At 72.6% G+C, this 55449-nt stretch carries 56 protein-coding genes (1 of these 56 only partly in view); 27 read left to right on the top strand and 29 right to left on the bottom strand.

The window, feature by feature from the left end; all coding sequences use genetic code 11:
- From ABD329_RS10160 to ABD329_RS10150, 3 genes are all read left to right on the top strand, one after another.
- Positions 1-472: the 3' portion of an NADH-quinone oxidoreductase subunit NuoF family protein gene (locus ABD329_RS10160; protein ID WP_198276330.1), read on the top strand. It extends 1043 nt beyond the left edge of the window; only the last 472 of its 1515 coding nucleotides appear in the window; its start codon lies off the left edge, out of view; the stop codon is at positions 470-472.
- A gap of 200 nt (positions 473-672) precedes the next feature.
- Positions 673-1653 carry an SCO0930 family lipoprotein gene (locus ABD329_RS10155; protein ID WP_198276329.1) on the top strand — a complete coding sequence of 327 codons (981 nt, stop codon included), beginning with the start codon at positions 673-675 and terminating at the stop codon, positions 1651-1653.
- A 92-nt stretch (positions 1654-1745) separates the two neighbouring features.
- On the top strand, positions 1746-2294 hold the full coding sequence (locus tag ABD329_RS10150; RefSeq protein WP_198276328.1) for a hypothetical protein: 549 nt from the start codon (positions 1746-1748) through the stop codon (positions 2292-2294).
- 68 nt (positions 2295-2362) lie between these two features.
- Here ABD329_RS10150 and ABD329_RS10145 read toward each other — a convergent pair whose 3' ends face one another.
- Positions 2363-3040: an HAD family hydrolase gene (locus ABD329_RS10145; RefSeq protein WP_198276327.1), complete on the bottom strand. Its 678-nt coding sequence runs from the start codon at positions 3038-3040 to the stop codon at positions 2363-2365.
- Positions 3041-3313: 273 nt separating this feature from the next.
- Positions 3314-4249, bottom strand: a complete 936-nt coding sequence (locus ABD329_RS10140) for a ScbA/BarX family gamma-butyrolactone biosynthesis protein (protein ID WP_198276326.1) — start codon at positions 4247-4249, stop codon at positions 3314-3316.
- Positions 4250-4351: 102 nt separating this feature from the next.
- Here ABD329_RS10140 and ABD329_RS10135 point away from each other — a divergent pair, with 102 nt between their 5' ends.
- Positions 4352-4993 carry a ScbR family autoregulator-binding transcription factor gene (locus tag ABD329_RS10135; protein WP_198276325.1) on the top strand — a complete coding sequence of 214 codons (642 nt, stop codon included), beginning with the start codon at positions 4352-4354 and terminating at the stop codon, positions 4991-4993.
- Here the strand turns inward: ABD329_RS10135 and ABD329_RS10130 are convergent.
- From ABD329_RS10130 to ABD329_RS10100, 7 genes are read right to left on the bottom strand one after another with little or no spacing between them, the layout of a single operon-like run.
- Positions 4985-5668, bottom strand: a complete 684-nt coding sequence (locus ABD329_RS10130) for an SDR family NAD(P)-dependent oxidoreductase (RefSeq protein WP_198276324.1) — start codon at positions 5666-5668, stop codon at positions 4985-4987. The genes ABD329_RS10135 and ABD329_RS10130 overlap by 9 nt on opposite strands.
- On the bottom strand, positions 5661-6866 hold the full coding sequence (locus ABD329_RS10125) for a sialidase family protein (protein ID WP_198276323.1): 1206 nt from the start codon (positions 6864-6866) through the stop codon (positions 5661-5663). Before ABD329_RS10125 ends, ABD329_RS10130 begins: the two co-directional genes overlap by 8 nt.
- Positions 6867-6911: 45 nt before the next feature.
- Complete coding sequence (locus ABD329_RS10120; RefSeq protein ID WP_309142670.1) at positions 6912-7826, bottom strand: ATP-binding cassette domain-containing protein; 915 nt, start codon at positions 7824-7826, stop codon at positions 6912-6914.
- On the bottom strand, positions 7823-8683 hold the full coding sequence (locus ABD329_RS10115; RefSeq protein ID WP_198276322.1) for an ABC transporter ATP-binding protein: 861 nt from the start codon (positions 8681-8683) through the stop codon (positions 7823-7825). Before ABD329_RS10115 ends, ABD329_RS10120 begins: the two co-directional genes overlap by 4 nt.
- On the bottom strand, positions 8680-9609 hold the full coding sequence (locus ABD329_RS10110) for an ABC transporter permease (protein WP_344316249.1): 930 nt from the start codon (positions 9607-9609) through the stop codon (positions 8680-8682). Before ABD329_RS10110 ends, ABD329_RS10115 begins: the two co-directional genes overlap by 4 nt.
- 1 nt (position 9610) lies before the next feature.
- Positions 9611-10540 carry an ABC transporter permease gene (locus tag ABD329_RS10105; protein ID WP_086883580.1) on the bottom strand — a complete coding sequence of 310 codons (930 nt, stop codon included), beginning with the start codon at positions 10538-10540 and terminating at the stop codon, positions 9611-9613.
- 3 nt (positions 10541-10543) lie between these two features.
- On the bottom strand, positions 10544-12118 hold the full coding sequence (locus ABD329_RS10100; RefSeq protein WP_198282216.1) for an ABC transporter substrate-binding protein: 1575 nt from the start codon (positions 12116-12118) through the stop codon (positions 10544-10546).
- Between the two features lie 252 nt (positions 12119-12370).
- On the opposite strand from ABD329_RS10100, the gene ABD329_RS10095 reads away from it, so the two are divergent.
- The 4 genes from ABD329_RS10095 to ABD329_RS10080 all read left to right on the top strand — a co-directional run bounded on the left by ABD329_RS10095 (position 12371) and on the right by ABD329_RS10080 (position 17634).
- A complete protein-coding gene (locus ABD329_RS10095) occupies positions 12371-14122 on the top strand; it encodes a four-carbon acid sugar kinase family protein (RefSeq protein ID WP_344316272.1) in 1752 nt (583 codons plus the stop codon).
- Complete coding sequence (pdxA, locus tag ABD329_RS10090) at positions 14119-15174, top strand: 4-hydroxythreonine-4-phosphate dehydrogenase PdxA (protein ID WP_344316248.1); 1056 nt, start codon at positions 14119-14121, stop codon at positions 15172-15174. Before ABD329_RS10095 ends, pdxA begins: the two co-directional genes overlap by 4 nt.
- A gap of 58 nt (positions 15175-15232) precedes the next feature.
- A complete protein-coding gene (locus tag ABD329_RS10085; protein WP_198282222.1) occupies positions 15233-16009 on the top strand; it encodes a DeoR/GlpR family DNA-binding transcription regulator in 777 nt (258 codons plus the stop codon).
- A 656-nt stretch (positions 16010-16665) separates the two neighbouring features.
- Positions 16666-17634 (top strand): alpha/beta hydrolase, encoded by a 969-nt coding sequence (locus tag ABD329_RS10080; protein ID WP_198282404.1) that lies wholly within the window; start codon positions 16666-16668, stop codon positions 17632-17634.
- A 98-nt stretch (positions 17635-17732) separates the two neighbouring features.
- On the opposite strand, the gene ABD329_RS10075 is transcribed toward ABD329_RS10080, so the two are convergent.
- Positions 17733-18332 carry an HhH-GPD-type base excision DNA repair protein gene (locus ABD329_RS10075; protein ID WP_198282158.1) on the bottom strand — a complete coding sequence of 200 codons (600 nt, stop codon included), beginning with the start codon at positions 18330-18332 and terminating at the stop codon, positions 17733-17735.
- A 161-nt stretch (positions 18333-18493) separates the two neighbouring features.
- On the opposite strand from ABD329_RS10075, the gene ABD329_RS10070 reads away from it, so the two are divergent.
- Together ABD329_RS10070 and ABD329_RS10065 are read left to right on the top strand one after the other, a co-directional pair.
- Entirely contained in the window at positions 18494-19279 is a 786-nt protein-coding gene (locus ABD329_RS10070) for a sigma-70 family RNA polymerase sigma factor (protein ID WP_059146221.1), read from the top strand.
- Positions 19280-19320: 41 nt separating this feature from the next.
- Positions 19321-19989, top strand: coding sequence for a dienelactone hydrolase family protein (locus ABD329_RS10065; RefSeq protein WP_198282157.1), 669 nt, complete (start codon positions 19321-19323; stop codon positions 19987-19989).
- 267 nt (positions 19990-20256) lie between these two features.
- Here the strand turns inward: ABD329_RS10065 and ABD329_RS10060 are convergent, their stop codons facing one another.
- Positions 20257-21330: an ATP-dependent DNA ligase gene (locus ABD329_RS10060; RefSeq protein ID WP_198281920.1), complete on the bottom strand. Its 1074-nt coding sequence runs from the start codon at positions 21328-21330 to the stop codon at positions 20257-20259.
- A 78-nt stretch (positions 21331-21408) separates the two neighbouring features.
- Between ABD329_RS10060 and ligD the strand changes: the two genes are divergently transcribed.
- Together ligD and ABD329_RS10050 are read left to right on the top strand one after the other, a co-directional pair.
- Positions 21409-22413 carry a non-homologous end-joining DNA ligase gene (ligD, locus tag ABD329_RS10055; RefSeq protein ID WP_198281921.1) on the top strand — a complete coding sequence of 335 codons (1005 nt, stop codon included), beginning with the start codon at positions 21409-21411 and terminating at the stop codon, positions 22411-22413.
- A gap of 33 nt (positions 22414-22446) precedes the next feature.
- A complete protein-coding gene (locus tag ABD329_RS10050) occupies positions 22447-23457 on the top strand; it encodes a GlxA family transcriptional regulator (RefSeq protein WP_198281922.1) in 1011 nt (336 codons plus the stop codon).
- A 158-nt stretch (positions 23458-23615) separates the two neighbouring features.
- Here ABD329_RS10050 and ABD329_RS10045 read toward each other — a convergent pair whose 3' ends face one another.
- From ABD329_RS10045 to ABD329_RS10030, 4 genes are all read right to left on the bottom strand, one after another.
- Positions 23616-24740, bottom strand: a complete 1125-nt coding sequence (locus ABD329_RS10045; protein WP_198276604.1) for an asparaginase — start codon at positions 24738-24740, stop codon at positions 23616-23618.
- Between the two features lie 46 nt (positions 24741-24786).
- Positions 24787-26895, bottom strand: coding sequence for a SpoIIE family protein phosphatase (locus ABD329_RS10040; RefSeq protein ID WP_246618378.1), 2109 nt, complete (start codon positions 26893-26895; stop codon positions 24787-24789).
- A 99-nt stretch (positions 26896-26994) separates the two neighbouring features.
- Positions 26995-27849, bottom strand: a complete 855-nt coding sequence (locus tag ABD329_RS10035; protein ID WP_198276605.1) for a caspase family protein — start codon at positions 27847-27849, stop codon at positions 26995-26997.
- Between the two features lie 142 nt (positions 27850-27991).
- Positions 27992-28603 (bottom strand): TetR/AcrR family transcriptional regulator, encoded by a 612-nt coding sequence (locus tag ABD329_RS10030; RefSeq protein WP_198276606.1) that lies wholly within the window; start codon positions 28601-28603, stop codon positions 27992-27994.
- Positions 28604-28713: 110 nt separating this feature from the next.
- On the opposite strand from ABD329_RS10030, the gene ABD329_RS10025 reads away from it, so the two are divergent.
- Together ABD329_RS10025 and ABD329_RS10020 are read left to right on the top strand one after the other, a co-directional pair.
- Positions 28714-29136: a nuclear transport factor 2 family protein gene (locus tag ABD329_RS10025; protein ID WP_198276607.1), complete on the top strand. Its 423-nt coding sequence runs from the start codon at positions 28714-28716 to the stop codon at positions 29134-29136.
- On the top strand, positions 29129-30001 hold the full coding sequence (locus ABD329_RS10020) for an NmrA family NAD(P)-binding protein (RefSeq protein WP_198276608.1): 873 nt from the start codon (positions 29129-29131) through the stop codon (positions 29999-30001). Before ABD329_RS10025 ends, ABD329_RS10020 begins: the two co-directional genes overlap by 8 nt.
- A gap of 39 nt (positions 30002-30040) precedes the next feature.
- On the opposite strand, the gene ABD329_RS10015 is transcribed toward ABD329_RS10020, so the two are convergent.
- Both ABD329_RS10015 and ABD329_RS10010 read right to left on the bottom strand, forming a co-directional pair.
- Positions 30041-30523, bottom strand: coding sequence for a hypothetical protein (locus tag ABD329_RS10015; protein ID WP_246618379.1), 483 nt, complete (start codon positions 30521-30523; stop codon positions 30041-30043).
- A 26-nt stretch (positions 30524-30549) separates the two neighbouring features.
- Positions 30550-31119 (bottom strand): ATP-binding protein, encoded by a 570-nt coding sequence (locus tag ABD329_RS10010; RefSeq protein ID WP_198276610.1) that lies wholly within the window; start codon positions 31117-31119, stop codon positions 30550-30552.
- A gap of 427 nt (positions 31120-31546) precedes the next feature.
- On the opposite strand from ABD329_RS10010, the gene ABD329_RS10005 reads away from it, so the two are divergent.
- A complete protein-coding gene (locus ABD329_RS10005; protein WP_198276625.1) occupies positions 31547-32362 on the top strand; it encodes an SDR family NAD(P)-dependent oxidoreductase in 816 nt (271 codons plus the stop codon).
- A 115-nt stretch (positions 32363-32477) separates the two neighbouring features.
- Here ABD329_RS10005 and ABD329_RS10000 read toward each other — a convergent pair whose 3' ends face one another.
- Positions 32478-33839 (bottom strand): NsdA family TPR-like regulatory protein, encoded by a 1362-nt coding sequence (locus ABD329_RS10000; RefSeq protein WP_309142691.1) that lies wholly within the window; start codon positions 33837-33839, stop codon positions 32478-32480.
- 319 nt (positions 33840-34158) lie between these two features.
- On the opposite strand from ABD329_RS10000, the gene ABD329_RS09995 reads away from it, so the two are divergent.
- The 5 genes from ABD329_RS09995 (at position 34159) to uppS (ending at position 37871) form a co-directional block, all read left to right on the top strand.
- On the top strand, positions 34159-35025 hold the full coding sequence (locus ABD329_RS09995; protein ID WP_198276612.1) for a Scr1 family TA system antitoxin-like transcriptional regulator: 867 nt from the start codon (positions 34159-34161) through the stop codon (positions 35023-35025).
- A 1-nt stretch (position 35026) separates the two neighbouring features.
- Positions 35027-35266, top strand: a complete 240-nt coding sequence (locus ABD329_RS09990; protein ID WP_198276613.1) for a DUF397 domain-containing protein — start codon at positions 35027-35029, stop codon at positions 35264-35266.
- Between the two features lie 183 nt (positions 35267-35449).
- Complete coding sequence (locus ABD329_RS09985; protein ID WP_198276614.1) at positions 35450-36052, top strand: DEAD/DEAH box helicase family protein; 603 nt, start codon at positions 35450-35452, stop codon at positions 36050-36052.
- Between the two features lie 66 nt (positions 36053-36118).
- Positions 36119-36931, top strand: coding sequence for an SAM-dependent methyltransferase (locus ABD329_RS09980; protein ID WP_198276615.1), 813 nt, complete (start codon positions 36119-36121; stop codon positions 36929-36931).
- Between the two features lie 121 nt (positions 36932-37052).
- A complete protein-coding gene (uppS, locus tag ABD329_RS09975; RefSeq protein WP_198276616.1) occupies positions 37053-37871 on the top strand; it encodes a polyprenyl diphosphate synthase in 819 nt (272 codons plus the stop codon).
- Between the two features lie 34 nt (positions 37872-37905).
- Here uppS and ABD329_RS09970 read toward each other — a convergent pair whose 3' ends face one another.
- Entirely contained in the window at positions 37906-39132 is a 1227-nt protein-coding gene (locus ABD329_RS09970) for an acyl-CoA dehydrogenase family protein (RefSeq protein WP_198276617.1), read from the bottom strand.
- Positions 39133-39326: 194 nt separating this feature from the next.
- Between ABD329_RS09970 and ABD329_RS09965 the strand changes: the two genes are divergently transcribed.
- Positions 39327-39989 carry a TetR/AcrR family transcriptional regulator gene (locus tag ABD329_RS09965; protein WP_198276618.1) on the top strand — a complete coding sequence of 221 codons (663 nt, stop codon included), beginning with the start codon at positions 39327-39329 and terminating at the stop codon, positions 39987-39989.
- Between the two features lie 99 nt (positions 39990-40088).
- Here ABD329_RS09965 and def read toward each other — a convergent pair whose 3' ends face one another.
- The gene (gene def, locus ABD329_RS09960; RefSeq protein WP_198276619.1) at positions 40089-40655 is read right to left on the bottom strand and encodes a peptide deformylase; all 567 of its coding nucleotides are present in this window, start codon (positions 40653-40655) and stop codon (positions 40089-40091) included.
- Positions 40656-40843: 188 nt separating this feature from the next.
- Here def and ABD329_RS09955 point away from each other — a divergent pair, with 188 nt between their 5' ends.
- The 5 genes from ABD329_RS09955 to ABD329_RS09935 all read left to right on the top strand — a co-directional run bounded on the left by ABD329_RS09955 (position 40844) and on the right by ABD329_RS09935 (position 45393).
- Positions 40844-42082, top strand: a complete 1239-nt coding sequence (locus tag ABD329_RS09955) for a Mur ligase family protein (protein ID WP_198276620.1) — start codon at positions 40844-40846, stop codon at positions 42080-42082.
- Between the two features lie 22 nt (positions 42083-42104).
- The gene (locus tag ABD329_RS09950; protein ID WP_198276621.1) at positions 42105-42842 is read left to right on the top strand and encodes a type 1 glutamine amidotransferase; all 738 of its coding nucleotides are present in this window, start codon (positions 42105-42107) and stop codon (positions 42840-42842) included.
- Positions 42843-43019: 177 nt separating this feature from the next.
- A complete protein-coding gene (locus ABD329_RS09945; RefSeq protein WP_198276622.1) occupies positions 43020-44045 on the top strand; it encodes a 6-phosphofructokinase in 1026 nt (341 codons plus the stop codon).
- Between the two features lie 73 nt (positions 44046-44118).
- A complete protein-coding gene (locus ABD329_RS09940) occupies positions 44119-45069 on the top strand; it encodes a cytochrome c oxidase assembly protein (protein ID WP_198276623.1) in 951 nt (316 codons plus the stop codon).
- Between the two features lie 168 nt (positions 45070-45237).
- Positions 45238-45393: a hypothetical protein gene (locus ABD329_RS09935; protein WP_167442820.1), complete on the top strand. Its 156-nt coding sequence runs from the start codon at positions 45238-45240 to the stop codon at positions 45391-45393.
- Positions 45394-45396: 3 nt separating this feature from the next.
- Here the strand turns inward: ABD329_RS09935 and ABD329_RS09930 are convergent, their stop codons facing one another.
- From ABD329_RS09930 to ABD329_RS09910, 5 genes are read right to left on the bottom strand one after another with little or no spacing between them, the layout of a single operon-like run.
- The gene (locus tag ABD329_RS09930; protein ID WP_425574309.1) at positions 45397-46908 is read right to left on the bottom strand and encodes a cytochrome P450; all 1512 of its coding nucleotides are present in this window, start codon (positions 46906-46908) and stop codon (positions 45397-45399) included.
- Positions 46905-47528 (bottom strand): GTP-binding protein, encoded by a 624-nt coding sequence (locus ABD329_RS09925; protein WP_198282369.1) that lies wholly within the window; start codon positions 47526-47528, stop codon positions 46905-46907. Before ABD329_RS09925 ends, ABD329_RS09930 begins: the two co-directional genes overlap by 4 nt.
- Entirely contained in the window at positions 47509-47871 is a 363-nt protein-coding gene (locus ABD329_RS09920) for a DUF742 domain-containing protein (protein WP_037959976.1), read from the bottom strand. The genes ABD329_RS09925 and ABD329_RS09920 overlap by 20 nt, the downstream gene beginning before the upstream one ends.
- Positions 47868-48287, bottom strand: a complete 420-nt coding sequence (locus ABD329_RS09915; RefSeq protein WP_198282370.1) for a roadblock/LC7 domain-containing protein — start codon at positions 48285-48287, stop codon at positions 47868-47870. The genes ABD329_RS09920 and ABD329_RS09915 overlap by 4 nt, the downstream gene beginning before the upstream one ends.
- Complete coding sequence (locus ABD329_RS09910) at positions 48280-49866, bottom strand: sensor histidine kinase (RefSeq protein ID WP_344316245.1); 1587 nt, start codon at positions 49864-49866, stop codon at positions 48280-48282. The genes ABD329_RS09915 and ABD329_RS09910 overlap by 8 nt, the downstream gene beginning before the upstream one ends.
- A gap of 264 nt (positions 49867-50130) precedes the next feature.
- Between ABD329_RS09910 and ABD329_RS09905 the strand changes: the two genes are divergently transcribed.
- A complete protein-coding gene (locus tag ABD329_RS09905; protein WP_344316244.1) occupies positions 50131-51204 on the top strand; it encodes an NAD-dependent epimerase/dehydratase family protein in 1074 nt (357 codons plus the stop codon).
- A gap of 202 nt (positions 51205-51406) precedes the next feature.
- Here the strand turns inward: ABD329_RS09905 and ABD329_RS09900 are convergent, their stop codons facing one another.
- From ABD329_RS09900 to ABD329_RS09885, 4 genes are all read right to left on the bottom strand, one after another.
- Positions 51407-53050, bottom strand: coding sequence for an alpha/beta hydrolase (locus ABD329_RS09900; protein WP_198281167.1), 1644 nt, complete (start codon positions 53048-53050; stop codon positions 51407-51409).
- Between the two features lie 127 nt (positions 53051-53177).
- Positions 53178-53933 (bottom strand): urease accessory protein UreD, encoded by a 756-nt coding sequence (locus tag ABD329_RS09895; RefSeq protein WP_198281169.1) that lies wholly within the window; start codon positions 53931-53933, stop codon positions 53178-53180.
- 224 nt (positions 53934-54157) lie between these two features.
- Complete coding sequence (gene ureG / locus ABD329_RS09890) at positions 54158-54853, bottom strand: urease accessory protein UreG (RefSeq protein ID WP_198281166.1); 696 nt, start codon at positions 54851-54853, stop codon at positions 54158-54160.
- A 51-nt stretch (positions 54854-54904) separates the two neighbouring features.
- Positions 54905-55449 (bottom strand): urease accessory protein UreF (locus ABD329_RS09885; RefSeq protein WP_344316243.1); only part of this gene is annotated, 545 nt, incomplete at its 5' end.

Raw genomic sequence — 55449 nt, 5'->3', positions numbered from 1 at the left:
GCGCGGCGGCGGCCAGGCCGCGATCGACAATGTGCGCGCCTACGTCAACTCGGTGAAGAAGCGCGGGGCGTGCAGCCATCCCGATGGCACCGCCGGTTTCGTGACCACCGCGCTGGACGCGTTCCCCGAGGAGTTCGAGGCGCATGCGCTCGGCGCCGGCTGCGGACGGCCCACGATGGGGGTGCTGCCGCTGCCGGAGGACGCGCTGCCGCTCGCCCTGCCGCCCGCCCCGCTGAACCCCGCGGCGCGCGACGAGCGCCGCCCGCGGGGGCCGATGGAGAAGCTCCTGGTGGACTGGTCGCTGTGCCAGGGCCATGGGCTGTGCGCGGACATCCTGCCGCCCGAGGTGCTGACGCTCGGGATCGACGGCTATCCGTCCTCGGCCAGCATGGAAGTGCCCCGGCAGCTGCGGGCGCAGGCGGTCCGCGCGGTCCGCCGCTGCCCCGCCCTGGCGCTGCGCATCGAGGAGTAGCGAGGGGACGATCAGCCGTACCACCGACACCGCGACGGCCGTGAGAAACGGCCGTCGACTGCTGTGCGCTCAGCGATCCGGCGAATTTTGCGTCCGGTGACAAATTCGCGAGCCGCTGAACGCCGGTCCGCCCGGGCTCCGTATGGACATGGCGTCGGCGCGATCACCGCCGGACCGATCGAGATTGCAGAGGAATGGCCATGGAGAAGCGGCGTCACATCGCGTTCGCCGGGGTGTCGGTAGCGATGGTTCTGCTGACGGCGGCTTGCGGCAGCAGCAAGGACAACAGCGCGGGCAGCGCCAATGTGCAGCCGGCGGGTGGCAGCCAGACCGTGGGTGCGGGGGCCTCCGCGTCGGCGGGCGCGGGGGCCGCGGCCGGGGCCGGCAGCGGGTACGAGGCGGGCGGTGACACCGGCGCCGGCGCGGGCGGCGAGGCCGAGCGCACCGGTCCGGCGAAGCAGCTGGCGGTCAAGGAGGACGCCAAGCTGGGCAAGTTCGTCACCGACAGCAAGGGCTGGACGCTCTACCGGTTCGACGAGGACACCCCCAAGCCGGCCAAGTCCAACTGCAACGACGACTGCGCCACCAAGTGGCCCGCGGTGCCCGCGGACGACGCCGCGGCCACCACCGGTATCGAGTCGAGCAAGCTGGGCTCGGTCACCCGCTCCGACGGCACCAAGCAGCTGACCCTGGCGGGCTGGCCGGTCTACCGCTTCGCGGGCGACAACAAGCCCGGTGACACCAAGGGCCAGGGCGTGGGCGGCACCTGGAACGCGCTGGCGCCCGACGGAAAGCCGGCCGGCAAGACCGCGGCCGCGGACGACAGCCTCCAGCTGATGGTCAACAACAACGCCCAGCTGGGCAAGATCATCGTGGACGGCAAGGGCATGACCGTCTACCGGTTCAACAAGGACAGCGCCTGGCCGATGAAGACCGGCTGCCTCGGCGCCTGCCTGGACACCTGGAAGCCCGTCAAGGCCGTGGACACCACCAAGGTCGCAGGGCTCGACGCGGCGAAGGTCACCTCCTTCAAGCGCCCCGACGGCACCAAGCAGGCGGCGTTCGACTGCTGGCTGCTGTACACCTTCACCGGGGACAAGAAGCCCGGCGACATCAACGGCCAGGGCGTCAAGGGCACCTGGTTCGCGGTCACCGACAAGGGCAAGAAGGCGGGCCAGTAAGGGGGACAACCACTACTTTTGGTCCACCGCGGCGGGTGGCCCGAGGCATCACGGCCCGGGCCGCCCCGCCGGATTTTCTACGGGAGGTTGTTGTGTCACTCGCTCTCCGTGCCACCGCGGTCGGCGCGGCCCTGCTGTTTCTGGCCGGCTGCGGTGGCGGCGATCGGACACATGGCGCCGGCCACGAGCAGAAGAAGGTGTCCCCCGCCACCAAGGAGTTCGCCAAGCCCGGGAAGCCCGCGCAGCTGACGGAGATCGCCGACGCCATCGGCTGCAAGGCCACGATCATCACCGAGGCGGAAGAGCTGCGTCAGGGCTCCTGCGGGTCCGGTCAGAAGCGGTTCACGATGGTCACCTTCGCCACCGACAAGGGTCAGCACGACTGGCTGACCACGTCGAAGGACTACGGGGGCATGTACCTGGTCGGCAAGCGCTGGTCGGTCACCGGCCTGTCCATGGGCTCGCTGGAGCCCCTGCGCGAGAAGATCGGCGGATCCCTCGAGAAGGGGATGTCCATGTCCCACGGCGGGTCCCACGGCGGGTCCGAGTCCGGGGGCGGCAAGGGCGGGATGGACGGCATGGAGGGCATGGACGGCATGGACGGCTCGGCGAGCCATGCGGGCCACGACGGGAAGAAGTGACCCGCGGCTCGACCGGAAAAGTGCCCCGCGGCCCCCGCCGACCAGGCGATGAGCGTGGCTCACGCCGCTCAGGCCGCCAGGGAGTCAGCCCACTTGACCAGGTCCGGGTCGGCGAGGGTGGAGACCCACACATCGACCGGCGGAGGCTCGTCCACCGGCTTCCGCGGGCCCACGCCGAGCACCCTCAGCCCGGCGCGCGAGGCGGACAGAAACCCGCAGTGGGAGTCCTCCACCGCGAGGGCGTCCTCGGGGGCCGCCCCGCACAGCCGGGCGGCCTCCAGATAGACGTCCGGGTACGGTTTGGGCCGTACGTCCCCCTCGGGGACCAGCACATGGCCGAAGTACCGCAGCAGCCCGGCCTTGGCGAGCCCGTCCTCGACGACGTCCCGCGGGCAGTTGCTGGCCACGGCCAGCGGTGCGAAGGCGGCCGCCTTCGCGACCAGTTGGGGCGCCCCCGGCATGGTGACCGGGTCGTCGGCCACCAGTCGGCGGAAGGCGTCCAGGAGTTGTTCGGTCATTTCGTCGGCGAGTTCGGGTCGACCGGCGAATTCGGCCAGCATTCGGCCGCATTCGGTGTAGTGGAGCCCCTTCGTGCGCCGTGCGAACTCCTCGTCGGGGGCGGTTCCATGGCTTCTGAGGACCACTTCGCGCGCCTCCACCCAGTGTCGTTCGGAATCCATCAGGGTGCCGTCACAGTCGAAGACGATGGCGGCTGGGGTCCATCCGAGAAACTTTTCGGCTGTCATCTGTCTGCCGTTCCATGGGAGGTGGAGGAATCGGCGCAGGGGATGCCTGTACTTGCGGGAGCCGTGCGGTGGAAATCGCCCTGGCGGCTCATGAGGGCGCTGTGCGCCGACCGCTGTTGTCGTACAGGCCGTGGGGTTCGCCTGCCCGAAACATAACGATCACTACGTTAGTTTGATGACCCGTGGTAAGCAAGAGGCTACTGAGCGTCGGCGATTTGTTCGTCGTTCGGTCCGTTCGTCGTCATATTGTTCGTCGCACGGGGTGTTCGTCGCTCAGAGGTACTGGAGCACGCCGACCGCCGTGCAGATACCGGCCTGGCGCAGCCGGAAGACACACGTCCGGCCGTGGGAGGTGCACTCGACCACGGCCGGCGGATACGACTCGGTGAAGCGGATCGCCTTCATCCGGCAGGCGACCGGCCGGGTCAGCGCCCCGCCGGTGGCCAGCGCCGCCGCCTGCCGGGCGCCCTCCAGCAGCACCAGGCCCGGCATATGGTCGCTCCAGTGGTCGAAGAAGAACGGATGACGGGTGTCGGCGGGGTCGAGGTAGACCACTCCCCCGTCCCGCACCACCAGCACGTCCCGGGCCGCCGGAACGGCCAGTTGCGCAGGTGAAGGCCGTACGGCGGCACGCAATCTGCGGCGCGCGGTGTGCCCGTGGACGGCGGCCCGGGTCTCCGCATAGGTGGTGCCGTCGAGGAAGCGCGCGGTGCCCCCGGCCCAGGCGAAGAGCTTGCCGCCCGCCGACAGCACGACATCCAGCCGCATCCCGGTGACGAAGCGTCCGCAGGGGCTGGTGCGGATGTCGGTGACGGCGGCCCGGCAGGTGATGTCGGAGGCCCCGTACGGCGCCCGGGGCTCGGTCTCGGGGTCCAGCCGGTAGGAGATGTCCCGGATCAGGAAGTGCGCCCCCGCGGGCACCGCGTAGTACCGCGTGGGGATGTAGATCCCCAGCTCGCGCAGGGTTTCCGCGATCATCAGCGGATGATGGCGGCCGTCTCCGCCGTGCGGGAAGGTGGGATGGGACCTCGGCCACTGGGCAGCGGCCTCGAACCGGTTGTCACCGTGGTTGCGCACATCGGTGAGCAGCACCTCGGCCACCGAGACGCGGTGCACCGCCTCCCGCGCCACCGTGCGGGACCAGCTGAGCGGCCGCCCGGCGGGACCGGACGGCTCCGAAAGGCCATGAGCCTCACGAACGATCACCATAAAATACTAATAATGTTTGACCTGTCTCGCCTCATCACCATCTCAGGCTGAAAGTCCGCTAAGTTCTCCCCGTCACATCCGACGGGGAAGGACGGCGAACACGTGCAAGAACGGGCCGAGCAAACACGCCGATCCCTTCTGGAGGCCGCAGCGTTCCTTTTCGACGAACGGGGATACGCGGGAACGAGCATCAGCGACATCACCTCCCGGTCCGGCCACACCAGCGGCGCGATCTATTTCCACTACACGAGCAAGGAAAGGCTCGCCCTCGCCGTGGTGGAGGAGCACTTCGCCTCCTGGCCCCCGCTGATCGAGCGCTTCGCCGCCCTCGACACCCCGCCCCTGGAGCAACTCGTCCGGCTCAGCTTCGCGGTGGCCCGCGCCTTCCGCGATGACATCGTGGTGCGCGCCGGAGCCCGGCTGTGGGCCGAGCGCACCCTGATCGAGGCACCCATGCCACCGCCCTTCGTGGGCTGGATCGACGCGGTGGGGCAGCTGATGGAGAAGGCGCGCGCCGAGGGCGATCTGGCCGCGCATGTCGATCCGCTGCCCGCCGCCCGGACCGTCGTATGCGCCTTCTTCGGGCTGCACACCGTGTCCGAGGCGCTCGACGGGCGGCGGCTGGTCGAGGACCGGCTGGCCGATCTGTGGACCCTGCTGCTGCCCTCGCTCCAGGCCCGGCCCGGGGACACATCGGGCCTGCTGGCGCTCGCCCGCGCCGACGCCGCGCCGCCGTCAGAGTGAGGCGCCCGCGCACATCACCAGCGTCTGGCCGGTGACCGCGCCGCCCTCCGGGCCCAGCAGGAACGACGTCAGCCCCGCCACCTCCTCGGTGCGGACCAGCCGCCCCAGCGGTGGCATCACCGGCGGGGTGCGGCTACGGCCGGGGTCCCGCAGCATGGGGGTGTCCGTCGGCCCCGGCGCCACCACGTTCACCGTGACCGCCCTTGGCGCCAGCTCGGCCGCCCAGGACCGGGCCAGGGCGGGCAGCGCCGCCTTGGTGGCGGCGTACTGGCTCTTGCCGGGGACGCCCGTCATCGTCCGGCTGCCCACCAGCACCACCCGCCCGCCGTCCGCGACCCGGTCCACCAGCGTGTCCACCAGGACGCCCGCCGCCTGCACATGGATCCGCCACATGAGGGATCCGTCCTCGGGGTCGAGCTCCCCCAGCCGCGCCGAGCGCTGAACGCCCGCCGCGTGCACGATCGCGTCCACCCCGGACACCGGGGCGAGCGCCTCGGGAAGGGTCTCCGGCCGGGACAGATCGCCCGGGATCCAGCGCAGCCGCGTACCCGTGTGCCCGGGGGCCGTACGGCTGATCCCGGTGATCCGCCACCCCTCGTCCAGCAGCCGGGCGGCGATCGCGGCGCCGATCCCGGAGCTGACACCGGTGACCACGGCATGGCGGGGCTCAGCCATCGGCCGCCCAATCCGGTGCGACGCGGACGTACTTGATGGCCTGGCGGTGGTAGGTGTACGCGATGTGCAGCGTGCCGTCGGCCCCCTGCCGGATGGTGGGATAGGACAGCTCGCGGTTGAGCCGGTCGCGTGAGTTGTTGGTCAGGCAGTGGCCGTCGCCGATGTCCAGATCGCGCCGTACGGGCCAGGTCAGGCCGTGGTCGGAGGAGAGCGCGAGGGTCATCGGAGCGCGGGGCGCGCCCCAGAAGGCCCCGGGCGCGGAGTCGTCCGGGGTGGCGGCCGGGGCCGGTGTCCCTCCCGTCCGCCCCTCGTCGTCGATCTCGTCGTAGAGGGAGACGCGGCGGGCCGTGGCATCCGCGCGGCTGCTGTGGTTGTAGACCAGCGCGAGCCGTCCGTCGGCGAGCGGGACGTACTGTACGGAGGAGTTGTTGTTGGGCAGTTCGGTGCGGACCGGCTCGCTCCAGGTCTCCCCGCCGTCGGTGCTGTGCGAGCGGTACACCGCGTCCGCCCAGCGGCTGCGGAAGAGGGCCAGCAGGGTGGTGTCCGGCAGTTGGTGCACATTCATGTGCACACAGCCGGTCGAGCCCGGCACCGGCCGCTCGCGCCAGGTACGCCCCTGGTCGTCGCTGATCATCACCGCGCTGGTGTCGCGGTCGCCGACCCATTTGACGCCCGGGGTGGCCACGCAGTGGAACACCGGCAGCAGCCACCGCCCGGGGTCCGATACGGCCACCGGCTGACGGATGAACACCCCGCCCGCCTCGGTGGCCGGGAACAGCGTACGCGGCGCGCCCCAGGTGGCGCCCGCGTCGGCGGACACCCGCAGCCGGACCTCGGCGGTGTCCTGATCGCCCGCCCGCTGGGCGGTGTACAGCAACCACAGCTCCCCGGCGGGGGTGGGGAACAGCAGCGGGTTCTGCTCCGAGCGGGTGTCGTCGGCCGAGAGCCGGACCGGCTCGGTCCAGGTGTCGGCCCCCGGGGCGAGCCGGGAGAACCACACCGAGATGTCCGGCACGCCCTCCTGGGTACCCCCGAACCACACACACCCGAGGTCCCCTCCGGGCAGCACGGTGAGGTTGGCGGCGTGGTTCTGCACGGCGGGCGCGGGCAGGAACGCCTCCCGCAGCCCCGGGTCCCCCGGGCGCGCCCGGAGCCGCCCGTCCGTCAGCGGTATCGCGGTGTCATCGTCGGCGGTCATGTTCGCCGGGCTCCTCATGGTCGTGGTGGTACGGGTTCGGGGGAACTACCGGTTGTGCGCCGCTCCTGGTTCCTGGCCGGCAGCGACGGACTCCCCGTCGGCCGCGACGGATTCCCCGTCGGCCGCGACGGATTCCTGGTCGGCCGCGATCGCGGACACGAGGGCGCGCGGTTTGCGTCCCCGCATGGTCGTCGGGTCGAGCGCCGCCCGCCGCAGCGCCCGGGTGTAGGGGTCGGCGGGCGCGGAGAGCACCGTGCCGGTGGGACCGGATTCGACGATCCGCCCGGCGCGCATCACCACCACCTCGGAGCTGATCTCGCGGACCACACCGAGGTTGTGCGAGATGACGATGTAGGCGAGCCCCTGTTCGGCCTGGAGCTCCCGCAGCAGCTGGAGCACCTGGGCCTGTACGGAGACGTCAAGCGCGGAGGTGGCCTCGTCGCACACCAGCAGCTCGGGGCCGCTGGCCAGGGCGCGGGCGATGCCGATCCGCTGCCGCTGGCCGCCGGAGAACTCGGCCGGGCGGCGCTGGAGCGCACCGGCGGGCAGCCCGACCTGGTCGATGAGCGCGGCGGCGCGGCGGGCGCGTTCGGCCCCGGAGCGCATGCCGTTCAGCCGCAGCGGCTCGGCCACGATCTCCTCGGCCGTCAGATGCGGGTCCAGGGAGCCGTACGGATCCTGGAAGACCATCTGCACCCGCTTGCGCAGCGGACGCAGCCGTCGCTCGGGCAGGCCCGCGATATCGGTTCCGTCGAGCAGGATCCGGCCCCGGGTGGGGCGCAGCAGCCGGACGATGGAGCGGGCGATGGTGGACTTGCCGCAGCCGGACTCGCCGACGACGCCGAGCGCCCCGCCGGGCGGGACGGCGAAGCTGACGCCGTCCACGGCGCGGAAGACACCGCCGGCGACCGGGTATTCGACCACCAGGTCCTCGACGGCCAGCAGGGGTGTGGTTGTCACAGCGCCTCCTCGGTGACGGCGGCCGCGGGGGTCTCGTCCCAGGGGCCCAGGGTGGGCACGGCGGCGAGCAGATCGCGGGTGTACCGCTCGCGGGCGTGGTCCACGATCTGTTCCACCGGTCCCGACTCCACGAAACGGCCGTCGCGCATGACGTGGATGCGGTCGGAGACCAGCCGGGCCACTCCCAGGTCGTGGGTGATCATCAGGATGCCGATGCCGGTGCGCTCCTGGAGCTCCATCAGCAGGTCGAGGACGCCCGCCTGGACGGTGACGTCGAGCGCCGAGGTCGGCTCGTCGGCCACCAGCAGCCGGGGCTCGGCGGCCAGCGCGATGGCGATGAGGACGCGCTGGAGCATGCCGCCGGAGAACTGGTGGGGGTAGGCGCCCCAGCGGGTCTCGGGGCGTGGGATCCGTACCCGGCCGAGCAGTTCGACGCCCTTGGCGCGGGCGTCGGCGCGGGACATCCCCGGATGGCGCAGCCGGAGCGCCTCGCCCAGCTGACGGCCGATGGTGTGCACCGGGCTGAGCGCGGTCATCGGGTCCTGGGGGATCAGGGACACCCCGCGGCCGCGGATCCGCCCGGCGGCGGTGGCGTCGGCGATGACGTCGGCGCCGAAGATCCGGGCGGTTCCGGAGAGGACGGCGAGCCCTTCGGGCAGCAGTCGCAGCAGCCCCATCGCGGTGGTGGACTTGCCGGAGCCGGACTCGCCGATGATGGTGACCGTCTCGCCCGGGCCGATGGTGAAGCCGACCCCGTCGACCGCGCGCACCACACCGCGGTCGGTGATCAGCTCGATCCGCAGGTCCTCGACCTCCAGCAGCGGGGTGTCCGCCGGGGCGCTCTTCGGGTCGCTCATCGGGAGCCCTCCGTCGTACGCCGTCGGGTGCGGTCGCGCAGTCCGTCGCCCAGCAGGTTGACCCCGACCACCAGCAGCACGATGACGAGGCCGGGCAGGGTCACCAGCCACCAGGAGGTGGTGATGTAGTCCTGGCCGTCCGAGATGATCCGGCCCCAGGTGGCGAACGGCCGCTGGGGGCCCGCGCCGAGGTAGCTGAGGGCGCTCTCCAGCAGCACCGCCTGGGCGAGCAGCAGGAGGACCACGAGCGATGCCTGGCGGACGATGTTGGGGATGACATGGCGGGCCAGGATGGCGATCCGGGGCAGCCCCAGCACCTGGGCGGCGGCCACATACGGCTTCTCCCGCTCGACCAGCACCAGGGACCGGGTCAGCCGGGCCACCTCGGGCCACTGGGCGATGGCGATGACGCAGGTGATGACGGTGACGGAGGGGCCGAAGAGGGCCACCACGAGCAGCAGCATCATCAGGAGCGGCAGCGACATCTGGGCCTCGAGCAACCGGGAGACGACGGCGTCCACCCAGCGGCCGTAGTACCCGGCGGCGGCGCCCGCGACGATGCCGATGAGGCCGGAGACGACGACGGCGAGCACTCCGACCGTCAGGGACACCTGGCCACCGTGCAGCACCCGGGAGAGCACATCGCGTCCGAGCTGGTCGGTGCCGAAGAGATGGCCGTCGGTCAGCGGGGCGAGCCTGCGCCGGGAGAGGTCCTGGTCGCCCGCGCCGGGCAGCGGCAGCACCTGGGCGAGGGCCACGGGCACCACCACCAGCAGGGTGCACACCGCGCCCGCCCACAGCTTCAGGCTCGCGCTGCGGCGGCGCCGGGTGGCGGTGGCGCGGGCCAGATCCCTGGCGGTGACCGCGCTGGGGCGGGTCCCGGGGCCGGCCCCGGCGGGGGCCGGGGGTTCGAGGGCGCCTTGCATCTCAGGCCGCCTTTCCCAGGCGTACCCGCGGGTCGAGCAGCGGGTACGCCAGGTCGATGAGGAGTTGGACGAGGACCGCCAGCGCGGCGGTGACCAGCACGGTCGCCTGGATCAGCGGATAGTCGCGGGTCTCCAGGGCGCGGACGACCAGCGAGCCGACCCCGGGCCAGCCGAACACCACCTCGACCACCACGACTCCGTTGAGCATCGCGGCGAACCGGGTGCCGAGCGCGGTGAGCACCGGGATGGCGGAGTTGCCCATGGCGTAGCGCCAGGTCAGTACGCGGGTCGAGACCCCTCGGGAGCGGGCGACGGTGACGTACGGCGAGGCGAGCGCCGCCACCATCTCCCGGCGGACCAGCCGGGAGATCAGCGCCATCTGGAGGATCGCCACGGTGACGGTGGGCAGGATCAGTCCGCCCCAGGTGGTGAAGCCGGACGCGGGCAGCACCGGGACGGCCACGGCGAAGAGGGTCAGCAGCATGACGCCGATCCAGAAGTCCGGCATGGACTGCCCGGCGATGGTCAGCACATTGGCGCCCAGCTCCCGCTTGGTGTCGGCGCGGCGGGCCATCCACACGCCGAGCGGCACGGCCACCACCGTGGTCAGGGCGATCGCGGAGAGGGAGAGGGTGATGGTGTACGGCACCCGGTCCAGCACCACGTCCAGGGCGGGCGCGTGGAAGGAGTAGCTGGTGCCGAGGTCGCCGGTGAACAGATCGCGCAGGAAGAGCCCGTACTGGGTGAGCAGTCCGCGGTCGAGGCCGAACTGCTCCCGGATCCGGGCGAGGTCCGCGGTGGAGGGGTTGGGCCCGGCCAGGGCGGCGGCGGGGTCGCCGGGGGCCATCCGGACCAGGACGAAGACGGTGGAGAGGGTCAGGAAGACGGTCAGGACGCTCTGGCCCAGGCGGCGTATCAGATAGCGCGTCACGGCTCAGCCCTCCAGGCGCACGGCGGCGAGGTCGTAGGAGTTGAGCTGGAGCAGGCCCACGTCGCGCACCCGGGTGCGGCGGGCCAGCACCACATCGGGGACGAAGGCCCACAGGCAGGGGCGGGTGTCCCAGATCTGCCTCTGGACGGCGGCGAGCCGCTCGTTCCGCGTCTTCTCGTCGGTTTCGGCGGAGGCGTCGGCCAGCCGGGTGGCGATCCGGGGGAAGACATAGCCCTGGTAGGTGTCCCGGCTCTTCTCCTTCTCCGGCGTGCCGCCGTACATGCCCTGGAGGCTGGTGGAGGCGTGGCCGGTGGGGACGGAGAAGCCGTTGCCGAGGACGTCCCAGTCGCCGCGGCGGCCCTGCCGCCACTGCTGGATGTCGCCGCCCGGTTCGAACTGCTGGAGACTGGCGCGCACACCGGCATCGCGCAGCATCTCCAGTACCGCCTCCATCACCGAGGTGTCCGCGGGGAACTCGCCCGACTCCCAGATGATCTTCACCTTGAGATCGCTCGCACCCAGCGCGGCGAGGCGCTTGCGGGCCTCGCCGGGGTCATGGACGTAACGCCCGGTGCGTACGGCCCCCTTGAGGGCGAGCGGCACGACGCCCTCGGCCTGCTGGGCCGAGTCGGTGAGCACATCGCGCACCAGGGCCTCGCCGTCGATGGCGTAGCTGAGCGCCTCGCGCACCCGGGCGTCGGCCAGCGGATGTCCGCGTGGCTTGCGGAAGTTGAAGAACAGCTGGTTGACGCGGGTGCCCGAGGTACGGTCCAGGCGCACCCCCGGCAGGCCCTTGAGCTGCTCGGCGGAGTCGGGGGTGATGGTGTCGATGACGTCCAGCTCACCGCTGCGCACGGCGACGACACGGCTGGACTCCTCGGGCACGAAGCGCACCCGGACCCGGTCCACGGTGGGGCGCCGGCCCCAGTAGCGGGGGTTGACGGCGAGGGTGTACTCGCCGGTGCCGGAGTTGGCCGAGGTGACCACGTACGGGCCGGAGCCCGCCCCGCCGGACAGCTCCTCGGGCCGGTTCCCGGCGGCCGGGCTGATCAGGATGTTGGCCATCAGCTGGTCGAGGATGGGGACCGGGCGCTTGGTGTGCAGCCGGAAGGTGCGCCCGTCGACCGGCTCGACGGTGGGCATCTCGGGGAAGAGGCCGACGATGAACGAGCCGTTGACGCCCGCGTACATCTTCAGCGCGGTCGACACGTCCTTGACGGTGACCGGAGTTCCGTCGGAGTAGCGGACCCCCTCGCGCAGCCGCACCGTCCAGGCGGTGGGCTCGGTCATCTCGAAGCGGTCGGCGAGCGCGAGTTCGGGGCGTAGCCCCTTGCCGATCCGGGTCAGCGCCTGGCGCACCGCGCGCTGCACGGTGACCGCCGCGTCGAACTGGTTGAGCTTGTTGTCCAGGCTGACCAGTGAGCGGTTCAGCCCGAGACTGATGGCGCCGGGCCCGGGGGCGCCGGTGGGGCCCGCGCACCCGGTGAGCGGGGCGAGGGCGATACCTGCTGAGGCGCCTGCTCCGAGGCGCAGCACGGACCGGCGGCTGAGGGCCGGGGCGTAGGGGATACGGGTCATCGTTGACCTCTCGGCGTTCCTGAGGCGAGCGACGTGTCGGGCGGGCTACCGGCCCGCTCGACCCGTGCGGCGCCCGGATGACGGCCGTACGGGTCGAAGTGTCGCGGCGGTCACCGTGACATGACTGCGCGCTTTACGCAATACTTCTCGCGCACTTCGCGCAACGTATGTCATCATCGGGACCACGGAGACGATGCCCACGATGTGGAGCCGCTCCGCCTGTCATGGTCGCTCGAGGAGGTACCGGTGGACATGACGCCCAGCCGGAGGCTGCTGGCCATCGCGGATGACCTGTCGGGCGCCGCGGAGGTGGCGGCCGCGGTGTGCTCGCGCACAACACGCAGTCGGGTGCTGCTCCTCGGGGGGCCGGGCGCCGCCGGCATGGCGACGGCCCTTCGCCCCCGCCATGCCGGCGAGGCGACCGTCCTGGACCTGGACTCCCGGTACCGCCCGGCGGCGGAGGCGGCGGAGGCGGTCCGCGAGGCGCTGCGGATGTCCTGGCCGGACGGGTCCTGCCGGGGCGGCTCGGGTGCCCCGGACCTCCTGGCCCCCCCGGGCCCCCCGGACCCCTTCGTCCTGAAGAAGATCGACTCGCAGCTGCGGGGCAATGTCGCCGCCGAGATCGCCGCCCTTGCGGAGGGCGGTGCGGGGGTGGTGCTCGCCCCCGCGCTGCCGATCGCCGGGCGCGTGGTGCGCTCGGGGGTGGTCCACATCGGCGGAGTGCCGCTCCACGAGGGCGACGCATGGCGCGCCGAGGCCGTCCCCCCGCCCACCTCGGTGGCCCAGGCGCTGGGCGGCCTGCCCACCGCCCTGGTCCCGCTCACGACCGTGCGGTCCTCCCGACCCACCCTGCTCACCGCCCTGCGCGCGGCCGCGGTGGCGGGACGGGTGGCCATCTGCGACGCGGAGACGGACGCGGACCTCGACGCGATCGTCGCGGCATCGCTCGCGGACGGCCCCGGGATGCGACTGGTCGGCTCGGGCGGCCTGGCCCTGGCCGTGGGCCGCCACCTGGCGACGGCTTTCCCGGCCACGGGGATGACGGTCGCGGGGATCCCGTCCGCTCCGGGCGCGCTCGGCGCCACGGCCTCGGCCGCGGCCGGAGGCCAGGTCGCCACCCCCGCCACCGAGGCGGCCGCTCCCTCCGCCACGGCCCCGGCCGTGCCCGACGCCGAACCGGTCGCGGCCGCCGCAGCGGCAGCGCCCTCTACGGGCACCGGAACCACCACCGACGCGACTACGGCTCCGCCCCCCGCCGCCACCCGGGGTACCCCCGCCACCACACCGGCGGCAGGGGCCGCCGGAACGGCGACGCCCTCGGCGGGCGCCGGGCGACCCGTGCTGGTCGTCGTGGGCACGGCCGAACCCGCGGCCGTTGAGCAGGTCCGGCGGCTGGTCGAGGATGGGGCCACCCATCACCGGCTGCCGCTCGCCAGGCTGCTGTCGGACGGCCCCCCGGTGCGGCTGCCACCGGTGACGGACCCGGTCACGGTCGTCTCCCTCGCCCCGTCCGGCCCCAAGCCGCCGACGACGGACACCGCTCCCATCCCGTCCCCCCGTCCCGCCCGTCCCGCGCACGAGGCCGTCGGCCCCGACACCACGGCGCCCCCGGTACCCGGCCCCCGGCGCGCCACCCCGCCGACGTCCGGTGACGGGGCCGACCGCACAGCCCCGGAGAAGGCGGCGGGCGCCGGGCCGGGGCCCGTGTCCGGGCGGCGGCTGGTGCTCGGGCTGTCCCGGGCCGTCCGGGCGGCCGTCGCCGCCCATCGCGGGGCCCTCGACCTCGTGCTGACCGGCGCCGAGACGGCGCGCCGGGTGCTGGACGCCCTGGCGGTGACCGAGCTCGACCCGGTCGGCCAGGTGCACCACGGCGCCGTCCACCTCCGCACCCCCGACGGGCGATCCGTCGTGACCCGGCCGGGCAGCTTCGGAGATCCCGACTCCCTGCGCCACATCGTCCACGCGCTGCGCCCCCACTCGACCGAACGGAAGGTCACCTCATGAACTCCTCCCCCCACCTCGCCCCCACCGGGGCCGCTGGTGCGGACACCGATCCCGCCCCGCTTCCGCTGATCGCGGTCACCATGGGCGACGGCACCGGCATCGGACCCGAGGTGGTCGTCCCCGCGCTGCTCGACCCGGACACCCTGCGGCGCTGCCGGCCGGTGGTCATCGGGGACGCGGAGCGGCTGCGGCAGGCCGCCCGGCTGCGCGGCGTCGCGTGCGAGGTCGTCACCGTGGCCGCGCCCGGCGAGGCGGTGTTCGCCCCGGGCCGGATCAACGTCATCGACCTCGGGCTGCTCCCCGCCGATCTGCCCTGGGGCGAGCTCTCCCCGGTGGCCGGGGACGCGGCGTACCAGTACATACGGACCGCCGCCGAACTCGCCATGAACGGTGAGGTGCAGGGCATCTGCACCGCCCCGCTCAACAAGAAGGCGCTGCACGCGGGCGGCCATGTCTTCCCCGGCCACACCGAGCTGCTGGCCCATCTCACCGGGGTCGAGGAGGTGTCGATGATGCTGGCCACCCCCACGGTGAAGGTCATCCACGTCACCACCCACATCGGGCTCATCGACGCGGTGCGGAAGATCGAGCCCGGCCTGGTCGAGCGCACCGTGCGCCGCGGCCATGAGGCGATGGTCCGCGCCGGCACCCCCGAACCGGTGATCGGGGTCTGCGGGATCAATCCGCACGCCGGTGAGAACGGGCTGTTCGGCTACGGCGAGGAGGAGGAGAAGATCGTGCCCGCGCTGGAGGCGCTGCGCGCGGACGGCATCGACGCCCGCGGCCCGCTCCCCGCCGACACCGCCTTCTTCCTGGCCGGGCGCGGGGACTACGACCTGATCGTGGCGATGTACCACGACCAGGGGCACGGCCCGGTCAAGGTGCTGGGTCTGGAGGCCGGGGTGAATCTGACCGTCGGGCTGCCGGTGATCCGCACCTCCGTGGACCACGGCACCGCCTTCGACATCGCGGGTACGGGTGTGGCCGACGCCGGTAGCATGATCGAGGCGCTGCGGCAGGCCGCCGAGATGTCGCCGTCCCCCGCCCGCTGACGCGGGGAGCCACGTTGAGGAACGCGAGGCCGAGTCCACGGTGAAGAACGCGAAAGACATGCCGGTGAACGGAGCGCGAGCCCGCCGCGACCAGATCGTCCACCTGGCCACGACCACGGGTCTGACCAGCGTGGAGGAGCTGTCCCGCACCTTCGGGGTCACCGCCTCCACCATCCGCCGCGACCTCGCCCAGCTCACCGCGGACGGTCGGCTGGCACGGACGTACGGCGGGGCGATGGCCCTGGTGGCCCACCCGGAGGCGTCGCTGCGCCAGCGCACGGGCGAGGCGTTCGAGGCCAAGCGGGCCATCGCGCACTGGGCGGCGTCGACGGTGCGCGCCGGGGAGACGGTGCTGCTCGACGCCGGGTCGACCGTCGGCGCTCTCGCGCATGAACTGCGCACCGCCGAGGGGCTCACGGTGGCCACGACCGGGCTCACCGCGCTACAGGAGCTCGCCGACGTGGAGACCGTGCGGGTGGAATGCCTCGGCGGTACGCTCCGCCCGCTGAGCCAGAGCTTCCTCGGCCCGCTCGCCGAGGCCGCCCTGGAGCGCATGACCTTCGACCGGGTCTTCCTGGGCGCCGACGGGGTGACGGCCGAACACGGCATCTGCGAGGCGGATCTGCGCCAGACCCGGCTGAAGGAGCTGATGGCCCGCCGGGCGGAGGCGGTGTACGTCCTGGCCCACTCGGCGAAGATCGGCCGCCGTCCCTTCCACACCTGGGTACGGCTGCCGCCCGGCTGGACGCTGGTGACCGACGCCGACGCGGACCCGGAAGAGATCCGCGCACTGCGCGCCCAGGGGGTCGAGGTCACGGTCGTCGAAGGCGAGTGAACCGCGCACATCATGCGCGGTCCGCGCAGGCGTCGTACGTACGATGTGGGTAGGTGAAGGTCCGGACTTCCGGGATCCGGATCAGGAAGACGTCGCATTGGCGACAGTGCGACCGCCGAGACCATGCGTACACCCCAGGGGACCGGGGCACCCGCCCCGGAAGTGACGTGGCCACCAGCCCAAGAGCTTTGGAGGACACCGTGGCACGGCAGACCGAGCCGACCCCCATCCACCCGACGCTGCGAGACCCCGGGCCGCCGTCTCCGACCCCGTCGCCCGGTCCGGGCGGTCCCGAACCGGGGCCCGCACCGGGCCCCGTGCCCGGGCCGCCCCCGGGCCCGCCACCCGACCCGATTCCCTCTCCTCCGCCCGAGCCGCCGCCGAGCCCCACGCCCGGGCCCCCGCCGGACCCGTCCCCGGATCCGGTGCCCAAGCCGCCGGGCCCGGACCCGGTCCCGGACCCCTCACCGGCGCCCGGCCCCGTGACCCGGTGAGCCCTTTGATCCGGTGAGCCCCTTGATCCGGTGAGCCCCTTGACCCGGTGAGCCCCGGGAGCTCATCGGGCCGGGGGGCTCCCGGGTGGCGTAACAGCGGTGGGTGCCGCGGCGGCCGGAGTGAGATCGTCGGACGGAACCGGACCGGCAAAGGAGAAGCAGATGGCCACCACCGCTCCGGCCCGCCCCGTCCTCGAACCCGCCGCCGCGGCGTTCGCCGAGGCCACCGCCAAACCGCCGTATCCGTACCAGGTGACGCCCGCCGAGGGCCGTCGCACACTCGACGAGGTGCAGTCGGGCGAGGTGCCCAAGCCCGAGGTGGACGAGGAGTGGATCAGCGTCGGGGGCATCCCGGCGGGCGGCGTCAGGGCCCGGATCGTGCGCCCTCCGAAGGCCGTCGGCACCCTTCCGGCGATTCTCTACATCCACGGCGCGGGCTGGGTGTTCGGCAATGCCCACACCCATGACCGGCTGGTCCGGGAGCTGGCGGTCCGGGTGGGCGCCGCGGTCGTCTTCCCCGAGTACGACCTCTCCCCCGAGGCCCGCTACCCGGTGGCGGTCGAGCAGAGCTACGCGGTGGGCCAGTGGATCGTGGCGCACGGCGAGGGCGCGGGGCTCGACGCCTCCCGGATCGCGGTGGCCGGGGACTCGGTGGGCGGCAACATGGCCATCGCCCTCACCCTGCTCGCCAAGGAGCGCGGCGATCTGCCGCTGGTGCGGCAGGTGCTCTTCTACCCGGTGACCGACGCCGCCTTCGACACCGGCTCCTACGAGCAGTTCGCCGAGGGCTACTTCCTCACCCGTGAGGCGATGAAGTGGTTCTGGGACCAGTACACCACCGACCCGGCGCAGCGCTCCGAGATCACCGCCTCCCCCTTGCGCGCCACCCCCGAACAGCTCGCCGGACTGCCGCCCGCCCTGGTCATCACCGGGGAGGCGGATGTGCTGCGCGACGAGGGCGAGGCGTACGCGGCCAAGCTGCGGGAGGCCGGGGTGCCGGTCACCGCCCTGCGGATGCAGGGGATCATCCATGACTTCCTGATGCTGGACCCGCTGCGCGACACCCGGGCCGCACGGGCAGCGCTCACCCTGGCCGTGGACACCCTGCGGGACTCACTGGGCACCGCCTGAGCGCTCCGCCGGAATCGCCCCGACCGGTCGGCCGCGGCGCCATCGTGGCTGAGTCCCAGGCCCAGGCCCCGGCCCCCGGCCCAGGCCCCGGCCCAAGCTCAGGCGCCGCCCTTCGCCTGCTTCGCCTGCTTCGCCTGCCGCTTGAGCTCCTGCTTGTGGGCGCGGACCTTGTCCAGCGACTCGGGCCCGGTGATGTCGGCCACCGAGCGATACGCGCCCTCCTCGCCGTACGCCCCGGCCGCCTCGCGCCAGCCCTCCGGCCGCACCCCCATCCGCTTGCCCAGCAGCGCGAGGAAGATCTGCGCCTTCTGCTTGCCGAAACCGGGCAGTTCGTTCAGCCGCCGGAGCAGCTCCTGGCCGGAGGGGTCATCGCGCCACAGGGCGGTCGGATCGCCCCCGTAGTGCTCGGTCAGATACCGGCACAGCTGCTGGACGCGCCCCGCCATCGAACCCGGGTAGCGATGCACGGCGGGCTTCTCCGACAGCAGCGCGGCGAACCCCTCGGGGTCGTGGGCGGCGATCTCCTGGGCGTCCAGATCGTCCCTGCCCAGGCGCCGCGCGATGGTGTACGGACCGGAGAACGCCCATTCCATGGGCACCTGCTGATCGAGCAGCATCCCGATCATCAGGGCCAGGGGGTCGCGCTCGAGCAGGGCGTCCGCCTCGGGCTGCTGGGCGAGACGAAGGCGTGCGTTCATCCCGGGTGGATACCCCGCCACGACCGGGGTGAAGCACCGTGAAACCGGATACCACCCAAAGGCGCCCATACCATCACCAATTTGGTCGAATTGCGAGGTGTGAGGGCCCGTGCGAATCTGGTGGCGACCGCCGTGACATCGGACCACGGAGGCGAGTGACCATGTCAGCAACCGCGACTCGCCAACGACGCCATGACGACACTCCCGACACCGGCGGTGCCTTCCTGCGTCTGTCCCGGCTCCCGTCCGGGCCCGAACGCGACGCGCTGCGCGAGGCGATCATCTGCGCCTGGCTTCCGGTCGCCAAACGCCTGGCGCTGCGCTTCCGCAACAAGGGCGAGAACATGGAGGACCTCACCCAGGTCGCCTCACTGGCCCTGGTGAAGGCCGTCGACCGCTACAACCCCGACCTCGGCCACGCCTTCCCCTCCTATGCCATCCCCGTCATCACGGGTGAGCTCAAGCGCCACTTCCGCGACTACCTATGGACGCTGCACATCCCCCGCAACATCCAGGAGGTCCGCTCTCGCACCCGCTCCGCGCGCGACGCGCTGGAGCAGGAGCTCGGCGGGCGCACCCCCACCATCCACGAGATCTGTCTGCGCACCGGTATGCCCCAGGAGGATGTGAAGGCCGGTCTGGAGGCCAGTGCCTCGTGCACCCCGCTCTCCCTCAACGCCGCCGTACAGGGCGCCGAGGAGCGGCTGCTCGCCGAGACCGTGGGCGCGGACGACGCGGCGATCGAACGCGTCGTCAACCGCGAGGCGCTGCGGGTGCTGATCGCCGAGCTGTCGGAGCAGGACCGTTACGTCCTCTATCTGAGGTTCTTCGCGGGGCTTTCGCAGAGCCAGATAGGTGAGATCCTGGGCTTCTCCCAAATGCACATATCCCGCAGGCTCTCCCGGCTCTACAGCGAGCTGCGGCAAGGGCTCATGGCCTACGCCTAGCGACCGCACCAGCCCGCGCAACCCCCGGCAGGAGGTGGCCGATGCGCTCCGAGACCGCCCGTATCGCCGCGGACGACGCCATGCTCGTGGGCGATCTGGCCCTTCCCGAGCGGCCCATCGGCGTCGTCGCGTTCGCCCACGGCAGCGGCAGCTCCCGGCACAGCCCGCGCAACCGCGCGGTGGCCCGGGTGTTGCAGGACGCGGATCTGGCCACCCTGCTGTTCGATCTGCTCACCGAGGCCGAGGAGCGGGTGGACGCGATCACCGCCGAGCTGCGCTTCGACATCCCGCTGCTGGGCCGCCGGCTGGGGGCCGCGGTGAACTGGCTCGACGGGCACCCGACCACCTCCGGGCTGCCGGTGGGGCTGTTCGGCGCCAGTACGGGCGCGGCGGCGGCGCTGACGGCCGCCGCGGAGCGGCCGGAGCGGGTGGCGGCCGTGGTCTCCCGGGGCGGGCGGCCCGATCTCGCGGGCGGCGCGCTGAACCGGGTGCGGGCGCCGGTGCTGCTCATCGTGGGCGGTGACGACCACGAGGTGCTGCGGCTCAACCAGCAGGCGGCCGCCATGCTCGCCGCCCCTCAGGAGATCCATGTGGTGCCCGGGGCGAGCCATCTCTTCGAGGAGCCGGGCACCCTGGAGCAGGCCGCCGACGCGGCACGCGACTGGTTCGTACGGATGGCCAAGCGCCCGGCCCGGGGCGGCAAGCGGTGACGCATGGCGGCTGAGCGGCTGGGGGGACGCCTGCGGCGGGCTGTTCCCCTCCCCGCCCCTTCCCGAAACCGGGGCTCCGCCCCGGGCCCCGAAGCTGGGGCTGGGCCCCTTCCCGTTACCAGGGGCTTCGCCCCTGGACCCCCGGAGGTCTGGGGCGGAGCCCCGCCTTCCAGCCCCTCCGGCGTTTGAGGAGCGGGGTCTGGGGCGGAGCCCCAGTTGAGGGAAGGGGCGGGGAGGGGAAAAGCCCGCCGCAGGCGTCAAGCGTGGCTACGACCCCGGGGCCGTGCCCAGCACCTGCCGCAGATCGTAGGAGACCGGCTCCTCCAGCTGGTCGTAGGTGCACTGCTCGGGCTCCCGGTCCGGCCGCCAGCGCCGGAAGCGTGCGGTGTGCCGGAAGCGGCGGCTCTGCATGTGGTCGTAGGCCACCTCGCACACCCGCTCCGGGCGCAGCGGCACCCACGACAGGTCCTTGACCCCGGTCCAGCGGCTGGGCGCGCCCGGCATCCGGCCCTGGGCATGGGCCTCCTCGCGCGCCCAGTCGGCCCACGGGTGGCCCTCGACGGTCGCCATGCGCAGCGGCTCCAGCTCGGCCAGCAGCTCCTGGCGGCGGCGCGCGGTGAAGGCGGCGCTGACGCCCACGTGCTGGAGGCGGCCGGTGTCGTCGTACAGGCCGAGCAGCAGGGAGCCGATGCCCTGGCCGGACTTGTGGACGCGGTACCCGGCCACCACACAGTCGGCGGTGCGTTCGTGCTTGACCTTGACCATCACGCGTTCACCGGGGCGGTAGCGGAGGTCGGGGCCCTTGGCCACGACGCCGTCGAGCCCGGCCCCCTCGTAACTCTCGAACCACTGCCGGGCCACCTCGAGATCGTCGGTGCAGGGGGCCAGGTGCACCGGGGCCTCGGCGTGGCGCAGCGCCTCGGTGAGGGCGGCGCGGCGCTCGCGCTGCGGGGCGTCCAGCAGCGAGGCGTCGCCGAGGGCCAGGAGGTCGAAGGCGACGAAGCTGGCCGGGGTGCGCTCCGCCAGCATCCGCACCCGGGAGTCGGCGGGGTGGATCCGCTCCAGCAGGGCGTCGAAGTCCAGCCGCCCCTCCCGCACGATGACGATCTCGCCGTCCAGGACGCAGCGCGGTGGCAGGTTGGCGAGCAGCGCCCCGGCCAGCTCGGGGAAGTAGCGGGTGAGCGGCTTGGTGGTGCGGCTGCCGATCTCGATCTCGTCCCCATCGCGGAAGACGATGGCCCGGAAGCCGTCCCATTTGCCCTCGTAGACCATCCCGGGCGGGATGGTGGCCACGGCCTTGGCCAGCATCGGCTCGACGGGAGGCATCACCGGAAGGTCCATGACCTCCGATTGTGCTCCTGTGGCGGGCCGGGCGCCCGCCGGGAGGCGGCCCCGGGCGGGCGGGCCTAGCGTGTGCGTATGGGAGAGTCGGTGGAGCTCACGGTCGGCGGTCGCACGGTGCGGGTGACCAACCCCGGGAAGGTGTACTTCCCGGAGCGCGGGTTCACCAAGCTGGACCTCGCCCGTTACTACCTGGCGGTCGGCGAGGGCGCGCTGCGGGCGCTGCGGGACCGGCCGACGACGCTGGAGCGCTTTCCGGACGGGGTGGACGGGGAGTCGTTCTTCCAGAAGCGGGCCCCGAAGAACCTCCCGGAGTGGATCCCGACCGGCCGGATCTCCTTCCCCAGCGGGCGGCACGCGGACGAGATCTGCCCCACCGAGACGGCCGCCGTGGTGTGGGCGGCGAATCTGGGGAGCCTGACCTTCCATCCGTGGCCGGTGCGGCGCGGGGACACCGAACACCCCGATGAGCTGCGGATCGACCTCGATCCGCAGCCGGGCACCGACTACGAGGACGCGGTGCGGGCCGCGGGAGAGCTGCGCGAGGTGCTGGACGGGCTGGGGCTGCGCGGGTGGCCCAAGACCTCGGGCGGCCGGGGGCTGCACGTCTTCGTCCCGATCGCCCCGGAGTGGACCTTCGCCCAGGTTCGGCGGTCCGCGATCGCGATCGCGCGGGAGCTGGAGCGGCGGGCTCCGGAGCGGGTGACCACCAAGTGGTGGAAGGAGGAGCGCGGCGAGAAGATCTTCGTGGACTACAACCAGACCGCCCGCGACCGCACCATCGCCAGCGCCTACTCGGTGCGTCCCCGCCCGCATGCCCCGGTCTCCGCTCCGCTGCGCTGGGAGGAGGTGCCCGACGCCCGGCCGCGCGACTTCGACCTGGCCACCATGCCGGTGCGCTACCGCGAGCTGGGCGATGTGCACGCGGACATGGACGAGCACATCTTCCGGCTGGAGGCCGCGCTGGAGCTGGCCGCGCGGGACGAGCGGGAGCACGGTCTGGGCGACCTCCCGTATCCGCCGGAGCATCCGAAGATGGCGGGCGAGCCGAAGCGGGTGCAGCCGAGCCGCGCCAAGAAGTGATGGCCGGATCGGCGCGTCTGCGAGAATCGCGCCATGTCCGTCTTCATCCACCCCGGCCGCCATCGGGTGGCGGTGCTGGTCCGCCATGGGCTGCTGCCATTCGAGCTGGGCATCGCGCACCGGCTGTTCGGCCGGGCCGTATCGGCCGCGGGCGAGCCGCTGTACGAGGTGGTGACCTGCGCGCTGGTCCCCGGTGCGGTGCGTACGGACTCCGACGTCACGATGAATGTCGCACATGGCCCGGAGGCGCTGGCCGAGGCCGACACCGTGCTCGTCCCGGCCGCCAACGAACCGGACGCGCCACAGACCGAGGGCACGCTGGACGCCCCGCTCACCGGCGCCTTCGCCCGGATCCGCCCCGGCGCCCGGATCGCCTCGATCTGCACGGGGGCGTTCGTCCTGGCGGCCGCGGGCCTGCTGGACGGGCGCCGGGCGACCACCCACTGGCAGGAGGCCGACCGGTTCCGGGAGCTGTTCCCGGCCGTCGCGCTCGACCCGGACGTCCTCTACGCGGACGAGGGCGAGGTGCTGACCTCGGCCGGGGACGCCGCCGGTATCGATCTGATCCTGCACATCATCCGGCGCGACCACGGCGCGGCGGTGGCGGGCGAGGTGGCCCGCGCATCGGTGGTGGCCCCGCACCGCGACGGCGGCCAGGCGCAGTTCATCCGGCGGCCGGTGCCGGAGCGGCGCGGCGGCTCCACGGGCGCGGCCCGCGCCTGGGCGCTGACCCGGCTCGACCGTCCGCTGACCCTGCGGGAGCTGGCCGAGCGGGAGTCGATGAGCGTACGGACCTTCTCCCGGCGGTTCCGGGACGAGGTGGGGATGACCCCGGTGCAGTGGCTGACCCAGCGGCGGCTCGAGCGCGCCCGGCAGCTGCTGGAGGAGAGCGATCTGCCGGTGGACCGGATCGCGGCGGACGCGGGCTTCGGCACCGCCGCCTCACTCCGGCAGCATCTGCACACCGCGCTGGGAGTGTCACCGAGCGCCTACCGAGCCACGTTCCGCGGCAGCGCGGCCCGCCACTGGGCGGCGTCCGGTTGATCTTTCCCCTCCCCGCCCCTTCCCGCAACTGGGGCTCCGCCCCAGACCCCGCTCCTCAAACGCCGGAGGGGCTGGAATGCGGGGCTCCGCCCCTGGTAGCGGGAAGGGGCGGGGAGGGGAGCAGCCCGCCGCAGGCGTCAGGACCGGGCGGACACCCCCTAGCGGCGGACCGTGAACTGCCCGGTGCCGAACGTGTGGAACCAACCCTGGATCCGATGCTCGTTGTGGGTGGTGGCGAGCGACAGAAGCAGCAGCAGCCGGGCCTTCTGCGGGGTCAGGTCCTGGGCACCGATGACGCCGCGCACATCGGGGTCGTAGACCGCGCCGGAGCCGGTGCGGGAGGCGGAGACCATGACCACCCCGTTCTTGACGGCGTCGTCCCGGGCCTCGGTCATGGCCGGGGAGAGACCGCCCGCCCCGGTGCCCGCCGTGACGATCCCGGCCGCCCCGGCGTCGGCGAACGCCTTGATGGCCTGGGGTCCGGCGCCCTGGTAGCTGTAGGCGATGTCCACCTTCGGCAGTGGCCGCCGGGCGATCCGGTCGAGGTCGAACGGGGTCTTCCAGCCGGGCTTGCCGCACTGCTCGACCCGCGCGGGCGCGCGGTTGACGCGGATGTGGTTCTGGTCGATGACGCCGAGCTCTCCGCTGCTGCCGCTGCTGAAGGCGTTCAGCCGCAGGGTGTCGGACTTGCGCACCTCGCGGGCGGCGTGGATCTGGTCGTTGAGCATCACCACGGTGCCGAAGCAGGTGGTCCGGCCGCTGGCGGCGAGGTGGATGGCGTTGTAGAGGTTGGCCGGGGCGTCGGAGCCGATCACCGTCCAGGGCCGCATGGCGCCGGTGAGCACCACCGGCTTGTCGCTGCGGACCGTCAGATCCAGCCAGTACGCGAACTCCTCCATGGTGTCGGTGCCGGTGGTGACCACGACCCCGTCGTTGAACTTCAGGGCGTGGTCCACGGCGGCGGTGAGCCGGCGGTACTCGGGGATCGTGTAGTTGTTGGAGTCCTTGTTGCCGAACTGCTGGGTGGTCACGTCGGCGATCCGGTTCACCTGGGGTCTGAGGTCGTTCACCAGCCGGGACACCGGGAGCTTGCCCGCCTGGTAGTCGTCGAAGGACACCTTGGTCCTGCTGACGCCCGCGATGGTGCCCCCGGTGCCGATCACGGCGACCTTGGGGGTGGGCCTGGGGATCGGCTCCGCTCCACCGGCGAGGGAGGCCGTGGTCCCCAGGGCGAGGGCCACCAGAGTGATCAATACGCCGGAGCGGCGGGCGAGCTGAGCCATGGGGACGTCATCTCATCGATGGAATGCGTGACGGGTCGGCCCTTCTTCAGCCACTCTCCACGGTAACCACGGACTTCTCCGGCAGGCGAGGGCGGCGCAGCCGGGCCAGCAGCAGGGCCACGTCGTCGTCCGGTGCCCCGTGCAGCGCGGCCAGCACCTGGTCGCAGATCCGCTCCAGCGGGCCCTGGTGGCGGCGGAGCAGCTGGACCAGGGTGTGCAGCCCCACGTCGAGGGACTGATGGCGCTTCTCCACCAGGCCGTCGGTGAACAGGGCCAGCAGCGCGCCCTCGGCCAGGTCCCGCTCCACCGAGGCGAAGGGCACACCGCCGACGCCGAGCGGGGCGCCGGTGGGGATGTCGATGAGCTCGGCGTCGCCACCGGGATGCACCAGCACCGGCGGCAGATGCCCGGCGGTGGACATCTCGCACCGCCCGGTGCGCGGATCGCAGACCGCGTAGAGACAGGTGGCGATGGACTCCCCCAGGCTGGGGGTGATCTCGTCGAGATGGCACAGCACCTGGGCCGGGGGCAGTCCGAGCCGGGAGAAGGCCCGGGTGGCGGTGCGCAGCTGGCCCATGATGGCCGCGGCGTGGATGCCCTTGCCCATGACATCGCCGACCACCAGCCCGACCTTGCCGTCCGGGAGGGGCAGCACATCGAACCAGTCGCCGCCCGCGGCGCTGACCGCGGGCAGGTACCGGGAGGCGATCTCCAGTCCGTCCAGGTCGCGCGGCTGCTGGGAGAGCAGGCTGCGCTGGAGGGTGAGCGCGGCGTCGCGTTCGCGGGCGTAGAGCCGGGCGTTGTCGATGCACAGGGCGGCGCGGATGGCCAGTTCGCAGGCGAGGGTGAGGTCCTCCTCGTCGAACGGCCTGGGGTTGATGGTGCGGTGCAGGCTCAGGGTGCCGAGCACACTGCCGCGGGCGATCAGCGGGGCGGCGATGTACGAGTGCACGCCCTCGCGCAGCAGCACCCTGGCGGCGTCGTCGTCCCGGGCGATCCGCCGTACGTCCTTCTCGGTCACATGCGGCACCAGCAGCGGCCGGGCCTCGCGGACGCACTGGGTGATCAGCCGGTTGGGCTCGTAGCGGGCGATCTCCCCGACCGGGTCCGCCGCGTGGACGGCGTCGGTGGGGTACCCGGCGGCGACGGCGAGGGCCCGGAAGCGGGCGGAGCCGTCGGTCCACACCCGGGGCGTGGCCTCGCGGTGCACCACGGAGTCCAGGACGTCGACGGCGGCGAGGTCGGCGAGCCGGGGCACGGTCACATCGGCGAGTTCCTGGGCGGTCTGGCGCAGATCCAGCGTGGTGCCGATGCGGACGCTGGCGTCGGCGATCATGGCCAGCCGCTCGCGCGCCTCGGCGATCTCGCTGGTCTCCCGGTGCCGCCGGGAGATGTCCATGATGGAGACGGCGATGCCCAGGATCCGGCCGCTGGGGTCCTCCAGCCGGTAGTACGACTCCGACCAGGCGTGGTCATGGTCGGGGTCGGCGGGGGTCCGGCCGATGCTCTGCTGGTCCAGCAGCGGCTCACCGGACTCCAGCACCTGGCGCATCGCGCCCTCTATGGCCTCGACGTCGAGCCCCGGCAGCACCTCTCCGAGGCGGTGGCCGCGCACCTGGGCCTCGGTGATCGCGTTCATCTGCTGGAGGGCCGGGTTGGCGAGCAGCCAGCGCAGCTCGGTGTCGAACACCGCGAGCCCCACGGGCGACTGTCTGATCAGGAAGCCGGAGACGGCCAGGTCGGTCTCCAGCCGCCGTACGGTCCCCTCGTCGGCGGCGAGGCCGAGGGCGTAGCCCTCGCCATGGGCGTCCCGCAGGCCCATGGTGCGGAACTCCACCTCGAGGGTGGAGCCGTCCGGGCGGCGGACCGGGAAGACACCGGCCCAGGTGTCACCCGCCCTCACCCGTGCGAAGAGCTCCACGGCCGCCCGGCGGTCCTTCGGGTGGACCAGCAGCTTGTCCGCGCGGCGCCCCAACGCCTCGGCCGCCCGGTAACCGAACAGTCGTTCGGCCTCGGGGCTCCAGAGGGCGATCCGGCCGTCGACGTCCAGGGCCACGGAGGCGACCCGCAGCAGGTCGAGCACCCCTCCCGGGCCGGTCGCCATGCTGCTGATAGCCGCCTCTTCCTCCTGGTCCACACGGTCATGCGTCGTCATACCGGCACCTCACCGGCTCGCCGTGCCCTCCTACTGTCATACCTCGCCCGGCGGGCCGCCGCACACGCATATGACATGGGCACGGTCTCAGATCCCGGTTCAGATGGTGAAGGGCCGCTGCCGAGCGAAAGCGGAGTTCAGCGCACCCGCCTGGAAGAGGTTGGGCGTCTGGTCGGGCGGCATCCGCTTGACGATCTCCCGGTGCAGCCCGCGGTAGCTGCCCGCGAAGGCACCGCCGCGCCAGACCTCCAGCAGGGTACCGGTGAACAGTCCGTTGACGATCCCGTCGGCCGAGGTCTGATTGTCCTGGCAGCCGGAGATCTCCAGCACACTGGCGTCGATCTTGGCGAGGTCCTTGGCGGTACGGGTGTTCTGGATCCGGTCGTAGGCGTCGCGGTCGCGCCGGTAGACGGCGGCCTGCACCGACTGGGGCATGGCCCGGATCCTGCGCCCGACCTCCTGGGGGTCGGCGGTGCTGAAGCGCCGGTCGAGCTCCTGGGGGCTGAGCATCTCGGGCAGCCGCCGGGCCACGGTGCCGCTGTGGCAGCTGTCGGAGAGCAGCCAGATCCGCACCCCCTTGGCGAACTTCCCGAACACCTCGAAGAGCTCGTCGTCGACCAGCTGCCGGTCGTACAGCACCCACGTCTCGTCCAGACGGTCGCCGGTCTCGTCGTGGTTGAGGTCGGGCACCTGGCCGCCGTGGCCCGAGTAGGTGAGGAAGAGGATGTCGCCCTCGGCCAGCCGCCCGGCCGCGGCCTCCAGGGTGGCGGTGACCGTCTCCGCGGTGGCGGCCGGACTCAGCAGCGGGCCGGTCACATCGAACCCCGCGGCGTCGGCCAGCCCGGCCATGTCCACGGCGTCCTGCTCGCAGGCGCCCAGCTCACCGCTCCAGCCGTCGTACGCCGCGGGGTCGACCTGGTTGAGTCCGATGTGGACGGAGAGGCCGATGGACATGGGGGCTCCTTGGGTCGAGGACATGCGGCGGCTCACCATCGCTCGTCACTAAGCGATGATGCGGGGCCGCGCCCCGGCATGCCCTGTTCACCGGCCCATCCGGAGGAGGAGCCCCGCACTCACCCGGCGGGCGTCCCGGCCGTCAGCCCCCGCGCGGCCGGGCGTCCAGGGCCCGCAGCGCCATATCGGCGGCGCGCTCGAAGTAGCCGGGCTCCAGGGGCGCGCCACGGGCCGAGACGCGCCAGTAGACCAGCCCGCCGAGCAGATCGAGCGCCAGTTCCCGGTCGAGGTCCGGCGGCAGCTCACCGCGCTCGACCGCCCGGTCCAGCGCGGCGGCCATCCGGGCGCGCCGGGGCTCGCCGACGCAGCGGGCCAGGGCCTGGCTCAGCTCCGCGTCGCGCTGCGCCTCGGCGATCAGGTCCGGCAGGATCCGGGAGAACCGCGGATGGGTCAGCCAGTCGGCCACCGCGCGCAGCCCGGCCAGCACATCGCCGCGCAGGCATCCGGTGTCGGGCGGCTCGACCAGGGCGACGCTCAGCTCGGACACGACCGCGATGACCATCCGCTGCTTCGAGGGCCACCGCCGGTAGAGGGCGCTCTTTCCCACCCCGGCCCGTTTGGCCACCGCCTCCATCGACAACCGGCCGTAGCCCTGCTCGGCGAGCTCGTCGAGGACGGCTTCTGAGATGGCCGCGGTCTTGTCCGCGCGCAGGGTGGCGGCGCCGCTCGGAGGGCGCCGGGTGGGCTCCGACATGACCCCGAGGTTAACAGATGGACGGGACGGTACCGTCTCGTTCTATGCTGTACGGACGGGACGGTACCGTACCGTCCTGTTGATTCCCGTTGACTGAGGAGAGGTACGTCATGGATGACCGCGTCAAGGTGTTCGAGCGGGCGAAGGAGCTGCTGCTCGGCCACGACATGATGGGATTCGCGGATCTGTGGGCCGTCGACGGCACCATGGAGTTCCCCTTCGCCCCGCCCGGCCGGCCGCGCCTGCTGGAGGGGCGTGAGGCCGTACGCGCATATGTGCGGGACTACACCGACCACATCGATCTGCGTGCCGTCGCGCACGAGGTGGTCCATCTCACCGAGGACCCCGGCGTGCTGATCGTGGAGTTCTCGATGGACGCCGTGGCCGTCGGAACCGGCCGCCCGCTCCGCCCCGGTTACGTCGCCGTCATCACCGTCCGCGACGGCGAGATCGCCTCGTACCGTGACTACTGGAATCCGCTGATGCTCGACGAGATGAGCTTCGGTGCCGAGGAGGGCCGGACCCATGGCTGAACCCACCGTTCTGGTCCTCGGCGCCACCGGGAACACCGGCTCCCAGGTGCTGCGGATGGTGCGCGCGGAGGGCGCGCGGGCGCTGGCCGCCACCCGGCGGCCCGAGGCCGCGGCCGCGGCGGGCGTGACCGACGCCGTACGGTTCGACTGGCACGACCCGGCGGGCCACGCGGCGGCGCTGCGCGGCGTGGACCGGCTCTACCTCGTCGCGCCCCTGGGGGTGGCCGAGCCGCTGCCCATGGTGGAGCCGTTCCTGGAGACCGCGGTCGCCCAGGGCGTGCGGCGGGCGGTGCTGCTGAGCTCGTCCGCGGTCGACGAGGCGGACACCGGCCCCGGCGCGCTGCACGCGCTGGTGCGGCGGACCGTGCCCGAGTGGGCGGTGCTGCGGCCCTCGTGGTTCATGCAGAACTTCACCGGTGACCATCCGGTGGCCCAGGCCATCCGCGGCGACGGCGAGATCGTCACCGCCACCGGGGACGGCAGGGTGGCGTTCGTCGACGCCACGGACATCGCCGCCGTCGCCACCCGGGCCCTGCTGGACGACCGTCCGCACGACACGGAGCACATCATCACCGGCCCGGCGGCGCTCGGCTACCCGGAGGCGGCGCGTGTCGTGGCGGAGGTCTCCGGGCGGCCGGTCCGCCATGTCGCGGTGGAGACCGGGGAGTTGGCCGCGAGGCTGGAGGCGACAGGGCTGCCGCCGGAGTTCGCCGCCTTCCTCGCCGGGCTCGACGAGGACATCCGGCACGGCGCGGAGGACCGTACGACGGACACCGTCGAGCGGGTCACCGGGCGCCCTCCCCGCTCGTTCCGCGCCTTCGCCGAGGCACACCGCGCCGCGTTCGCCCCACCGTCGGCGGCCTAGGCGGATCGACGGCAGGTCAGGGCGGTTCCAGCGGAGCGCTTAGCGGAACAGCGCACCCGGGAGGCCGGGGCGGTCGACGGCCTCCTGGAGGGCGGCGCGCAGGGTGTGGCTGTCGGTGAGGGGGCCGCCGGGCCGGATCAGCCAGACATGGCCCTGCCGTACGCAGCCGGGCCTGGGGCAGCGCAGCACCCGGCCCGGACCCGCCGCGGCCACCGTACGGCGGCGGGCGTACACCGTCCCGGCCAGCCACACCTTCCACTCGGCCGCGGATCCGGGCGGCACGAGGAAGGAGAGGACATGGCTGGCGGTGGCCAGCATCACCGGCCCCGCCGCATCGCGCCGTTGCAGCGCCTGGATCACCGCGGTGCCGATGTCGTCGCACATCCGCACCAGGTCGAAGACCGGACCCACCGGCAGATCGGCGAGGCCGGTGCCGCTGGCCCACTGGAGCCGCACCCGCCCGGGGTCGTCGCTCGCGGCCAGCAGCCATTCGGCCGCGTCGGTCTCCACGGTGACCCGCATCCGGCGCTCCCCCCGCGCCCCCGCGTTCATGAGGTGGCCACCAGCGGCAGGGTGAACCACACCTTCTTCCCCCGGGCTCCGGGGTCGGGCGGCTCGGTGCCCCAGTCGGCCGCCAGGTCCTCGACGATGGCCAGCCCCCGTCCGGACTCCTCGGTGGGCTCCGGCTTGCGGGCTACCGGGATCACGGGCGAGCCGTCGGCCACCTCCACCCGCAGCTCACGGCCGAAGCGTTCCAGCGAGACGGTGATGGTGACGGTGTCGGCCGGGCCGGAGCTGCCGTGCTCCACGGCATTGGCGAACAGTTCGTTGGTGGCGAGGACGACATGGTCCACGATCGCGCCGAGCCGCCAGTCGCGCAGATGCCCGGCGACCATCCGGCGCACCGCGGCGGCGCGGTCGGGGAGGGCGGGGAACTCCGCCCGGAAGAGCCGACGGGTGTCCAGCGGGATCACCGTCCTCTCCCCTCCGGAGCAGGGGACGGGGATCGCCGCGGCGGCCGGGCCGTCGGCCGGATCGGTTCGCGGCGCGGCCCGCCCGGTAACCGGATCGGTTCGGGGGCGGTCCGCGGAGACCGCGACGCCACGGATCGTGCCCATCGTCTCGCCCTCCTCATCGGCCGACGCCGGCCGGTGCGACAGTCCTGGACAGGATCGGCTCACGGTGTCGGTCCTCACGGTCCTCATCGGTCTGTGGGCTCTGGTGGCATACGGGCACATGGGGTGATTGATGTCCGGGTGAGCGGGTAAGCGCATTCTGGTGACCGACGGCGTGGCATCTGAGCTGGTGACAGGCGGTGCGCACGCCCCACCCGACCCGCCTGGACCAGCTGCCACGGACGGAGACGGCCCGGTCGCGGTGAGTGCCGGTTACCGGCATGGTTCCTCCTTCGAAGGCAGCGCAAAGCGCCATCGGTCGCCGTTCAAGTAGACAAACGGTTGGACCGGCCGGTGGGCGAGAGGGCATGGGGGTTGTCCGGTTGTACGGGCGTAGTGGTTCGGGCTGTACGGTCCGGACGTGGCAGGCGTGAGCGAGGGCCGCGAGGGGCGGCCCGGCCCGGGGGAACGGTCCGGTGTGGACGGCAAGCGGGTCCTGGTGACCGGGGGTTCCCGGGGGCTGGGTGAACAGATCGTACGGCTCCTGGCGGCCGGCGGGGCGCGGTTGGCCACGTGTGCGCGGACCCCGGAGCACCTGCGGTCCCTCGCGGCGTCCCTGGGCGCCGAGGGCCACCGGGAGCCGTTCACCCGAGCGCTGGACGTCACCGAGCCGGAGCTGCTGGAGCGGTTCGTGGATGCGGCGGCGGAACGTTTCAGCGGTCTCGACGGCGTGGTGGCCTGCGCCGGTGGCGCCCGCGGCCGCGGCATCGAGGACGCCGCTCCCCAGGACTGGTCGGTCACCTGGGAGATGAACGTCGGTCATACGGCCCGGCTGGTGAGGGCCGCGGTGCCGCATCTGCGCCGGGCGGGCGGCGGCTCCGTGGTGGTGATCGCCTCCATCTCCGGCTGGAAGCCGGGACCCCAGGCGCAGTACGGGGCGGCCAAGGCCGCCCAGATCCATCTCGCGGCCTCACTCGCCCGTGAGCTGGGCCCGGACGGGATCCGGGTGAACGCCGTCTCCCCGGGGTCCATGCTGATCCCCGGGAAGCGGTGGGACCGGATGCGCACCGAGGAGCCCGAGGCATACGCCCGGTTCACGGCCGAGCTGCCGCGCGGTGAACTGGTCACTCCGCGGGAGGTCGCCCAGGTCGTGGCGTTCCTGCTCTCGGACGCCTCGAGCGGGGTCTCCGGTGCGCATCTGCCCGTGGACCGAGCCCAGAACGCCCCCACGCCGGGAGGCTATTGACCCCCCGGCGCTCCCCCGAGCGGAGGCGCTCCGGACACGCCACCGGCCGCCCACATGGAGCGGCCGGAGACTTCGCTCAAGGCTCCGGCGGGGCGGGGCCCCGAGGCCGGATGCCTCAGGCGGCCACGCCCAGCACGGTCCGGGAGCGCTGCTCGAACTCCCTGACCATGGGCTCTCCGCGGTGCGGCCGGAGCCGGGTGCGGAAGTCGCGCAGCGCCTGGATCGAGCGCTCGCTGTGCACCCCGCTGAGCGTGTCGAGTGCCTCGCCCGCGGTACCGATGGCCTCGTCCAGCCGGTTCTGCTGGAGACAGGCCGTGGCCAGCACGGATCTGCTGATGGCCTGGCGCCGGCGCCGGTCGGCGTTGGCGCGCACGGATTCGGTGGCGGCGTGCTCGGCGTCGGAAGCGTTGCCGAGGTCGCGGAAGCACAACGCCGCCTCCGCCGCCAGATAGTGGTGGTCCAGGAAGCGCACCCAGGGCGACTCCTGGTCGGGGCCCTGGCTCTCCTCCAGCTGGGCGTCGGCCGCGCGCAGCGACTTGGACGCCTCCCGGGGCTGGTTCAGTGCGGCGTAGCCACGGGCGGCCATGGCATGGAGCCGCATCAGCCCGAGCGGGCTTCCGGCGTGCTTGGCGGTGGCGACACCGACCCGGGCCAACTCGACCCCCGCCTCGGGCTGGCCCAGGTTGGTCGCCAGATGGGACAGGCCGGCCAGGATCTGACCGCCCAGGACCCGGTCGCCGCCCTCGGCGCACAGCCGCAGCGCCTGGGTCATATAGCGCTGGGCCAAGCCGTATTCGGCGTTGTCATAGCTGCTCCAGCCGGCCATCGCGGCCAGCTTGGCGGCCGCGGTGAACAGCTGGCGGCGCTCCTGCGGTGGCGCGCCGCGCTGCTGGAGCATGGGGACGACCTCGGTCGACAGATAGAGCACGATGCTGGCGCGGACCTGGCCGCCGCCGAAGCGATTGTCCATCTCGTCGAACATGTTGATCGCCGCGTGGACCTGTTCGACGCGGCCGCCTTCGGCCGCGGGTGCGAGCCGGGCGCTGTCCTGGTTCTCGACCAGCCACAGCAGCCATTCGCGCTGTGGGGTCACCAGCGCGCCGGCGACGAAGGGCACCGCACCCAGCAGGCTGCGGCGGGATATGTCGGTGGAGCCGAGTTCGGCGAGCGTGTGCAAGGTTTCGCTTACGTCCTCCCGGTAGGCCAGCGCCCGGGCCACGACCGGGCGCTGTCGGTCGGAGATGAACCCCAGCTCGGCGGGGCCCACGGGCCTGCCGAGCCGGTGGGAGAGCACGGCGGCGATCAGCTCCGGCGTGGTGCCGCGCGGCTGTCCGCCTTGCAGCCAGCGGGTGACGGACGCCTTGTCGTAGTTCGACTCGCGCCCCTGCCTACGGCCCAGTTCATTGACCCGCAGGGCCAACGAGGCGTAGGAGCACCCGGATTCCTTCAGCGCGGCGGCCAGCGCTCCGTTGGCCACGGCGGCTTGGCGTCCGCTTGCCGGCTGTGCCTGATGCGTCACCGTGACCGTCCCGGTTTCGAGTCACGGCGGTCTCTGGGATCCCCGTCGCCCGCCGCCCACCGGTCGGCCGGGGGCCTCAACGACGTTGTGAACATGGGTGGTTGGGAGCCCTCGCCATCGAGGGTGAGATGGGTCACGTGCTCACTATGCGTGGTGAAGCCGTCACCCCGCAACCTTCGTTCTGATAATTTCAAAGCGTTCCGCTCGCTCTGTCAGTGTCATCCATCGCGTGGCACACTGTGCAGGCATATGACAGCCATTCCTACGGGAGGCGGACGTGAGCGAGGCACGGCCGACCGGCGCCGCCCCCACCGTCCTGCGGAGAGTCCTGGGCAAGCGTCTGCGGCATCTGCGGGAGCGGGCCAAGGTGTCGTTCGAAGAAGCCGCGAAAGCCATCGAGGTCACCCCGTTGACCGTGCGCAGGATGGAAAAGGCGGAAGTCGGCCTCAAGATCCCGTATCTGAAGGAGCTGCTCCGGAACTACGGCGTCCGCGGGCCGGAGATGGAGGATTTCCTCACTCTGGCACGCGAGGCCAACCAGCCGGGCTGGTGGCATCAGTTCCGCGATGTGCTTCCGGACTGGTTCAGTGTTTACGTAAGCCTCGAGAGTGAGGCCACCGTCATTCGCGCGTACGAGCCCCACTACGTGCCCGGGCTGCTCCAGACGGAGGACTACGCGCGAGCGGTGCTACGCATGGGCTTCCCGCGTGACACCGAGGAGGAGCTGGAGCGCCGGATCGCGCTGCGGGTCAAGCGCCAGAGCCTGCTCACCAAGCCGGAGGCGCCGACCATCTGGGCCATCCTCGACGAGACGGTGCTGCACCGCCCGGTCGGCGGCTCGCGGGTGATGCGCGACCAGATCGACCACCTCATCGACACCTTGGACATCCCCAAGGTCAGGCTCCAGATCATGCGGTTCGCGGCGGGACCGCACCCCGGGGCCTTCGGCCCCTTCCACTATTTCCGCTTCGGATTCTCCGAACTGCCGGACGTCGTCTACACCGAGAGCCTCACCGGCGCGGTCTATGTGGACAAGCCGGCCGAAGTCGTCGCCTATCTCGAGGTCCTGGACCGGATGGCGGTCCAGGCCGAGCCGATCGGCGACTCCAGCACCATCCTGGCCGAACTGCGTAAGGAGCACTGAGATGCATGACCCCGTCTACTCCGGAATGCCGGCCACGGACCTGGGCACGGAGGGCTGGGAGAAGCCCTGGAGCGGGTCCAACGGCGGCACCTGCATCGAGGCCAAGCGACTGCCGGACGGGCGGATCGCGCTGCGCCAGTCCACCGACCCGGCCGGACCCGCGCTGATCTACACCCGCGCGGAGGTGGCGTCCTTCCTGGAGGCGGCGAAGGCCGGCGAAGCGGACTTCCTCATCGCCTGAAGCGGCCGTCCACGGCCCGCTTCCCGAAAATCCCCGAAAACCACTACGCCCGCACAACCGCACAACCCCGCACCGCACTCCCGTCCCCGCCGTCCCGCCACGCACACTGAAGACGCCGTGGCGGGCGGCGGTGTCGTCCCCCTTGCAGATGTGCAGAGCCCATGGGACCGACAGGATGCCGTAATGAACCTCGACCAGGCGGTGACACAGCACCGCACCCTGATCGTCGAGGGCTGCGACGGAGTCGGCAGGGAGGCGCTGCTGACCGGTCTCGCCCGCCGGCACGGCTACGCCGTCACCCGCGCCTCCCGTGACCTCCCCCATGTCGACCCGGTACGGCCGTACCGCGAACTCCTCCAGCACGACGGTGCGCTCGCGGTCGACGCCGGGCTGGTCGGCGAGCTCGTCTACGGGCCGCTGCGCCGTGGCCACTCCCGGGTGACGTGGATTCAGGCGTTCGACTTCGCCGAGGCGGTGGCCGAGCGCCACGGTGCCTTCGTCCACGTGACCGCCCCGGTGCACGTACTGGAGGACCGGCTGGCCGCGCGCGGCGGCTCGGCGGCGGCCCTCGCGGAGATCGACGCCGCGGTCACCGGCTATGACCACGCCTTCTCCACCCTCGCCGAGCACGCCCCGGTCCTCACCGTCGAGGAGCGGCCGGGCTCCGGCGGCGGCCCGGACCCGGATCCGGGCCACGGCGAGGCGGCGCCGGAGCCCCCGGTGGCCTCGTTCGCCCGGCCCTTCCCGCGCATCCGTTCCCCCGGGCCGTTCGCCGAGCAGAGCTGAACTCCCCGGCACCGGCCCTAAGTTGGTGCCCCGCGAATCGCATCCGCACGGCAGGAGACTGGCGCTATGACAGACGGCTCGTCCACCCCCGACCAGCAGGCCCTGACCAAGATCGACACCACGGTGCCGCATTCGGCCCGGATCTGGAACTACTGGATGGGCGGCAAGGACAACTACGAGGTCGACCGGATCGCCGGTGACGAGTACCGGGAGGTCGCCCCGAACATCGAGACCATGGCCCGCGCCTCGCGCGCGTACCTCATCCGCACCGTCACCCATGTGGCGGGCGAGTGCGGGATCCGGCAGTTCCTGGACATCGGCACCGGGCTGCCCACGTACGACAACACCCACCAGGTGGCCCAGCGGGTGGCACCCGAGGCCCGCATCGTCTACGTGGACAACGACCCCCTGGTGCTCCGGCACGCCCAGGCGCTGCTCACCAGCACCCGCGAGGGGGTGACCGACTACATCGACGCCGATCTGCACGAGCCCGAGCGGATCCTGGCGGCCGCGTCGAAGACGCTCGACTTCGACCGGCCCATCGCCCTGATGCTGATGGGCATCCTCGGCCACATCCAGAACTACGACGAGTCGGTGTCGATCGTGCGGCGGCTCCAGGCCGCGTTACCGTCCGGCAGCTACTTCGTGCACTACGACAGCACCGACACCGACCAGGCTCTCAAGCAGGCGCAGCAGGGCTACGACGACACCGGCGCCGTGCCGTACGTGCTGCGCAGCGTCGAGCAGATCAGCCGCTTCTACGAGGGTCTGGAGCTGATCGAGCCCGGTATCGTGTCGTGTCCGCTGTGGCGCCCGGCCCCCTCCGAGACGGATATCGAGACCACCGATGTCCACGGGGGCGTGGCGCGCAAGCCGTGACGGCGTGCGGACCAAACGAATGGTGACGACCAAACGAATGGTTCGGCCACCGGGGAGGTAACCCCCGCCCCCGTCGCGTCGTCAGACACGGCGCCGGGAAGCGAGGCGGAGGGACGCGCGGGTGTTCGAGGTCGGGGCCTGGAGGGTGCCCTCCGTCAAGCGGCTGCTGCGGGCGTCGGTCGCCGGTGCCCCCGCCGTCGTACGGCAGCGCCGCGGCCCCCAGGACGAGGCACCGGGGCGGCCGCGGCACCTGGCCATCATCATGGACGGCAACGGCCGCTGGGCCGCCCTGCGCGGCCTCTCCCGCACCCGCGGCCATCAGGCGGGGGTGCTCGCACTGCCGCGGGTGGTCGACACGGCCCTGGAGGAGGGCATCGAACACCTGTCGCTGTTCTTCTTCTCCACCGAGAACTGGAACCGGCCGCGGGGCGAGGTGGCCGCCCTGATGCGGCTCACCGCCCAGCTGGCAGATGTCTTCCGGGGCTACGGCGAGCGGGGGGTGCGGCTGCGCTGGCTGGGCTCGGAGGCCCGGCTCCCCCGGGCCACGCTGGCCGCGCTGCGCCGCGCGGAGGACGACACCCGCGACAACCGGGCCATGACGCTGGCCTTCTGCTTCAACCACGGCGGCCGGGAGGAGATCGCCCGCGCCGCCACCTCGCTGGCCCGCGCCTCGGCGGACGGCGTGCTGGACCCGGGGGCCATCGACGAGGCGCTGTTCACCCGCCATCTGCCGCACGCCGATCTGCCGGACATCGACATGCTGGTGCGCACCTCCGGGGAGCAGCGCATCTCCAACTTCATGCTCTGGCGCGCGGCCTACGCGGAGCTCTTCTTCGTGGACACCCTGTGGCCCGACTTCACCGGTGAGGAGCTCCGCGCGCTGCTGGCCGCGTTCGCCTCCCGGAAACGGCGCTTCGGCGCGGGGGTCGGCCCCGTCTGACGCGCCCGCCGCCCCCGGCGACAGCGGATCCGGCCTAACGGATCGGGACGCCGGAGAGGGTGCGGGCGATGACCAGGCGCTGGATCTCGCTGGTGCCCTCGAAGATCGTATAAATCGCGGCGTCGCGGTGCATCCGCTCGACCGGGTACTCGCGGGTGAAGCCGTTGCCGCCGAGGATCTGCACCGCCTGGGCGGTGACCTGCTTGGCGGTCTCACTGGCGAACAGCTTGGACATGGAGCCCTCGGCCGACTCGAAGGGCCGGCCGTTCACGGCCATCCACGACGCGCGCCACACCATCAGCCGCGCGGCGTCGATCCGGGTGCGCATGTCGGCGAGCTGGAAGGCGACACCCTGGTTGTCGATGATGGGACGGCCGAACTGCTGCCGGGTCTTGGCGTAGTCGAGCGCCACCTCGTACGCGGCGCGGGCGGTGCCCACCGCCATGGCGCCCACGGCCGGGCGGGACGCCTCGAAGGTGGCCATGGCGGCGTTCTTCAGCCGCTCCCCGCCCGACTTGGCCCGCTCCCGGGCGCGCGCGAGGCGTTCGTCCAGCTTCTCCTTGCCCCCGAGCAGGCAGCTGCCGGGCACCCGCACCTGGTCGAGGACCACCTCGGCGGTGTGCGAGGCGCGGATGCCGTGCTTCTTGAACTTCTGGCCCTGGGAAAGACCGGGGGTGCCCGGCGGGACGATGAACGAGGCGTGGCCCTTGGAGCCGAGCTCGGGGTCGACGACCGCTACCACCACATGGACGCCTGCGATACCGCCGTTGGTGGCCCAGGTCTTGGTGCCGTTCAGCACCCATTCGTCCTTGGCCTCGTCGTAGACGGCGCGGGTGCGCATCGAGCCGACGTCGGAGCCCGCGTCGGGCTCGGAGGAGCAGAAGGCGGCGACCTTCACATCGGCGGCGTCGCCGTACATCTGCGGGATCCAGGTGCCGATCTGCTCTTCGGTACCGTTGGCGAGGACGCCGACCGCGGCGAGGCCGGTGCCGACGATGGACAGGGCGATGCCCGCGTCGCCCCAGAACAGCTCCTCCATGGTCATGGGGATGCCGAGGCCCGTGGGGTCGAAGTACTGCTGGGCGTAGAAGTCCAGGGAGTACAGGCCGATCTTGGCGGCCTCCTGGATAATCGGCCAGGGGGTCTCCTCGCGCTCGTCCCATTCGGCGGCGGCCGGGCGCATGACGTCCGCGGCGAAGCCGTGGATCCAGTCGCGCACCGCCTTCTGATCGTCGTCGAGCTCGAACGAGAACTCCGCCATGACCCCTCCACGTGCTTGTTACCTGCGGTAACAGCAGTCTGTTACCGCCCAGTAGGCGATGTCAACTCCCCCGGGCGCGCGGGCCCCGCCGCCCCCTCGGGTGTTACGTTGCGCTTCAGCGCGCGGCGCGATCGCGCGGGGAAGCGCGAGGCGCGAAGGCGCGAGTACGACATCGGGGGACGGGGAGGCAACGCATGCGGACCGGGACCAGCCAGCGGGACGACCAGCGGCAGACGGCCCAGCAGAGGCGCAAGGAGCTGCTGGAGGCCGCGGACCGGGTGGTGCTGCGTGACGGACCAGAGGCCTCGATGAACGCCATCGCCGCCGAAGCGGGCATCACCAAGCCCATTCTGTACCGCCACTTCGGAGACAAGGGCGGACTGTACCGCGCCCTCGCCAAGCGCCACACCGACGCCCTGCTCGCCTCGCTGCGCGCGGCCCTGGACGCGCCCGCCGACGACCGCCGGCAGCGCGTGGAGGCCACGCTGGACACCTATCTGGCCGCGATCGAGGCCAGGCCCCAGGTGTACCGCTTCCTGATGCACCCCGCCGACCACGGCCAGCCGGAGCCGGAGCCGGAGCAGGGCTTCGACGTCGGCCACCACTCCGCACCGCTGCTGCGGCGGCTCGGCGAGGAGCTGGCCACGGTGATCGCGGAGCGGGTGGAACTGGGGCCCGGCGGCGACGAGGTGGCGCGGGTCTGGGGCCACGGGATCGTCGGCATGATGCACGCGGCCGGTGACTGGTGGCTGCGCGACCGCCCCTGCGCTCGCGGCCAGTTGGTGCACCATCTCACCGATCTGCTGTGGGGGCGGCTTTCGCTGGCGGACGACCGGGTCGGGGCACCGGGCTTCTGAGGCCCCGGCAGCTCCCCGGCCTCGGCTCCGCCCATGGTCCGCTGATGCGGCGGAGCCGCATATCGAGGCGGCGTGGTCCGCCGGGCACCACGTACGCCCCTACGGCTCCACCGCCTCGGCCCCGCCGGTCGGCGCCCAGGGGGCGCGGCGGATCGCGCGCAGCGCCCTGCGCCGCCGCAGCCCGGTGAGCCGGTCGATGAACAGCCCGCCGTCCAGATGGTCGCACTCGTGCTGAAGACAGCGCGCGAAGAAGCCCGTGCCCTCGATCCGCACCGGCTCCCCGGTCATCGTCACGCCCTCGATCACCACTTCGTCGTGGCGCGCGGTGCCCGCCTCGACGCCCGGCAGTGACAGACAGCCCTCCGGCCCGCGCACCGTCACCCCGTCGGCCGCGACCCGCCGGGGGTTGACGACATGCCCCAGATGGCGGTGATCCTCGTCGTCCGGGCAGTCGAAGACGAAGACCCGCAGCCCCACACCGATCTGATTGGCCGCGAGGCCCACCCCGTGGGCCGCGTACATCGTGGCGTACATGTCCTCGATCAGCAGGGCCAGCTCGGCGTCGAACGCGGTGACCTCCGCGCACGGCGCGCGCAACGCCGGATCGCCGAGGAGACGCAGGGGCCGCACCGCTCCGCGGCTGCCCGGGATCACGCCATGTCGCATGGCGGTCAAGCTTACGGCGCCGGTGAGGTGGGCCCCGCGCGCGGCCGGAATTCGGGACAGCCGCCGGATCTCGATAGGCTGCTCTCCGACCGTGGCCTCCCGGCCGGCGACGCGGCGCGGAGGGGGCGTACCACCGGCGCCTCGGGGGGCAGCAGCGGCGCCGGTATGCGAGGAGGATCGAGAAGACGATGGCAGGCAACTCGGAGCCGCTGTCACCGCGGGCCAAGCTGGCCGTGACGGCGGGCAGGGCCGCGGCGGCGGTGTCGAAGGCCGCGGGCCGCGGCAGCGGATCGGTGATCGGCGGCAAGGTGGCCCTGCGCCTCGACCCCGATCTGCTCAGCAGGCTGGCGCAGCACCTGGACGTCATCCTGGTGTCGGCGACCAACGGCAAGACCACGACCACCCGGCTCATCGCCGAGGCGCTGCGGGCGGCCGGCCCGGTCGTCTCCAACGCGCTGGGCGCCAATATGCCGGCCGGTATCACCTCGGCCCTGGCGGGCGGCTCCGATGCCCGCTACGGCGTCATCGAGGTCGACGAGAAGTACCTCGCCGGTGTGGCGCGCGACACCGAGCCCAAGGCCATCGCGCTCCTCAACCTCTCCCGTGACCAGCTCGACCGCGCCGCCGAGACCCGGATGCTCGCCGAGAAGTGGCGCGAGGGCCTGACCGGCTCCAAGGCGGTCGTGATCGCCAACGCCGATGACCCGCTGATCGTCTGGGCCGCCTCCTCCAGCCCCAATGTGGTGTGGGTCGCGGCCGGGCAGGAGTGGAAGGACGACGCCTGGTCCTGCCCGTCCTGCGGCGGTGTGCTCCAGCGCCCGGGCGACGACTGGGTCTGCGCGGAGTGCGGCTTCCGCCGCCCGGTCCCCAGCTGGGCGCTGAACGGCGACTACGTCCTGGACCCGCACGGCGCCGCCTGGCCCATCCAGCTCCAGCTCCCCGGCCGCGCCAACAAGGCCAACGCGGCCACCTCGGCCGCCGTCGCCGCCACCTTCGGGGTGCCCCCGCAGGTCGCGCTGGAGCGGATGTACCAGGTCCAGGCCGTGGCCGGCCGGTATGACGTGGTCACCTTCCAGGAGCGCCAGCTGCGGCTGCTGCTGGCGAAGAACCCGGCCGGCTGGCTGGAGACCTTCTCGCTGATCGACCCGCCGCCCACCCCGGTGATCCTCTCGGTGAACGCGCGCGGCGCCGACGGCACCGACACCTCCTGGCTGTGGGACGTTGACTACACCCGGCTCGCCGGGCACCCGATCTGCCTGATCGGCGACCGCAAGCTGGACCTCGCGGTGCGCCTGGAGGTCGCCGGGCTGGACTTCCGGGTCTGCGCGGACGCGGACGAGGCGGTGCGGATCTCCCCGCCCGGCCGCATCGAGGTGATCGCCAACTACACCGCGTTCCAGGACCTGCGCCGCCGGGTCGGCAACTGACCCCCGTACGAGAGGCACGAAGATGCGTAGCACGAGCCAGAACGGCCTGCGTCTGGTGTGGGTCTACCCCGACCTGCTGAGCACGTACGGCGACCAGGGCAACGTCCTGGTGGTGGAGCGCCGGGCGCGCCAGCGCGGGCTGGAGGTCTCCCGCCTGGACGTCCGCTCCGACCAGCAGATCCCCACCTCCGGGGACGTCTATCTGATCGGCGGCGGCGAGGACCGTCCGCAGCGGCTGGCCGCCGAGCGGCTGATGCGGGACGGCGGGCTGAGCCGGGCGGTGGCCAACGGGGCGATCGTCTTCTCGGTGTGCGCCGGGTACCAGATCCTCGGCCATGAGTTCGTCAACGACCTCGGCCAGCGCCAGCAGGGCCTGGGGCTGCTGGACGTGGTCAGCACCCGCGGCGAGGGCGCCCGGTGCGTCGGGGACGTGCTGGCCGACATCGACGAGCGGCTTGCGCTGCCCCCGCTGACCGGCTTCGAGAACCACCAGGGCGTCACCCACCTGGGCCCGACCGCCCGCCCCTTCGCCCGGGTCCGGTTCGGCAACGGAAACGGGACCGGGGACGGCTTCGAGGGCGCGTACAGCGACACCGTCTTCGGGACGTACATGCACGGCCCGGTGATGGCCCGCAATCCGCATATCGCGGACCACCTGCTGAAGCTGGCCCTCGATGTGAACGCGCTGCCGCCGGTCAACGACCAGTGGTACGAGGCGCTGCGCAACGAGCGGATCGCGGCGGCGACCCAGCCCGCCTGAGCCGCGTCCCGCTCGCTCGAGCGCAGCTCAGACGCCGTTCGAGCGCAGGGTGACCGCATGCCGGACATCCGGCCGTCGAGCGCGCCCCCGCCACCCGCCCGCTTGTAGGGTGGCGGGGTTCCGCCGGACGACGCGGTCCGGCCGTCGGCCCCCATCTCAGACAGAGGTATGCGTGCCATGCGCATTGGTGTGCTCACGTCCGGCGGCGACTGCCCCGGCCTGAACGCGGTCATCAGGTCAGTCGTCCACCGCGCCACCGTCGACCACGGCGATGAGGTGATCGGCTTCCAGGACGGCTGGAAGGGCCTCCTGGAGTGCGACTACCGCAAGCTCGACCTGGACGCCGTGAGCGGCATCCTGGCCCTCGGCGGCACCATCCTCGGCTCCACCCGGGTGCGCCCCGAGCATCTGCGGGACGGTGTGGAGCGGGCCAAGGGCCATGTGGCGGAGCTCGGCCTGGACGCGGTCATCCCCATCGGCGGGGAGGGCACGCTGAAGGCCGCCCGGCTGCTCTCGGACGCCGGGCTGCCGATCGTCGGCGTGCCCAAGACCATCGACAACGACATCGCGTCGACCGATGTGACCTTCGGCTTCGACACCGCGGTCGGGGTCGCCACCGAGGCCCTGGACCGGCTCAAGACCACCGCGGAGTCCCATCAGCGGGTGCTGATCGTCGAGGTCATGGGGCGGCACACCGGCTGGATCGCGCTGCACTCCGGCATGGCCGCGGGCGCCCACGCCATCGTCGTCCCGGAGCGCCCGTTCGACATCGAGGAGCTGACCAGGACCGTCGGGGCGCGGTTCGAGGCGGGCAAGAAGTTCGCGATCGTGGTGGTGGCGGAGGGCGCCAAGCCGCGCGAGGGCACGATGGACTACGAGGCCGGCGGCACGGACGTCTACGGACACGAGCGCTTCGCGGGCATCGCCCGCCACCTCTCCGTGGAGCTCGAGCGGCGGCTCGGCAAGGAGGCCCGGGCGGTCATCCTGGGCCATGTGCAGCGCGGTGGCACCCCGACGGCGTACGACAGGGTGCTGGCCACCCGCTTCGGCTGGCACGCGGTCGAGGCGGCCCACCGCGGCGAATTCGGCACGATCACCGCGCTGCGCGGCACGGACATCACCCTGGTGCCGCTCGCGGCGGCCGTGGAGCGGCTGAAGACGGTCCCCACCGAGCGGTACGCCGAGGCCGAGTGCGTGCTGTGAGCTGACGGGTTCTACGCTGGTGCGGGCACATTTGGTGCGCACCGGGTAGAAGCAGGAAGGCCGGGGATACTCGATGGATCACGGCGGGCACGGCATGACCATGGATCTGCCGCCGTTCACCCTCGCTCGCGGGCTGGAGTTCGGCGGCGATCCGTTCTTCCTGGTCGGCTGTGTGCTGGCGCTCGGTCTTTACGGCTGGGGCGTCGCGCGGCTGCGGCGGCGCGGCGACGCCTGGCCGGTGGGGCGCCTGGTCTCCTTCGTGCTCGGGGTGCTGACCATCGCGGTCACGATGTGCACCAAGCTGAACGACTACGGCATGGTCATGTTCAGCGTCCATATGGTGCAGCACATGATCATCAGCATGGTCTCGCCGATCCTGCTGCTGCTGGGCGCGCCGGTCACGCTGACCCTGCGGGCCCTCCCGGCGGCCGGACGCGGCCGCAAGGGGCCCCGGGAGCTGCTGGTCGCGCTGTTGCACAGCCGCTATATGCGGATCATCACCCACCCGGCGTTCACCATCCCGCTGTTCATCGCGAGCCTGTACGCGCTGTACTTCACCCCGCTCTTCGACTTCCTGATGGAGAGCAAGGCCGGGCATATCGCGATGATGGTCCACTTCCTGGCGGTGGGCCTGGTCTTCTTCTGGCCGATCATGGGCGTGGACCCGGGCCCGCACCGGCCCGGCTATGTGATGCGGATGCTGGAGCTGTTCTCGGGCATGCCGTTCCACGCGTTCTTCGGCATCGCGCTGATGATGGCGTCCGAGCCCATGATCGGCGCGTACCAGCACCCGCCCGCCTCGCTGGGCATCGACGCGCTGTCGGACCAGACCTGGGCGGGCGGTATCGCCTGGGCCTTCAGCGAGATCCCGTCGGTGATCGTGCTGGTGGCGCTGGTCTACCAGTGGTACAAGTCCGAGCAGCGCCAGGCGCGGCGCATCGACCGCACCGCGGACCGGGACGGCGACCAGGAGCTCGCCGCGTACAACGCGTATCTGGCCTCGCTCCAGTCCCGGAGCCAGTAAGGGTTCGCCGAGCCTTGCCGCCTACGGCGGGCCACGCGGCGGAGCCGCACAAAGACCCACCGGACACCCCGTAGCGGCCGGGGCCAGGACCGCGAGACCATGGACCCGGGCCCTGGGTGGCCCGGGTCCTGGCGAAGGGGCGCCTGGACCGCCGTGAGGAGGTCGGGGATGCCCGGTTCCGCGAAGGCGATGACGATGGCCACGGTGGGGGGTCTGGTGCTGGTGACGGCCTACACCGTGGCTCTGGGGAGCAACGGCTGGCTGTGGTTCAGCTGGGTGGTGCTCGGACTGCTGACCGTGGGGGTCGTGGTGGCCCGGGGCTGAGCTCTACCGGGCGGCGGACCCCTTCGGAGCGGACCCCTCCGGAGCGGCCCCCGAGGGCCTGCCCAGCAGCCACCGCCATAACGCCACCCACCACGGGACGCGCCCGGGGGCCGCCGCCTCGGGCCCTTCGGTGCCGGACGGGACCGGGCCCGGCGCCTCCTCGGAGATCGACGGCACCCGCTGCCGCGGGGAGAGCAGGGCCTCGACGGGGAGGTCCATGATGTCCGGCTCGGGGCGCCGGGGCATGAACTCCACCGGCAGCTCCACCAGATGGCGGGAGATCCAGGACGAGAGCCAGGTCAGCTCGGACTCGTCCACGGCCAGCCGCAGATCGGGCAGGCGCAGCAGCAGGGTGTCGATGGCGGTGTCCGTGATGGCGCGGCCGATGTCCTGCCCCGGGCATTCATGGGGGCCGCCGCTGAAGGCGAGATGGGACCGGTTGCCGTACATGGGCGCGGCGATGTCGGGACGGATGGCCGGGTCCACGTTCCCGGCGGCCAGCCCCAGCAGCAGCATGTCCCCGGCCTTGATCCGCTGACCGCCCAGCTCGGTGTCCCCGGTGGCCCAGCGGCCGGGGACGACCGTGAGCGGGGGCTCGTTCCACAGCACATGCTCGATGGCGTCCGGCAGCGTCATATGGCCGCCGGCCAGGGACGCGCGGAAGCGCGGGTCGGTGAGGACCATGCGCAGCGTGTTGGCCATCAGATTGGTGGTGGTCTCGTTGCCGGTGAGCAGCACCAGCCGCAGATGCTGGACCACCTCCTCCTCGGTCAGCCCGGAGGGGTGGGCCAGCAGCCAGGACGCCAGGTCCTCGCCGGGTTCGGCGCGCCTGCGGTCCACCAGGCCCTTGAGGGCGTCGGTGACGTACGCGTCGCTGCGCAGGGCCGTCTCGGTGCCCTTCATCAGGTCCCGGGTGGCCTCGACCAGCCGTGGGCCGTACTCGTCGGGCATGCCCAGCAGTTGGGTGAGGACGAGCATGGGCAGCTGCTGGGCGAAGGCGGTGACCATTTCCGCGCCCCCGTCGGCGCAGAAGTCGTTCACCAGCTGGTGGGTGAAGCGGGTGACATGGCGGCGGATCCCGCGGCGGTCGAAGCGCCCCATGGACTCGGTGAGCGCGGCCCGCAGCCGCTCGTGCTCGTCGCCGTCGGCGAAGGTGCACATGGGCTGCCAGCCGACCACCGGCAGCAGGGGTGAGTCGGCGCCGATCCCGCCGTCCTTCCAGGCGTGCCAGTGGCGGGAGTCGCGGGAGAAGCGGGAGGGGGTGCGGGAGACCTCCAGGTTCTCGCGGTAGCCCAGCAGCAGCCAGGCCGGTATGCCACCGTCGAGCACGATCGGGGCCACCGGGCCGTGCTCGGCGCGCAGCCGCTCGTACAGCCCCATCGGGTCCTTCTCGTTCTCGGGCCCGAGGAGGTCCACCAGAGCGCCGCCTCCGTGGGAGGGCGCGGGGTGGACGGGGCACCGGGTGGGCGGCGGATCGGCGGGCCCGGTGCCGGGGTCGTCGGGATGAGGAGTCACGGTGTCTCCGGGGTCACGGTGTGGAGGGATTGCAGATGGCGCACGAGGGCGAGGAGGGTGTCGCGGCTGGAGGCCCGGTCACGGGCATCGCAGTCGATCATCGGTACGGTGTCGGGCAGGTCCATGGCCGAGCGCAGCTCCGCCATGGGGTGGACCGGGGCCTCGGGGAAGGCGTTGACCGCGACCACGAAGGGCACCCCGCGCTCCTCGAGCCGCCCGACCGCGTCGAAGCTGACCTCCAGCCGGCGGGTGTCGATCAGGACGACGGCGCCCAGGGCACCCTCGAAGAGGCCGTTCCACAGGAACCAGAACCGCTCCTGGCCGGGGGTGCCGAACAGATAGAGCACCAGCCGTTCGTTGAGGCTGATCCGGCCGAAGTCCATCGCGACGGTGGTCTCGGTCTTGCGCTCGATCCCCGCGATGTCGTCGACGCCGACCCCGGCCTGGGTCATGGTCTCCTCGGTGGTCAGCGGGCGGATCTCGCTCACCGAGCCGACCATGGTGGTCTTGCCGACGCCGAAGCCGCCGACGATCACGACCTTGACGGCGGCGGCCGCGGAGGCCGGGAGGGTGTCCTCGCTGCGCGGTCCGGCGATTCCCTCAGAGGTTCTGTAGTCCATGCATCACCGCCTGAAGCAGTTCGGGGTCGGGCAGCACGGCGGCCGGGACCGGCGCCCTGACCTCCACCCGGTCCTCCCGCAGCAGCCCCGCGAGGAGCACGGTGACGGTGGAGACCGGCAGGACCAGATACGCGGAGATCTCGGCCACCGAGAGCGGGAACTGGCACATCCTCAGCACGGCCGCGGCCTCGGGGGCCGTCCCCGGCTCCGGTTCCGCACGCGCCACGATCAGGCTGACGAGCTCGACGGGCCGGTGCCGGGGTTCCTGCGGCGCGCGGCCGCGGCTCACGGTGTAGAGCCGCTCCGGGCCGCCCTCGTCCCACGGCTTGCCGGGCTCGCTCATGTCACGCGTCCGTCGACCCGCGGCGGGCTGCTGAGGTGCTCCCCGAGCCGGGCGACAAGATCTCTCATGCACTGGCCCATCAGCCCGGCGTCCACGCTGTCCTCGGCGAGCACCGCCAGATACGAGCTGATCCCGGCCGCCATCAGATAGAAGAACCCGCCGTCGACCTCGATGACGACCAGCCGCATCCGGCCGTCCCCCTCGGGGAATTCGGCGGCGATCGCACCGGAGAGGCTCTGTAGCCCCGCGCAGGCGGCGGCCAGCCGGTCGGCGGTGTCCTTGTCCGTGCCGACCTGGGCCATGCACAGGCCGTCCGAGGACAGCAGGACCACGTGCCGGGTCTCCGGAACGCTGGACGCCAGGTCCCGGAGCATCCAGTCCATGTTGAACCGCGGTTGCGTCACTTGCCTACTCATCCTTGTCCGACGTGTTCGGGGTGTGCGGGGTGCTCGGGCTGTCCGGGGTGTGGGGGGACTTCCGGGGGTCCGGCGGGTCCGTGGCGGCGTCCGCCGCCGGGATCGGCTCACCGTTGAGCCCCTTGGTGAAGGCGTCCAGCCAGATCCCCGGCTGTACCGGCTGGCGGGGCGGGGCGGGCGCCGCCGGGGGCGCGGAGCCGACACGGAACGACGGTGGGGCCGAGGGGGCCGGGGCGACCATGGGCATCCGGCGGCGGCGCTGCGGGAGTCCGGCGCCGTTCTGCCGGAAGCCGGGGCCGGGGCCGGGGCCGCCCTGTGCCACCGGGCCGGTGCGGGTGGGCGACGGCAGCGGGGTGGCCCGCTTGATGGGCTTGGGCGGGGGCAGTTTGGCCGCGCGGGCGATGGCGCCGCCGGGCGCGGGGGTGGGGCAGATGATGTCCTGCGGTACGACCAGCACCGCGCGCACCCCGCCGTACGCCGAGGGCCGCAGCGAGACCTGGAACCGGTACCGCACGGCGAGCCTGCCGACCACGGCCAGGCCGAGCCGCGGTGTCTCGCCGAGGTCGTTGAGGTCGAATCCGGTGGCCGCCTGGAGCAGCACCGCGTCGGTGCGTCTGCGCGCCTCCTCCGACAGGCCCACCCCGGCGTCCTCGATCTCGATCGCGACCCCGGACTGGACCTCGATCGCGGTCAGGTGCACCCGGGTCTTGGGCGGCGAGTAGCGGGTGGCGTTGTCCAGCAGTTCGGCGAGGGCGTGGATCAGCGGCTCCACCGAGGGGCCGACGATGGCGACGTCAGCCACCGAGTGCAGATCCACCCGCTCGTACTCGAGGATGCGGGACATGGCGCCGCGGCAGACGTTGAACAGCGGCACCTCCTTCTGCCACTGGCGACCCGGGCGGGAGCCGCCCAGGACCGCGATGGAGTCCGCAAGCCGGCCGATGAGGGCGTTGCCGTGGTCCAGGTGGAGCAGATCCTCGAAGACATCCGGATCGGCGCCGTGCTTGTCCTCCATCTCCCGCATGTCCTGGGCCTGTTGGTGGACGATGGCCTGCACCCGGCGGGCGATGTTGACGAACGCCCGCTGGGCCGCGTCCCTCAGGTCCTCCTCGGTCCGCACGGTGTCCAGCACCCACCGCAGCAGTTGCTCGTGGGCGGCGTCGAAGTCCGGGTCGAGCCGGGGCGCGTAGTCGACGTCCTTCATCGCCTCGTGCACCATGGCGCCGCGCCGCAGCCGGGCCACCGTCGCGGGGAGCACCTCCCGGGTCAGCCGCCGGATCTCCGCCTCCTGGTCGGCCAGGCGCTGCCGCAGCTCGGCATCCTGGGCGGTGAGCCGGGCGCGCAGCGTGGTGATCAGCCGGCCGCGGCGCATCGCCTCGGCCGCCGCGAGGGCCACGGCGAGCGTCGCCGCCACTCCGCACCAGGCGACCGCGGCCCGCGCCCCGGACGGGACCACGACGACGGCCAGCGCCGCGCAGAGCGCCATCGCGGCGGGAGGGATGACCCATACGAGCGTGGAGGCGGGCCGTCGGCCTCCGGGTGAGGTGCCGCCTCCGGATGAGGTGCCGGCGAAAACCATGGGCATCCTTAAAAACAGCGAAGAGAAAATGAGTGCGAAATACGGGCGAGGAATCAGCCCGTCATGGGCCCTGGAGCATAGCGGTTTCGCCGTCGCATGAATCGAAGATGCTTTTTTCTTCGGAATGCATCACGGTGAATTCAAAGAGCGTGAAAAAGCGATCATCTGCACTCACCCTTTGACCGTGAATGATCGGCCGAGGGCGAATCTGCTCATGGCGAAGGAGTCTGGGCAGCGTGTCGCCCGGGCCCTTAGCGTTCCGGCATGAGCACTGGGAACGCATGTGTGATCGGGGCGACGGGGCAGATCGGCCGGGCGGCGGTGCGCGCGCTCGCCGAGGAGGGGTGGCGGGTGCGGGCCGCCTCGCGCGGCGGGGGCCGCGACGAGCGATGGCCCGGGTCGGTGGAGAGCGTGGCCGTGGACCGGGACGACGACGCCGCGGTGGCCGGGCTGATCGGCGACGGCTGCGATGTGGTGCTGGACTGTGTCGCCTACGGCCGGGCGCACGCACGGCAGTTGCTGGGACTCGCCGACCGGATCGGCTCGGCGGTGGTGATCACCACCGGGGCGGTGTACGAGGACGACCAGGGCCGGGGCTTCGGGACCCAGGACCGGCCGGACGGCGCCCCGCGCTATCCGGTGCCGCTCCCCGAGTCCCAGCGGACCGTCCCGCCGGGCGACGGCTACGGCGGCCGGAAGGTGACGCTGGAGCGTGAGCTGCTGGCCGCCGGGGACCGGCTGCCGACGACCCTGCTGCGCGCCGGGGCGATCCACGGCCCGCACTGCCGCACCCCCCGTGAGCTGTACTTCGTCAAACGGGCGCTGGACGGGCGGCCGGTGCGGATCCTGGCGTACGGCGGCCGCAGCCGGTTCCACCCGGTGCATGTCGACAACCTCGCGAAGCTGGTGCGGCTGGCCGCCCACCGGCCCGGTTCACGGGTGCTCAACGCGGGTGATCCGCAGGCCCCGACGGTCGCCGACATCGCCGCCGCCGTGGACGCGGTGCTGGAGGTGCGCGGCGAGCTGGTGCCGGTCGACGGGGAGCCGCCGCATCCGCATGTCGGCAGCACCCCCTGGAGCCTGGCCCACCCCCTCGTCTACGACATGTCCGCGGCCGAACGGGAGTTGGGCTACCGCCCTGTGACCGGCTATGCGGAATCGCTGCCGGCCACCGTCGCCTGGCTGACGGAGCAACTGGCGGCCACCCCGGACTGGCGTACGGCCTTCCCCGACATGGCCGCCGCCTACGACCCGATGACCGATCTGTTCGACTACGCGGCCGAGGACGCGTGGCTGCGGGACACGCGCCGGAGCAGCGGAACCGGGCCCGCGCGGTGAACGCACGGGCCCGGCCCAGCACCGCATAACGCCGGCTAGCCGGCTAAGCGGATCGGTGGAAGTCGGCCGCGATTCGGTGGCGCCCCGAAGGGGCGCGGGGCTGTGTCGATGTGCGGCTCCGCCGCGCGGGCGCGACCAGCCACGACGGCGCCGCAGACGATCGACGGCAGGTCGGGGCACTTCCAGCGAAGCGCTTAGCCGACTACTTGACGACGGGGCCCGCCTCCTTCGCGGCCTTGGCCGCCTTCGCGGACGCGCCCGACTTCGCGGGCACCGGCGTGGCGTGCGGAGCGCAGGTCACGTCCTTGGCGTCCACCGTGCCCTTGAGCAGGTAGGCGTCCACCCGGTCGTTGACACACGGGTTCACCAGACCGGTGACCCCGTGCGAACCGGCGTCCTTCTCGGTCACCAGACGCGAGCCCTTCAGCCGCTTGTGCAGCTCCACCGCGCCCTCGTACGGGGTGGCGGCGTCGCGGGTGCTCTGCACGATCAGCGTCTTGGGCAGCCCCTTGGCGGCCCCCACCTCCAGCGGGGTCCGCTGCTTGGCCCCCCAGGTGGCGCACGGCAGGTTCATCCAGGCGTTGGACCAGGTCAGGAAGGGGTAGTCGCGGTGGAGCCGGGTGTTGTCCCGGTCCCACTTGGACCAGCTGGTCGGCCACTTGGCGTCGGCGCACTCGACCGCGGTGTAGACGGCGTTGCCGTTCTCCGAGGCGATGTTGCCCGCGGTGTCGGACATGTCCGGGCCCGCGGCCTCGACCAGCGCCTTCTCATCGCCGCCGAGGTAGTCGCTCCACACCTGGGCGACCGTGGCCCACGACGAGTCGTAGTACGGAGCGCTCTGGAAGAACCCGAGCAGCTCGGCCGGGCCCACGACCCCGCCGATGGGGTTCTTCTTGGCGGCCGCGCGCAGCTTCTCCCACTGCTGCTGGACCTTCGCCGGAGTGTCGCCGATGTGGTAGGCGGCGTCGTTCTTCGCCACCCACGCCTTCCAGTCGTTCCAGCGCGTCTCGAAGGCGACGTCCTGGTCCAGGTTGGCCTGGTACCAGATGTTCTCCCGCGAGGGGTTCACCACGCTGTCCACGATCAGCCGGCGCACATGGGTCGGGAAGAGCGTCGCGTAGACCCCGCCGATGTACGTACCGTACGACACGCCCAGGTAGTTGAGCTTCTTGTCGCCGAGCGCGGCCCGGATGACGTCGATGTCCCGGGCGGTGTTGGGCGTCGTCATCTGCGGCAGCATCCAGCCGCTGCGCTCCTTGCACCCCGCGGCGTACTCGCGGGCCAGCTTGCGCTGGACGCGCTTGTCCGCCTCGCTGTCGGGCACCGGGTCCAACTTCGGTGCCTTGACGTACTCCTGGGGGTCCACGCAGGAGATGGCCGTGGAGTGGCCCACCCCGCGCGGGTCGAAGCCGACGAAGTCGTACGCCTTCGACGCCTTCGTCCACAGCGGGTTCTTGGCGGTGACCCGGGCCGGGAAGCGCAGCCCGGAGCCGCCGGGCCCACCCGGGTTGTAGATCAGCGAGCCCTGCCGCTCGGAGGCGGAGCCGGTGTTGCCGATCCGGTCCACCGCGAGCTTGATGGTGCGGCCGTTCGGCTTGGCGTAGTCGAGCGGCACGGTGACGTAGCCGCACTGGATGGGCTTGGCGAGCCCCCAGTCGGCCGGGCAGTCCGTCCAGTCGATGCCCTTCTTCGCGGCCTTGGCCGCGGCCACCGCCACCCCACGGGCCTCGGCGGCCCCACCGGGCGTCCGTTCCGATGCCCCGGCCGTGGGGGCGGCCAGCGCACCGGTTATCAGCGCACCGGCGATCACACCGCCGGTCGCGCCGAAGAGTGCTGTGCGTCTCACTTACTCATCCCCCTGCTTTGTTGCGCCGCCAGGAGCGGCGATGATCACAGAGTGTCAGGGGGATTCTTCTGTCTTGCTTACCGCCGAGTACAGGGCAAACCGCCGTTTCTTTATCAAGACGTGAACATCAACCCACGGCGGTGACCGCCGCGTCGAGAGCCCGGCGGAGGTGGAGGGCGTCCGGAGCGACGGCGGTGGCGAGGGCCGCCGGGCCGGTCAGCGGCGTGAGGACGGCGGTCTCGGCGAGGCCGCGGGGCGTGATGGGACGAGCGTCATGGGCCGGATCGACCACGAGCAGCTGGCCCACCGCCCGATGGCCGCCGAGGACCGCGCCGCCGTCCCAGCCGGGGGCGCCGGGGCCGTGGGCGAGCTCCTGGTCGAGCAGCGGGCGCCCGGCGCGGTGGACGGTGAGGCGGCTGGTCAGATGGCCCGGTGATTCGCCGGTACGGCCCAGGATCTGCTCCTCGCGGAACACGAGGCGGGCGGTGGGGGCGAGTTCGATCCGGGTGGTCATCAGCAGTTCGCTGCCATGGGCGGAGATCAGGGGCTCGGGCAGCCAGTGCAGGGTGGCGCCGTCGGCGACGGTCAGCCGGATCTCGTAGTGCGCGGGCCCGGCCGCGCGCCCGGGCAGGGCGATGGTGGCCGCGGCGGAACCGATGCGCAGCCGGGCACCTGGTCCGACGGTCGCTTCGATGGCGATGCGGTCGCCGCCGAGGGGTGCGCTCATGGCCCCGACCACGGTGACGCACGCCTCCCCGCCCATGCCCCGGGTCCGGCGCAACGCGAGCGGCCCGTCCCCGGCGAGCACGGGCAGCGCGGTGCCGCCGCGCCCGTCCGCCTCGGCGACGAGACGGGCGGTGGCCCGTACGCGTGTGCCGGGGATGCCCGTTGTGGCCGAGGTGCCCGCCGGTGCAGGTGAGGCGCCCGCCGCACGCGAGGCGACGGTCGTAGCCGAGGCGGCCGCCGCACCCGAAGCGGCCGCCGCACCCGAAGCGGCCGGGCCGCACCGGGCGTCCGGGGCTTCCCGCTCCGGGGCGCGCCCCGGCGGCCGCGGCGCGGAGTGCGGCGGTGCACCACTCGCCCCAGGCGCGGCGTCCGGGGCGGGGGTCATGCCGGGGCCGCCGTCCAGGCGGCCAGGCGGCCGCGGACCCAGTCGGCGATGGGGCGGACGCCGTCCTCGGCGACCAGGGAGGTGAAGGCGACGGGGAGTTCACCGCGCTGGGCCTCAGCGTCGCGGGCCATGCGCGCCAGGTCCGAGCCGACGTAGGGGGCCAGATCGGTCTTGTTGACCACGAGCAGATCGGCGGTGGTCACGCCGGGGCCGCCCTTGCGGGGGATGTCGTCGCCGCCCGCGACGTCGATGACGAACACCTGCGCGTCGACCAGGCCCTTGGAGAAGGTCGCGGTGAGGTTGTCGCCGCCGGACTCGACCAGGATCAGATCGAGCGGACCCACGGCCTCCTCGAGCTCCTCGACCGCCTCCAGGTTGGCGGAGATGTCGTCGCGGATCGCGGTGTGCGGGCAGGCACCGGTCTCCACGGCCGTGATGCGCTCCGCCGGCAGTACGGCGTTGCGGAGCAGGAACTCGGCGTCCTCGCGGGTGTAGATGTCATTGGTGACCACGGCGAGGGAGAGCTGGTCGCGCAGCGCCCGGCACAGCGCGGCGACGGTCGCGGTCTTGCCCGAGCCCACCGGTCCGCCGAGGCCGATGCGCAGCGCCCGGCGGGTGCCGTCGGGGCGGCGGCGGCCGGTGGCGCCGTAGGTGTGGCGTGGGGGGTAGGTGTCCGCGTGGTCGAGATGCATGGACGGCTCCGGAATTCCAACAGGGGCGGGCAGGGGGCAACACGGGCCCGGTTACGAGGCGAAGAGGCGTACGGACCAGGTGGCGTGCTGTTCGGCGGCGATGTCGAGCAGCGGCGCGGAAGCGGCGGGCAGCGCGCCCGGGCCCTCGTCGAGTGCCCGCCGCGCCGCGTCGGCGGCCCGCGCCGCGACCTGGTCCAGCTCGGGGGCGAGGCGGGCGAGGACGGCGGTGGCGTCGAAGGGGTCGAGACTCAGCAGCCGTACGGCGGCGGTCGCGGGCCCGCTCATCGCCTCGTACCCGGCGGCGTACGCGGCGTCTAGCGGCCCCAGCCCGGCGGCGCGCGCGGTGAGGCCGAGCACCACGGGCTGATGCGCCCCGCGCGGCCGGGCGGCGGCCAGGGCGTCCAGCTCGGGCGACGGCCAGGTGGCGCGGGCGGCGCGCATCAGCTGGCGCCCGAGCCGCCGGGCGGTGGCCCACAGCGCGGGGCTCGGGGTGCGGGCGTCCGCGGCCTCGTCCAGCGCGAGCGGATCGGGCCCGGCGGGGGGGGGGGGGGGGGGGGGGGGGGGGGGGGGGGGGGGGGGGGGGGGGGGGGGGGGGG

Source organism: Streptomyces javensis (genome assembly GCF_039525925.1).
Taxonomy (GTDB): Bacteria; Actinomycetota; Actinomycetes; order Streptomycetales; family Streptomycetaceae; genus Streptomyces; species Streptomyces asiaticus.
Note: the sequence above shows the minus strand (reverse complement) of the source record. Positions and strands in the feature narration are given on the sequence as shown.

Coding starts and splice junctions, on each gene's coding strand:
- ABD329_RS10155 (WP_198276329.1), top strand. CDS start 673: ATGGAGAAGCGGCGTCACATCGCGTTCGCCGGGGTGTCGGTAGCGATG.
- ABD329_RS10145 (WP_198276327.1), bottom strand. CDS start 3,040: ATGACAGCCGAAAAGTTTCTCGGATGGACCCCAGCCGCCATCGTCTTC.
- ABD329_RS10140 (WP_198276326.1), bottom strand. CDS start 4,249: ATGGTGATCGTTCGTGAGGCTCATGGCCTTTCGGAGCCGTCCGGTCCC.
- ABD329_RS10130 (WP_198276324.1), bottom strand. CDS start 5,668: ATGGCTGAGCCCCGCCATGCCGTGGTCACCGGTGTCAGCTCCGGGATC.
- ABD329_RS10125 (WP_198276323.1), bottom strand. CDS start 6,866: ATGACCGCCGACGATGACACCGCGATACCGCTGACGGACGGGCGGCTC.
- ABD329_RS10115 (WP_198276322.1), bottom strand. CDS start 8,683: ATGAGCGACCCGAAGAGCGCCCCGGCGGACACCCCGCTGCTGGAGGTC.
- ABD329_RS10110 (WP_344316249.1), bottom strand. CDS start 9,609: ATGCAAGGCGCCCTCGAACCCCCGGCCCCCGCCGGGGCCGGCCCCGGG.
- ABD329_RS10100 (WP_198282216.1), bottom strand. CDS start 12,118: ATGACCCGTATCCCCTACGCCCCGGCCCTCAGCCGCCGGTCCGTGCTG.
- ABD329_RS10095 (WP_344316272.1), top strand. CDS start 12,371: ATGACGCCCAGCCGGAGGCTGCTGGCCATCGCGGATGACCTGTCGGGC.
- pdxA (WP_344316248.1), top strand. CDS start 14,119: ATGAACTCCTCCCCCCACCTCGCCCCCACCGGGGCCGCTGGTGCGGAC.
- ABD329_RS10085 (WP_198282222.1), top strand. CDS start 15,233: ATGCCGGTGAACGGAGCGCGAGCCCGCCGCGACCAGATCGTCCACCTG.
- ABD329_RS10080 (WP_198282404.1), top strand. CDS start 16,666: ATGGCCACCACCGCTCCGGCCCGCCCCGTCCTCGAACCCGCCGCCGCG.
- ABD329_RS10075 (WP_198282158.1), bottom strand. CDS start 18,332: ATGAACGCACGCCTTCGTCTCGCCCAGCAGCCCGAGGCGGACGCCCTG.
- ABD329_RS10070 (WP_059146221.1), top strand. CDS start 18,494: ATGTCAGCAACCGCGACTCGCCAACGACGCCATGACGACACTCCCGAC.
- ABD329_RS10065 (WP_198282157.1), top strand. CDS start 19,321: ATGCGCTCCGAGACCGCCCGTATCGCCGCGGACGACGCCATGCTCGTG.
- ABD329_RS10060 (WP_198281920.1), bottom strand. CDS start 21,330: ATGGACCTTCCGGTGATGCCTCCCGTCGAGCCGATGCTGGCCAAGGCC.
- ligD (WP_198281921.1), top strand. CDS start 21,409: ATGGGAGAGTCGGTGGAGCTCACGGTCGGCGGTCGCACGGTGCGGGTG.
- ABD329_RS10050 (WP_198281922.1), top strand. CDS start 22,447: ATGTCCGTCTTCATCCACCCCGGCCGCCATCGGGTGGCGGTGCTGGTC.
- ABD329_RS10045 (WP_198276604.1), bottom strand. CDS start 24,740: ATGGCTCAGCTCGCCCGCCGCTCCGGCGTATTGATCACTCTGGTGGCC.
- ABD329_RS10040 (WP_246618378.1), bottom strand. CDS start 26,895: ATGACGACGCATGACCGTGTGGACCAGGAGGAAGAGGCGGCTATCAGC.
- ABD329_RS10035 (WP_198276605.1), bottom strand. CDS start 27,849: ATGTCCATCGGCCTCTCCGTCCACATCGGACTCAACCAGGTCGACCCC.
- ABD329_RS10030 (WP_198276606.1), bottom strand. CDS start 28,603: ATGTCGGAGCCCACCCGGCGCCCTCCGAGCGGCGCCGCCACCCTGCGC.
- ABD329_RS10025 (WP_198276607.1), top strand. CDS start 28,714: ATGGATGACCGCGTCAAGGTGTTCGAGCGGGCGAAGGAGCTGCTGCTC.
- ABD329_RS10020 (WP_198276608.1), top strand. CDS start 29,129: ATGGCTGAACCCACCGTTCTGGTCCTCGGCGCCACCGGGAACACCGGC.
- ABD329_RS10015 (WP_246618379.1), bottom strand. CDS start 30,523: ATGCGGGTCACCGTGGAGACCGACGCGGCCGAATGGCTGCTGGCCGCG.
- ABD329_RS10010 (WP_198276610.1), bottom strand. CDS start 31,119: ATGGGCACGATCCGTGGCGTCGCGGTCTCCGCGGACCGCCCCCGAACC.
- ABD329_RS09990 (WP_198276613.1), top strand. CDS start 35,027: ATGCATGACCCCGTCTACTCCGGAATGCCGGCCACGGACCTGGGCACG.
- ABD329_RS09985 (WP_198276614.1), top strand. CDS start 35,450: ATGAACCTCGACCAGGCGGTGACACAGCACCGCACCCTGATCGTCGAG.
- ABD329_RS09980 (WP_198276615.1), top strand. CDS start 36,119: ATGACAGACGGCTCGTCCACCCCCGACCAGCAGGCCCTGACCAAGATC.
- ABD329_RS09970 (WP_198276617.1), bottom strand. CDS start 39,132: ATGGCGGAGTTCTCGTTCGAGCTCGACGACGATCAGAAGGCGGTGCGC.
- ABD329_RS09965 (WP_198276618.1), top strand. CDS start 39,327: ATGCGGACCGGGACCAGCCAGCGGGACGACCAGCGGCAGACGGCCCAG.
- def (WP_198276619.1), bottom strand. CDS start 40,655: ATGCGACATGGCGTGATCCCGGGCAGCCGCGGAGCGGTGCGGCCCCTG.
- ABD329_RS09955 (WP_198276620.1), top strand. CDS start 40,844: ATGGCAGGCAACTCGGAGCCGCTGTCACCGCGGGCCAAGCTGGCCGTG.
- ABD329_RS09950 (WP_198276621.1), top strand. CDS start 42,105: ATGCGTAGCACGAGCCAGAACGGCCTGCGTCTGGTGTGGGTCTACCCC.
- ABD329_RS09945 (WP_198276622.1), top strand. CDS start 43,020: ATGCGCATTGGTGTGCTCACGTCCGGCGGCGACTGCCCCGGCCTGAAC.
- ABD329_RS09940 (WP_198276623.1), top strand. CDS start 44,119: ATGGATCACGGCGGGCACGGCATGACCATGGATCTGCCGCCGTTCACC.
- ABD329_RS09935 (WP_167442820.1), top strand. CDS start 45,238: ATGCCCGGTTCCGCGAAGGCGATGACGATGGCCACGGTGGGGGGTCTG.
- ABD329_RS09925 (WP_198282369.1), bottom strand. CDS start 47,528: ATGGACTACAGAACCTCTGAGGGAATCGCCGGACCGCGCAGCGAGGAC.
- ABD329_RS09920 (WP_037959976.1), bottom strand. CDS start 47,871: ATGAGCGAGCCCGGCAAGCCGTGGGACGAGGGCGGCCCGGAGCGGCTC.
- ABD329_RS09915 (WP_198282370.1), bottom strand. CDS start 48,287: ATGAGTAGGCAAGTGACGCAACCGCGGTTCAACATGGACTGGATGCTC.
- ABD329_RS09910 (WP_344316245.1), bottom strand. CDS start 49,866: ATGGTTTTCGCCGGCACCTCATCCGGAGGCGGCACCTCACCCGGAGGC.
- ABD329_RS09905 (WP_344316244.1), top strand. CDS start 50,131: ATGAGCACTGGGAACGCATGTGTGATCGGGGCGACGGGGCAGATCGGC.
- ureG (WP_198281166.1), bottom strand. CDS start 54,853: ATGCATCTCGACCACGCGGACACCTACCCCCCACGCCACACCTACGGC.